Below are 44,050 nucleotides of genomic sequence, written 5' to 3'. Positions count from 1 at the left end.
TCTTCATGCAGAACTTTCAAAAATCTGAGTTTGGAAAATTCTACTTTTAAACGCGATCATTTGGTGGGGGGATTACCATTGGAAGCGGCAGGCCGACTTTTATCGACGATTAACTTTTCGAAAATAATATTTGTGCCAGCGCCGTTTTGGAGATTGCCTGAGATACACTATTGGTATCCTCGTTAGCTACCCCTCAGTCACAGGTACTTGACCTTGCCTATGGAATCGACCGAACGTTGGGACTATCTGATAGCTTTGGATGAAGAGCTGCTCAAAGGTGGGGTTATCTTGCCGGAGTGGTGCTCATTTATTGTCCAGCAGACCGATATTGCTTTCGTAAATGGTGCTCATCTGGCCTCGATCCTCACTGCTGCCTCGGCAATAGAGACGTATTTGCGTGCCGAGCACTCGGCAAGCGGGAAGGAGCGTCTTGTGGAGTTGATAGATCGCCTTCCGGTGGCATCAAGGCTTAGAAACGATTTACATTCATTGAGGAAGTATAGAAATTCTTGGGTACATGTAGACGATCCTTTGAATGATCACAGAATTATGGAAAATCCAGCAATTTATGAAAATGAATTGGAGAGGATGGCCATGCATTCGGCAAAATTGTTGCGAGAAGTTATCTATAATGCGGCTTGGATATAATCGCCGACTATTAAGAAGCAGAGTAACCCTTGAGAGATAAATTTTGAATCAACGCTTGCGTTTCTTGCTTGATACTAATATTTTGATACCACTTCAGGATTCGATGGTGGTGCTTGAGCCTAGTCTCGCCAACTTTGCCCGTTTAGCAAATGCAGGTGGGCATCAGCTTCTTTATCATCCTGCCTCCGAAATCGATATTAAGCGCGACAAAGATAAAGAAAGACGAGATCGAACGCTTGCACGGTTAGCTCAATACGTCCGGCTTGATGGCGTTCCTTCAAGCCCTTGCAACACGAACGAGACTTCGGCCAACGACGCATGTGATAATGACATTCTTCACTCGCTTGAATGCTCCGCTGTTCACGCGCTAGTTACTGAGGATCGTGAAATTCACAATAAAGCACGGCAAGCAGGGCTGGGTAGCCGTGTCTACAATATTCAAACTGCCGAGGACTGGCTTCGACGGCTTCACGAGCCCTCGGAGGTTCATCTTCCCAATATTGATGATGTTCATCTGTATGAACTCACTAATCAGCTAGACTCCGCGCTCTTTAATAGTCTTAGGGAGAGTTACGATACGCCTTCCCGGAGTTTTAATGCATGGTTTCGAGAAAAAGCGCAGATGGGAAGGAAGGCGTGGGTCGCCCGAACTGATGATGGACAACTTGAGGCAATCTGTATTTACGCAATTCAAACGGATGAGGTCATTAATGACTCTCATGCGAAACTCAATGGTTCGTCGCTTAAGCTCTGTACATTTAAGGTCGGCGAGAAAATTCGAGGAAGAAAAATTGGTGAATTGTTTCTTAAGGCTGCTTTTCGTTTTGCGACGGAAAATCGATGTGAAAATATATTTGTCCACACTAATCCTGGACAGGTCTATTTATTAGCGTTGCTCGAGGATTTCGGATTTCAGAAGAATGGGATGTATGGCGCAGATATAATGTTGGTTAAGGAGCATCCAATTGAACCGCCGGTGTCTATATTGCCGACGCTTGATTACGCACGTCTGTTTTTTCCTCACTTTCGTCGTGATGAATCTGTGCGGAAGTTTTTAATCCCTATCCAGCCGCAGTTCCATCAGATCCTTTTCCCTGATCTAACGAGGCAGGCCCAACTTTTTTCATCCGGTTCGACAGCTGGAAATGCTATCAAGCAGGCGTACTTATGCAAAGCTCCCACCAACCAAGTGAAGCCCGGTGATGTGGTAATTTTTTACCGGACTGTCGACGAGATGGCGGCGACATCAATTGGCGTTGTCGAATGCTATGAGGTTCATAACGATGCTGCAAAGATTATGCAGGTCGTGCGACGTAGAACGGTCTACAGTCAAAAAGACATTGAACTAATGGCGCGTACCGCCACTAAAGTTATGCTTTTCAGGTTGATCGGGCACTTCCCCGAGCCAGTGGCGTTTAGCTCGTTAATAAGTGAGGGCATTGTCTCTGGCCCTCCACAGTCTATTACAAAAATCTCCGATGATTCCTTCTCAAAATTGCTTTCAATTTCTAACTGGTAGTTCAATACTCATTTCGATTAAGCCTCGATATGCCGATCTTATTCTTGCAGGAAGCAAGCGTGTGGAGTTGCGCCGTGCAGTACCGACTCAGGCTATTAAGGCGATGGCGATCTATTCGTCTTCGCCTATTCAGGCCATCGTTGCATTGGTGGAAATCGTCGAGGTGATCGAAGCAAGTGCATCTCGTTTGTGGGAAATAGCTAGAGATAACGGCGGCGGTCTAACTCGCAGTGAATTAAGAAGCTATTACAGCGGCAAGAAAACAGGCTTCGCAATTATGCTAGGCAAAGTTAGACAATTTGACAGCCCCATCGAGCCCCACTTTATTTTCTCTAAGTTCACTCCGCCACAATCATTCCGATACCTGACGCCTGATGAATTGAAGAGGTTAGAGAAATTGCTAATCAAAAGGAAAAAATCATGACGGTGATCTTTCTTGCAGGAGTTCACGGAGTTGGGAAAGGGCACCTAGGTGCGCTGGTGTCTACTGGGCTCGGTGTGCGGCATCTGACCGCTAGTCAACTCATTCGTGAGGAGAAGGGGCGCGAGTCATGGGGAAAGGACAAATCCGTCACAGATGTTGACGATAATCAGCGCGCACTAATTGAAGCTGTCGAACGGTTGCGTAATTCTGGGCAGGCTTTATTGCTGGATGGGCACTTTGTCCTTCGCGCGCCTAACGGTGACTTCATACGCTTGGAGGCGGAAGTCTTCTCCGCCTTGAAATTATCTGGGGTTGTTTTGCTAAGTGAGACGGCTGACACAATCGCGGCACGCCTTCTGCAGCGCGACGGCGTCCATACTATTCAAGATTCTATTCGGGCGCTTGCTGCGGAAGAAGACGCGCATGCCCGCGAGGTTTGTAGGGCATTGAGCATACCTCTTGCAGTATTGGCATCGCCTACGGAAATTAGCCTGACTGACGCAATTCGACGGCTCGTCAGCAAGTGACAAATCGATGTTTGCGAGAAGCGAGGGCTCGACCAGAGAGCGACCAGAAACAAAAAAGCCCACGAACCGAAATTCGTGGGCTTCCTTGATAATTCTCGTTAGTCTTTGCCAGTTTCGTATTAGATGAGAATCCGTTTCCTATCAAGAGCAAAGAAATCGGCTATTACTCCAAATAATGCTTGAGAGCTGGCGCTGAGTGATCCGACTGTCCGAACGTCTATCGCGAAGGCAGCTGCCTCTAGCTCGCGAGCGATATCAAATAGGACTGTATGGGTTACGGAACGAGAAAAGAACTCAGCTAATACCTCAGCTCGTACCTCTTTTGCTTGGTCATGCAGCTCAATCTCAATGCTTCTAGCGAGACCCGGTTGCTTTGTGAATTGCCCTGCTAGCGCGCCGGCCATACGGCCGACTTTTTCCGCATATGCCCGGCCTGCCGCGCCATATCGGAAACCGTCTTCGAGAAGCGCTTTTCGCTGCTCATGCTCCGCTGAAATATGCTCGCGGAGTATGAAGTCAATAGCAACCACGAGGAATGCGGCAGTAATGTTAATCATCCTCCACACTGGGGGAGGCGGTGCAGGTTGCGTCATTACTTCACCTAGGAAGTAGCCTAGGTCTTCGAGCCAGGCATTGCACCCATCGAACGAGAGCGAATCGAGTACTCTAGATTTGCTGGTTTCATATTTTCCTCGCCAGTCGCCACCCAGCTTGCCTAATGAGGCTTGATCTAGTTCTGCAAAAAACTGCTCTTCTGTGAGCCGCTCTTGCTGGCTACGCTCACTCTTTGTTAGCCTGTTCAGGAATCGTCCATCAAACACTTTTACGTCGTGTTGCAGGCCAAATTCGCGAACGTCGGGCCTGACATCACTGGTCGCTACAATGCAGTCATCCAGCCCAAGTATCGATTGAAGACCTTTTGCCCAAAATATTCTTTCGAGCGCTTGAGGCGTCTTTTTGTTCTTAATATCGACATTGACCCGTTCCCGACTTAACGGAGAGCTTTTGCCGTATAGCCAGAGATCGACGTCGGTAACGTCAAATCGATTGAATTGGAAGCGAGGGCCACGGATTACGAAATACCCAATACTCAGGAAGTAATTGCGCAGAGCCTCCTCGGCAGCGGCACCTTTCAGAAGTGGCTCGTTCATTTCGAAAGCCCGCCGGTACGAATTTCATTTAGCAGATTTTTGGCCCCAAGCTTCACGCCGTCATCTGAGTTTTTGCGGACGAACGTGCGGCTGGCTTCAGGGTTGATATATTCAGTAACTTTTGCGCCGGGTAAGTTTGGAATGGTCTCGGCGGTAATATCGCCGCTTTGGATTACGGATAATGCAAGCCGTCCGATCTCCGGTTTTAGTAAGGTCATAGTAAACATGCCGCCCGCCGCCGGGGTAACCTTAACCACGCCTTTGTACTCCAGAGCTTGATAGTCATTACCGATCGCTGTTGCCGGGCCTACAGATCCCCCTGCGATCAGCTTGTTCATAAGGGCTGAGATCATGGTTATCCGCCCCCGATAGTAGTTGCTAATGGTCATTCCATAAGTAAGAGAAGCCACGAGTGCCTTGGCTAAGTCCAGTGCGTCGTCTGCAATGGAGTTTGTAAACTTGGAGAAGGCCGCAGGACGTGTAACGAAGTAGTTTTTCCCACCTTCGTTACCAACGATGCTGACGTCAAACATGCCGATGGAGTGTAGCGTCTTAAACAACTCTTCTCCGAGCATCTTATTGGCTGCGTCAAGTGGGATACAGCCGCTCTTTTGCAGTTTTTCGTTTAGTTCGGCAATGAGGGTACTCTGCGCTGGTTTCAGTGAGTGTAGTACAGCGCTAATTTTCTTGGCGTCCTCTTTGCGGAATAGATTCCCGTTAAAAATCAGCTTGTCGGTTTTGTTGATGTCTTCCGAATCAAAGAAGCCGATGTTTTGACCAAGATGAAGGGCGTTCAGCGAATCCGTGCTGCTTAATTTGAAAGTGTCCGAAATATATTCCGAAATGGCCTTCTCAGTTTGCGGCGATTCTGACGCGATTTCGGATGCCTCAAGCACGGCGTCCTCATGCGCTTCGTGAGTGCTTTCTGTGAAGATAGTGGACGTGTGCTCCAGAATAGCTTGACCGGTTAGGCCGAGGATTTCGTAGCCGCCAGTGCCCGGCAAGATCAGCCTCTGTCGTTGAAGCTCCGACATGATCGCTGGCATCTCGGTTTTAGGACTAATGTGGTTCGCCTTAGCGAGAGCTTCCAGTTTCTTTTGTGGAATCTTCTCTTGATAGGAGGCAGAAATTGCCGATAAGAGCGTCCCGCACTTTCCTGCGAAAGCGATGGAATCGAAGTCCTGATTGGTGGTTGCTTGAATTTTTTGTGCGTGATGTACCAGCCACGCACCTTTAACTTTGTTTTCCATCTAAGAACCTAACGCTGGTGAATTTACCTGGAGTGCCCTGGGGAAACTTAGTGTACGGTTAATATTAATGGCTGTCTACTATTGCGATGCGACGGATGGGCGAGGCGCGTCGAGTACTCGAAAGGAGGGTGAGTGGTTGTGCTTGCGACCAGAGAGCGACCAGAAATAAAAAAGCCCACGAACGTAAATTCGTGGGCTTCCTTGATAATTCTTGGTAGGCCGTGCGGGATTCGAACCTGCGACCAACGGATTAAAAGTCCGCTGCTCTACCAGCTGAGCTAACGACCCAAGGGTGCTTCGGTGGTAGGCCGTGCGGGATTCGAACCTGCGACCAACGGATTAAAAGTCCGCTGCTCTACCAGCTGAGCTAACGACCCCCGAAGAAGCGAGATTATAGGGGGTATCGGCCCAACCTGTCAAATGCCCTCAGGACATTATTTGCCACCGAGGCGCTGTTTCGCCGTGACGGCGGCCGAGGACTCCGGATATTGCTTGATCAAGTCTTGCAGCGTCTTCTTGGCGGCCTTGTCCTTCAGTTCGGTCTGGCAACTGGCGATGTTGAGCATGGCGTCCGGCGCTTTCGGGCTGTCCGGATAGTTCTTCAGCACCTGCAATTGGGCGTTGATGGCGCTCTTGCAGTCGCGCTGGGCGTAGAAGGCGTTGCCGAGCCAGTACTGCGCGTTGGGCGTGTACACGGAGGCGGGGTACTGGCGCACGAAGTCGGACAGGGCCGTGCCCGCCGCCTTGTAGTCGCCGGCCTTGAACAGCTCCATGGCCGCGCCGTAGTTCTTCTCCTCGTTCGGATCGACCTGGGCGGCCTTGCCGTCGACCGTCACTTCGCGCGGCTCAAGCTTGCGCAGGCGCGTGTCGAGATCGACGTAGAAATCCTTCTGGCGTTTTTGCGCATTCGACAGCTCGTTTTGCAGCACTTCGATCTGGCCGCGCAGCTTGTTGAGCTCCTGCATCGTGTTTTCGTTTTGCGTGACCAGGTCCAGCGCGCTGGACTTGTCGGACTTGGTGTCCAGGCGCGCGTTCATTTCGATGCGCATCGCTTCGACCTTGGCGCGCAGGTCGAGCAGGGCTTTACGGGCTTCCTCGTCGTCGAACAGGCCGGCGTGGGCTTGCATCGGCAGCCACGTCAGCGCGGCCAGCAGGGCGGCGGCGAGGCCGGATTTGGTGAGTTTCTTCATGTCGGGCGCTTTCAGCAAATCAAAATGGAAACGGGGCAGGGCGCGGATGAATACCGCGCGCCGCCCCGTATTATGCCTGTGACCCGGCAAAAGGGTAGTGCTTTCGATTACTTGTAGACGATGTCAGCACGACGGTTCTGTGCCCATGCCTCTTCGTTCGAACCGGTCGCTTTTGGCTTCTCTTTGCCCAGCGAGACGGCTTCGATCTGCGATTCCGGCACGCCCAGGGTGGTCATGGCCTTGCGCACTGCTTCGGCGCGCTTCTGGCCCAGCGCCAGGTTGTACTCGGAGCTGCCGCGTTCGTCGGTGTTGCCTTGGATCAGAATCGAGCGCGATTTGTTCTTGGCCAGGTAGGCCGAGTGGTTTTCCACCACCGGCTTGCCGTCGGCGCGCACGACATAGCTGTCCAGGTCGAAGTAGATGCTACGGTTGGCCAGCACGCCTTTTGGATCGTCCAGCGGGTCCAGCGATTTGGTTTCAACCGGGGCCACGGTGCGGGTGTCCGACTGCGACGGCGCGGCCTTGTCGGCTGGGCGCTCGACGACTGGTGCCGGCTCCGACACTTTGACCGGGGTCGAGCAGGCGGACAGGATGGCGGCGGTGGTGATGATGAAAGCTAAGCTGCTGAGTTTGCGCATTTGATTCTCCTAGTAATAGTTAAGACCGATTTATTTACTGCATGAACGGACCCCAGGTGGGCTCCTTGATGTTGCCCGCCTGCGTGGTCAGGCGTTGCTTTACACGTCCGTCGACGGACACCACGGCCAGCGATTTGCGGCCGCCTGCGGTCGTGGCGTACATGATGTATTTGCCGTTGGGGGCGAAGCTCGGCGATTCGTCGCTGGTGGTGTCCGACAGGCGCTGCTCCTGGCCGCTGGCCAGGTCCAGCACGTACAGCTGGAAGTTGCCGTCGCGGCGAGAGATGTAGGCCAGGGTCTTGCCGTCGGACGAGATGCGCGGGCTGGTGTTGTAGGTGCCGCTGAAGGTCACGCGCTTGGCTTCGCCGCCGTCGGCGCTCATGCGGTAGATCTGCGGGCCGCCGCTGCGGTCGCTGGTGAAGTAGATGCTCTGGCCGTCGGCCGAGAATTGCGGTTCGGTGTCGATGCCGTTGCTGTTGGAGACGCGGCGCAGGCCGCTGCCGTCGGTGTTGACCGTGTAGACCTGGGTGTGGCCGTCCTTCGACAGCGCCACGGCCAGTTTATTGCCGGCCGGCGACCACGATGGGGCCGAGTTGCTGCCTTTTTCGTTGGCGACCACGGTGCGGGCGCGGGTCACCAGGTTTTGCACGTAGACCACCGGTTTTTTCTGTTCGAACGAGACGTAGGCGACCTTGGTGCCGTCCGGCGACCACGACGGCGAGATGATCGGCTCGTTCGAGCGCAGCGCCAGTTGCTCGCCTTCGCCGTCGGCGTCGGCCACCAGCAGCTGGTAGTTGCGGCCTTCCTGCTTGACGTAGGAGATGCGGGTGGAGAAGGCGCCGCGGATGCCGGTCAGCTTGAAGTAGACGTCGTCGGCGATCAGGTGGGCCGACAGGCGGGTGAACTGCGCGGTGACGGCTTTGTCCAAATTGGAGATCTTGGCTTGCTTGACGGTGTCGAGCAGCTTGTAGCGCACGTCGTAGCGGCCGTCGGCCAGCGCGTCGACGGTGCCGACGACGAGCGCGTCGGCGCCCTTGGCTTTCCAGGCGCTGTAGTCGATGTTGTTGACGTCGGTGATGACGCCGGCGTCGATCACCTTGAAGGCGCCGCTGCGTTCGAGGTCGGCCTTGATGATCTCGGAGATTTTTTGTGGCGACACGCCTTCGTTGGCGAAGCCGGCCACGGCGACCGGGATCTGGTTGCTGCCGACACCGGAAATTTCGATGCGCATCTGCGCCTGGGCGCTGCCCATGGTGGCGGCAATGGTCAGGCCGGCGTAAAGGAGGGTCAGTTTTTTCATATCAATGCATATCCTTTAATTTAAAGACGGCTGTAAATTCGCGCTCCACCGTACCATCTTTCTTCTTGGGCAGTGGTGACGATTTTTCAATCGCGTTCTCGATCGCTTCGTCGTAGGCGGTCGAACCGCTGCCTTTGATCTTGCGCTTGTTGATGACTTCACCGGATGGCAGTTGCGTGATCAGATAGGTCGCGGTCAGGGTGTCGTCGGCACCGCCGAACGCCAGATTGCTCTTGATCTTGGCGCGGACGGCGGCCTCATAACCGCCGTCGGAGCGGCCGCCGGTCGATTGCGCGGCCGTGCCGGTCGAGCCCTTGGCAGCCGAACCCGTGATGCGGCTCATTTCCGCCGCGAATGCCTTATCCTTGGCGGCCTTGTCGGCTTTTTCCTTGGCCAGTTTCTCGGCGGCTGCCTTTTTCTTGTCCTTTTCCTTCTCGGCCAGTTCCTTCTTGTCCTTCTCGGCCTGTTCTTTCTCTTCTTTCAGCTTTTGCTCGGCAAGTTTCTTGTCAGCCAGTTTCTTGGCTTCGAGCTTGGCCTGCTTTTCCTCGGCTTCCTGCTTCAGCTTGGCTTCCTTGGCTTCGGCCAGCTTCTTCTCTTCGAGTTTTTTCTTGGCCTTCAGGCGTTCGAGGGCGATGTCCGGTTCCTTGGGCGCGGGCGGCGCCTCCACCGGCGGTGGCGGCGGGGTTTTGATCACGGGCGTCGGTTCCGGCTCCGGCTCCGGCGTGGGCTCGGGGGTAGGGGCGGGCGGCGCGGCGTCCTGCACCTTCATGTCCCAGATCTCGGCCTGCACTTCGGTCGGTTCATTGTTCTGCCAGCTCACGCCGACCCACAGGAACAGCAGCAGCACCGCGTGCATCGCCACGGCCAGCACCACGGAGCGCCAGCCTTCGTTATGTCGCGGAACCTTGTACGGACCGCCTGCGGTTGCGGGTTTCATCGTTTGCACTAGTTATTTGGTGGACAAGCCGACCCGGTTGATGCCCATCTTTTTCGCTTCCGAGATCAGCTGGATCACGTCGTCGTACTTGCTTTCCTTGTCGCCGGCGATCAGCACCGGATAGTCCGGGTGCGTCTCGTGCAGCGTGCGCAATTTCTTGACCAGCGCGTCGCGGTTCGGGGCCGTTTCCGGCGCGTCCTCGCCTTTGCCCTTGACGCCGATCGACAGCGCGCCGTTCGGCTTGATGACGATTTGCACGTAGTCGCTTGGGGGCTTGGTCGATTTTTCAGCGTTCGGCAAGTCGACGATGCTCGGATCGGTGGCCGACGGCATGACCATGAAGATGATCAGCAGAACCAGCATGACGTCGATGTACGGCACGACGTTGATTTCGGATTTGAGCTTGCGGCCGCGGCCGCCGCGCATGCTGCTGGAGAAAGAGGAAGCCATGGTCTCTCTGCCTTATTAACGCGATTGACGTTGCAGGATGTTGGAGAACTCTTCGACGAAACTTTCGAAGCGGATCGCCAGACGATCGATGTCGTGCGTAAAGCGGTTGTAGGCGACGACGGCCGGAATCGCGGCGAACAGGCCGATGGCGGTGGCGATCAGCGCTTCGGCGATGCCGGGCGCGACGGCGGCCAGGGTGGCTTGCTGCACGTTGGCCAGGCCGCGGAAGGCGTTCATGATGCCCCAGACGGTGCCCAGCAGGCCGATGTAGGGCGATACCGAGCCGACCGAAGCCAGGAAGGCCAGGTGCGATTCGAGCACGTCCATTTCGCGCTGGAAGGCGGCGCGCATGGCGCGGCGCGCGCCGTCCAGGATGGCGACGTGGTCGACGGTGTCGCGGCTGGCGGCGTAGGCGGCCTTGCTCTTGATGAATTCGCCCATGCCGGCCTCGAAGATGCGCGCCAGCGGGCCGCTGGTGGCGCGGTCCTTGCCGGCGTTCTGGTGCAGCGCGTGCAGGTTGCCGCCGGCCCAGAAGGTTTTTTCGAAGTCGATCGTCAGGCGGCGCGCCGAGCGCACCGCGAACAGTTTACTGAAGATGTACGTCCAGCTGGTCAGCGAGATGATGAACAACAACGCCATGATCAGTTGCACGATCAGGTGGGCGTTGGAGATGAGGGACAGGAAAGAGAGGTCTTGGGTGACGTTCATTGTTTATCAGTCTGATCAGTCTGTTTTCGTGATGTTGGTGGTGCTGCGCATTTTGTCCGCGACCGCCGGCGGCACCGCGCGGGGGCGCAGCGTCGAATCGACGCAGCCGACCTTGACCCGCGCCGTGTTCAGCAGTTGCTCGCCGCACCATGCCTCCTGGATAAAGGAGATCGAGGCGCGTCCTAATTTTTCGATACTAAGTGTCAATTTTATTACGTCGTCAAGCTTAGCAGGCGCATGATACTCCGCGCTGACGCTTTTGACGACGAACATAGCGTCGTGTTCCTGCAATAAAGCGTGCTGGCCCACATTGATCTGGCGCAGCCATTCGGTGCGCGCGCGCTCGAAGAACTTCAGGTAGTTCGCGTAATAGACGATACCGCCGGCGTCGGTGTCTTCGTAGTAGACCCGGACGTTCCAGATGAACTCTGCTGGCATGTTGTTAGGATTGCAAGTTGTGTTGAGCAACATTCTACGCGATTTTGTTCTTTTGGTTGAAGCTTGGACGGGGAAATGCACGTCCGTCCCGCCAATTGTGCGGGATTTCAACTCGGGGCGCAAAGATTGCACTGGTGACAGTTAAGCGGTTTACAGGCAACTTGCCAAGGATTGTAACAACCGCTTACGAATTGTGGGGCACGGAAAATGGAATGACCATGGAGGCACGTAGGGCGGATTAGGCGGAACGCCGTAATCCGCCAATGCATGCGCCACCGTAACGCATGCATGGCGGATTACGCCTTCGGCTAATCCGCCCTACGTGTTTTAACGTGGTGCATAGGTTGGTGGCCCCAGCGATGAGTGGCCCCAGCGGGGTTTTAAACGTTGCGCTTGATTGCCAGGGGGCCATAACCCTGGCACGTCGGCATCATCTCGATGCGGTTGATGTTGATGTGCGGCGGCAGCGTGGCGATCCAGAACGCCGTGTTGGCGATGTCCTCGGCCGTCAGCGGCACGGTGCCTTCGTACACTTTGGCGGCGGCTTCGTCGTTGCCCTTCATGCGCACGTTCGAGAATTCGGTGCCGCCGCACAGGCCGGGCGCCAGATTGGTGGCGCGCACGCCGGTGCCGATCAGGTCGGCCCGCAGATTCAGGGTGAACTGTTCGACAAAGGCCTTGGTCGCGCCGTAGACGTTGCCGCCCGGGTAGGGCGTGGCGCCGGCGACGGAACCCAGGTTGATGACGGTGCCGCTGCCGCGCTTGACCATGTCCGGCAGGATCGCGCGCGTCATGGCCACCAGGCCGCCGCAGTTGGTGGCGATCATCGTGTCCCAGTCGTCGAGCGACGATTCGTGCGCCGGCGTGACGCCGAGCGCCAGGCCGGCATTGTTAATCAGCACGTCGATCTGCTTCCATTCGGCCGGCAGGCCGTCCAGCGCGGTTTTGATCGAGGCCTTGTCGGTGACGTCCAGCACCACCGGCAGCACGGCGTCGCCCAGTTCGGCCGACAAGGTTTGCAGGCGGTCCTCGCGGCGTCCGCTGATCAGCACTTTGTGGCCGTTCTGAACGAAAGTGCGGGCCATGGCGGCGCCGAAGCCGGCGGTGGCGCCAGTGATGAAGACGATCATGTTTTATCCTTGTCGGTGAGGGAGGAGGGCGTAAAGACTGGACAAAATTGTAGCCGAAATGGCGGTATCGATCGCGGCGCGGTCAAAAACGCACAATCTTGCCAGTTATGCAAGTCGTTTCCTTGCTCAAATCTGGCGCATAAATTACAATCCGGGTTCCATTACGTCTCACGTAACTGGCGAAAAGCTGCGGTCGGCCCCAAAATGGTGCGTCGATCCGTCGGCGAAAGGTGGGCATCCACCGGGAAACGTGAGATTTCATTAGCCGTTCGCCTGGGCAGCCCATCGATGGAAAGCACGAAAGAGGCTGCCTGTCCGCTATCGGCGTCCCTCATTCGATCCAGCCTGCCAAGTCATACAGTTACTCATTCGATTGGAGTTTTTCATGTTCGCAAAAGATCACACCCTCGCCAGCGTTGACCCGGAATTGTTCGGCGCCATCCAAAAAGAAAACACCCGCCAGCACGACCACATCGAGCTGATCGCGTCGGAGAACTACACCTCGCCGGCCGTGATGGAAGCGCAAGGCTCGCAGCTGACCAATAAATACGCCGAAGGCTATCCAGGCAAGCGCTACTACGGCGGCTGCGAATACGTCGACGTCGTCGAGCAACTGGCGATCGACCGCGTCAAGCAACTGTTCGGCGCGGAAGCGGCCAACGTGCAGCCCAACTCCGGTTCGCAGGCCAACCAAGGCGTGTTCTTCGCCGTGCTGAAGCCGGGCGACACCATCATGGGCATGTCGCTGGCCGAAGGCGGCCACCTGACCCACGGCATGCCGCTGAACATGTCCGGCAAATGGTTCAACGTCGTTTCGTACGGCCTGACCCCGGAAGAGGACATCGACTACGCCGCCATGGAGGCGCTGGCCAAGGAACACAAGCCTAAGCTGATCATCGCCGGCGCGTCGGCCTTCTCCAAGAAAATCGACTTCGAGCGCTTCGCCGCCGTGGCCAAGGCCGTTGGCGCCTACTTCATGGTCGACATGGCGCACTACGCCGGCCTGATCGCCGCCGGCCTGTACCCGAACCCGGTGCCGCACGCCGACTTCGTCACCTCGACCACGCATAAATCGCTGCGCGGCCCGCGCGGCGGCATCATCCTGATGAAGGCCGAGCACGAGAAGATCATCAATTCGGCCATCTTCCCAGGCATCCAGGGCGGTCCGCTGATGCACGTGATCGCCGGCAAGGCCGTCGCCTTCAAGGAAGCGCTGACGCCTGAGTTCAAGGCCTACCAGCAACAAGTGGTCAAGAACGCCGACGTGCTGGCCAAGACCCTGATCAAGCGCGGCCTGCGCATCGTGTCCGGCGGCACCGAGTCGCACGTGATGCTGGTGGACCTGCGTCCGAAGAACCTGACCGGCAAGGAAGCGGAAGCGATCCTGGGCACGGCGCACATCACCACCAACAAGAACGGCATCCCGAACGATCCGCAGAAGCCATTCGTGACTTCCGGCATCCGTCTGGGCAGCCCGGCGATGACCACGCGCGGTTTCAAGGAAGCGGAAGCGGAAGAAGTCGGCAACCTGATCGCCGACGTGCTGGACAATCCGCACGACGCCGCCACCATCGAGCGCGTCAAAGCGGCGGTGAAGGTGCTGGCCGATAAATATCCGGTCTACGCCAAGTAATTTGCTTTATAAGTAGTAATGCGGGACGCCGGTTTGGCTGGCGTCCCGTTAAGTAGTTCAATGCAGTTTTGCCCATGGCTCATATGAAATGTCCGTTCTGTCAGCACGACGATACCCAGGTTCTCGATACGCGTGTATCCGAGGAAGGGGATTCCATACGCCGGCGCCGACGTTGCGGCAAATGCGATAAACGATTTACCACGTATGAGCGCATCGAGCTGGTCATGCCATACGTGGTCAAGAAGAACGGCAGCCGCACCGAGTATTCGGCCGCCAAGTTGCGCGGCAGCCTGACCCTGGCCCTGCGCAAGCGCCCCGTGGCGGCGCCCGCCGTTGACGCGGCCGTTTTGTCGATCGAGGAAAAATTGCTTACCAGCGGCAAGCGCGAAGTCGACACCGGCTACATCGGCGAGCTGGTGATGCAGGAGTTGCAGCGCCTCGACAAGATCGCGTATATCCGCTTCGCATCGGTCTACAAAAACTTCGAAGACCTGGCCGAGTTCCAGGACGCCATCGCCGAAGTCGGACAGGACCGCAAGCCGCGCAAAAGCTAGCATCCTGCTAGCGCACACTTGATCCATCTCATACCTCGGCCATTGGCCGCTGCTACCGTCTAGCTGTTGGACTGTAAGGTCCCTGTTGACTTGCGGAGGTGTGCATGCCCACGGCCCGTGCTGTTGCCGGCTTTACCCTGGTCGAAGTGATGATCGCCGTGCTCGTGCTCGCGTTGGGCATCGTCGGCGGTGTGTCGATGCAACTGGCGGCGCTGCGCGCCCGGCATCAATCGACCTTGCTGGCGCAGGCGTCGTGGTTGGCCGTCGGCATGGCCGAACGCATGCGCGCCAATCCCGAACAGATGCGGCTGCCCGATGGCGCCAACCTCTATCTCACCCTCGATTACGACGTGCTGGCCGAGCCCAACCCGCCGGCGCCGTCGGCGCTGTGCTATGGCGGCGATTGCGATGGCGCCCAGCTGGCCGCGTTCGATCTGTATGAAATGAAGGCGCTGATGCGCGAGAATCTGCCGGCGGGCCGCGCCGTGGTCTGTCGTGACGCCGGCTTGTGGTCTGGCGGCAAGCTGCGCTGGGCGTGCAGTGGCGGCGCCGGCGCGCCTTTGGTGATCAAGGTCGGCTGGCGCGGCAAGAATCCTAACGGCACGCCACGTAAGGACGAGTCCGGCGAGTACGTGCCAGGGGTTGCGCTTCCCTTGGCTTTGACCGTGGGGGCGCCATGACGCGGGCGCGCCAGCAGGGCTGGACCATCATCGAACTGGTCATCGCCACCGGCCTGGGCCTGGTACTGACCTTGCTGGCCAGTGGATTGTTGCTGGCGACCAGCGGCAGCTACCGCAACCACAGCGAGAACATTTGGATCGACGATGGCGGCCGCTACGCGCTGGAGATTATTTCGCAAGCAATACGGCAGGGCGCTTATGTCAACTGGGACAGCAAGGAAGCGCCGGCCGAACTGGCAGCGCACGAACCGGCGGCCATCGCCGGGCTCGACGCCAGCAGCATCAGCAAGGCCAGCGACGGTATCTCCGGCGTGGCGCCGGACGTGGCCAACGGCAGCGACGTGCTGGCGTTGCGCTTCTCCGGTTATGGCGAGGGCGCGAATGGCGACGGCTCCAGCCTCAACTGCGCCGGCTTCGGCGTGGGCGCGCCATCGGCCGTGATCGAACGTGGCTGGAGCATTTTTTATGTCGCCGCCGACGCCGACGGCACGCCGGAATTGCGCTGCAAGTACCGCAGCGCGGCGGGCTGGGGCGCGGACGCGATCGTGCGCGGCGTCGATTCCTTTCAGGTGCTGTACGGACTCGACAGCGACGAGCCGGCCGACGGCATTCCCAATACTTTCGTCAACGCGACCGCAATCAATGGCATGGACGCGGGGCTGGCGCTGGTGGGCGCCACGCCGGAGGAACTTCAGCGCGATTTGCATCGCAAGACCAACTGGAAGCGGGTCTGCACCGTGAAGCTCGCGTTGCTTTTGCATGGCGAGAACAACACGCGGGCCGATACGGTGGTGCGCCGGTTCGATCTGTTCGGGCCGGCGTATTCCGAAGGCCATGGCGGCGACCTGGGTGTGCGGATCGGGGAGGGAGTATTCCCCGAGTCGCAGCGATGGCGGGCGCGGCGGGTGTTCGGGATGACGGTCGCGCTGCGCAACAGGAGCGGTTGATATGCCGGCGCGCGTAAGGGGTCGCAACGTGCAGCGGCAAGAGCGCGGCGTGGCGTTGCTGGTGTGCTTGCTCATGCTGATCTTGGTGATGTTGCTGGGCGTGTCGGCGGCGCAGCTGAGTTTGCAGGGCGAGAAGGCCGCGCGTGGCGAGCGCGATCGGGAAGTGGCGTTTCAGGCGGCGGAGGATGCGTTGGCGGATGCGGAACGGGACATCCAGGCGGGCGGCGGCGACGTCGTCGATCCGGCCTGCGGCGAGGCGCCGGTGTGGCAGCGGGTCGACCTGTCCGGCACCGTGGACAGCGGCTGCACGGTCGCGTACGGCGCGGCGACGGGGGCGGCGATGCAGACTGGGCAAGGCTTTGCGCCGTTTAAGAAGCCGCGTTACCTGATCGAGCGCGCCGAGTGCCACCATCCGGGAGAGGATGCGTCGGCCGCCGCCACGCCCAGCTATTGCTATCGGGTGACGGCGATCGGCTTCGGCGCGAAACCGGCGACAGAGGTGGTGTTGCAAAGCGTGTTCAGCAAGCCTGAGTAACAGAAAGCGGGCACGACACCCAGGAAAACAGACACGAGACCGAAACTGCGTCTAAACCACGTAGGGCGGATTAGCGAAGCGTAATCCGCCAAGCGCCGTCGACGGCCACAGCTGAGAGGGAGGACGTATGCAACTCAAATACTTGACGATTCCGGCTGCGATAATAGTCTCCACCGTCGTCACCGCCGCGCCCCCAACGCTCGACGTGGCCAGCGAACCGTTGACGGCCGCGTGCCGAGCCGGCGCCGTTAAGATCGACGGCTCCTCGTTGCTGCGCGTGGCACCGCCCCCGGCAAGTGCCAGCGCCGGCGACCTCTTTCAAGCGAGTATCGACATAGCCGACTGGGGCGGACATTTTTCCCGCTACGTCCTGCCTTCCGGCGGCGCGGGATTTTCGTCAACGCCGACGGCGATGTGGGACGCCGGTGCGCTGCTCACAGGCGACGGTGTGCGTCCGCCATCGCCGGCTCCGGCCGCACGCAAAATCTTCACGGCCATCGTGCAGCCGGACGGTGCGCTGGCGATGATTCCGTTTGAATGGAGCGCCCTGTCGGCCGGGCAGCGGCAGCAACTGGACCAGGCGCAGCCCCCTGCCACAGGCGCCGACGGCTTGGGCGAGCAACGCCTGGCCTTCCTGCGCGGCGATCGCACGCAAGAGGGCACGCTCTTCCGCACGCGCAGCAGCATGCTGGGCGATTCCATCAACAGCACGCCGGTGTATGTCGGGCCGGCTCCCGGCACGACATCCGGCACGCGGCCGAATGTCATCTACGTTGGCGCCAATGACGGCATGCTGCATGCCTTTAACGTCGCCGATGGCAGCGAACTTTTCGCCTATGTGCCGAACGCGTTGATGGCCTCTTTGCATCGCTTGACCAGCGCCGACTATGTTCACCAGGCATATGTCGATGGGCCGGCCAGCGCCGGCGAGGTGGTGATATCAGGTGTCGGCAAGACGGTCCTGGTCTCCGGCATGGGCGGCGGCGCGCAAGGCGTCTTCGCGCTGGACGTCACCGACCCGCTGCGGTTCGCCGAAGGCGGCGTGCTGTGGGAGTTCACCGACCGCGACGACGCCATGATGGGCAATGTCACCACGCGGCCTCAGATTGCCAAGCTGCGCACGCGTATGGTCGCGGGCGTGCCGCTCTACAAACATTTTGCGGTCGTCGCGAGCGGCTTGAACAACTACGCGGCGGACGGCAACGCCAGCCCGACGGGCAAGGGCGCCTTATTCCTGTTGGCGCTCGACAAGCCACGCGGCGCGGCATGGCGGCTTAACCTTAACTACTATCGGCTCATGACACCGATCTCCGATGCCGCTTTGGCTAACGCCCTCAACGCGCCGGTGCTGGTGGCCGACCGCACAGGCGCGCTGCGCTATGGCTACGCCGGAGATTTGCAGGGCAACCTTTGGCGCTTCGATTTCGGCGGTGGCGCGCCTTGGGCCGGTGCTGTAGGTCCAGGTGCGGGCGACACACCGTTGTTTGTCGCCCGCGACGACAGCGGCAGGCGTCAGTCGATCACCCAGCAGCCCTCGCTGGCGTACGCCGACGGCGGCGGCTATCTAGTCTTGTTCGGGACCGGAAAGTTGATCGAAAAGGCCGACCGGGCTCCGGCCAATTTCGCACAGCAATCCTATTACGCGATCCGCGACAGTCTGCGTGATCCCGCCGAGGTCATCACCAGCCGCAGCCAGCTGACCCAGCGCGTACTGAGCGGCGACGCGAGTGCGCCGCCGCTCAGCGTACACGGAGCCAAAATGGAATTCGATAGCATGGGCTGGTATGTCGATTTCTTGCAAGCGGAGACAACGGGCGAGCGCAGCATCGATAGCGGCGTGCTGGCCGGCGGCGAGGTGTTTTTCAATACACTGCTACCGGGCACCGATCCCTGCGATAAATCCCGCAGCCGCACTTACGCGTTTAACGTGCTCACCGGTCTGGCCAGGGATGGTGCCGTTGCAAGGCTGCCGCCGCCATCCACCGGGCAGCCGATCGTCGGGCAGATATCGGAGGATTACAGGTCGACGCCGTCCCTATTGCCCGTCACGTCCAGCAGGACGCCGCGCGATCCGACCGGCCGCACGCGTCTGCTCAAGGAGCTGGCCGTTGCCAACGTCACTCCGCAGGGCAGCGTGGTCGTTGGCCGCGTCAAACTGCAACTGCGCGCCGGTCGCCTAAGTTGGCGCGAGGTGGGCAACTGGCGTCAACTGCACGAGGCCGTCAAATGAGCCGCCGCGCGCATATGGGCTTCAGCATGATTGAAATGCTGATCGTGATGGTGATCCTGGCCGTGCTGGCCTCTGCCGCCATGCCTGCCTGGCAGCAGCATGTGATCAGCACCCGCCGCAACGAGGCGCAGGCGATGCTGCTGAAGTTGATGCTGCAGCAGGAGCGCTATTTCACGCAGCACGGCACCTATCTCGCGTTCTCCTCCGGCTCGACAGGTTACGAGGAACGCCAGTTTCAATGGTGGAGCGGCAGCCGCGCGCCGGACAGCGGCTACGAGATCGAAGGCAAGGCCTGCGACGACGAACCGATCGAGCAGTGCGTGCAACTGGTCGCCACGGCCGGCACCGGCATGGTGGATTCGGACTATCGCGACGACGAATGCCGCGAAATGACGCTCACCAGCATCGGCGAACGGCTGTCGAAAGGCACGCTCACCGAGTGCTGGCGATGAGCGGGGCGGCCATGGAACGGAACAGCGCCGGAGTGTCGCTGGTGGAATTGCTGGTGGTGCTGGTGCTGGCCGGCATACTGCTCGGCGCCGCCGCGTCCGCCTATCAAGACGTGATGCGGCGGCAGCAATTGCGAGTCGCCGTCAACGATCTGGTCGCGGCCATCGACCTGACCCGCTCGCATGCGATCGCGCGCGGCGGCCCGGTCATGCTGGGCCCGCTGGAAGCGAGTGGCACGGATTGGGCCACGGGCTGGGTGGTGTTCGTCGACGGCAACGGCAACCGCCGGCCGGATGCAGGCGAGCAGCGCCTCTTCCAGCATGGCCCGCTACCGGACGGGATGACGGTCGCCTCCGCCTTCTCATCCGGTGGAACGCCGCGCTACCTCGCCTACAACGGCGCGGGACGCAGTTGCAATGCCAGTAATAGCCTATCAGCGCGCTGGGGTACGTTGTCGCTTTCGCGCGGCGACGATGTGCGCAACATCAAAATCAATATGCTGGGCCGACTACGCGTGTGTAATCCCGCTATTGATAGCGCCACCTGCAGCGGTATCAACAATTGAGGATGCGTCCGCGAAAAAGTTATCCGCACTGCCGTGATGTTTAACGCATCCCGGCGCGTCTCGCATCGAGATCTTCGCGCATTTTCTTGATGAGCGCGGCGGTCTCCTCGGAATGTTTTTTGACCTCGGCTTAAGCGGCGGCCGTATTCTTGCCGGATTCAAAAGACGCCACCATATTAGACAGCACCGCGGGCGGAGGTGATTGCTTCCGCGATCACGCGCTCGATGGACGCAACCCTGGCATCCATCCTTGTTTCGATGGTTTCCAGTTTTGCATTAAATTCTTCTCTGGTGGGACCGTTCATCGCGATTTGGCTGAAGTGCATTGATGGACAATACAGCCATTATGGAATAGGGGTTGACCCGCGTCGAAGGGCAGGGGGGCGGTATGTGGTTGCGCCAGCACCGCGATTTCCGTTTGCTTATAATGGCGAAGTCCGCAATTGTCGCGGGCGGAGTCAACGACTAAGGACAATGTGAACATCAGCAACGATCTCGAAGGCATGACCCTGGCCCTGGAATGGGCCGCGAAGGGGCTGTACACGACCTCGCCCAATCCGCACATCGGCTGCGTGATCGTGCGCGACGGGCAGGTCATCGGCGCGGGCGTGACGCAGCAAGCCGGCGGCGACCATGCGGAAATCCAGGCGCTCAAGGATGCGCAGGCGCGCGGCCACGACGTGCGTGGCGCCACCGCCTACGTCACCCTGGAGCCGTGCAACCACTTCGGCCGCACGCCGCCGTGCTCGGACGCGCTGGTGCGCGCCGGCCTCGGCCGCGTGGTCGCGGCGATGGAAGACCCGAATCCGCTGGTCGCCGGCCAGGGCTTGGCGAAGTTGCGCGCCGCCGGCATCGAGACCAGCACCGGCCTGCTGGCCGAGCAAGCTTATGAATTAAATATCGGTTTTTTCTCGCGGATGACGCGCGGCCTGCCGTGGGTGCGCATGAAGAGCGCCGCCAGCCTGGACGGCATGACGGCGCTGCACAACGGCGTGAGCCAGTGGATCACGGGGCCGGAGGCGCGCGCCGACGGCCATGCTTGGCGCGCGCGCGCCTGCGCCATTCTGACCGGCATCGGCACCGTCAAGGCCGACGATCCGCAACTGACGGTGCGGGCGGTCGAGACGCCGCGCCAGCCGCGCCGCATCGTGGTCGACAGCAAGCTCGATATCAGCCTGTCCGCCAGGATACTGGAGGGCGGCGGCACCTGGATCGTGGCGGCGGTCGCCAATCCGGAGAAGGAGGCGGCGTTGCGCGCCGCCGGCGCCGACGTCATCATGCTGCCCAACGCCGCCGGCAAGGTGGACTTGGCGGAACTGATGCGCGAGCTGGGCCGCCGGCAGATCAATGAATTGCACGTCGAGGCGGGCGGCAAGCTCAATGGCTCGCTGATCCGCGAGGGCTGCGTCGACGAGCTCCTGCTGTACCTGGCGCCGAGCCTGATCGGCGACGCGCAGGGCATGTTCGCGTTGCCGGCGCTGACCGACCTGTCGCTCCAGCAGCGCCTGAAATTTCACGAGGTTAAGCAGATCGGCGAAGATTTGCGTATCCTTGCACGATTCACCCATCCTTAAGATTGCACTCACATGTTTACTGGAATCGTCGCCGCTGTCGGCAAAATTGAATCGGTCAAACCTTTGGAAGGCGGCTCGTTCGCGGGCGTGCGCCTGAACGTCAACGCGGGCGGCTTGCCGCTGGCCGATGTCGCGCTGGGCGATTCGATCGCCCTCAACGGCGCCTGCATGACCGTGATCGAAAAGGATGACACCAGCTTCAGCGTCGACGTCTCGCGCGAAAGCCTCAATTGCACCGTCGGCCTCGACACCCTGACCGAAGTGAACCTGGAAAAGGCCGTGACGCTGAACGAGCGCCTCGGCGGCCATCTGGTGACCGGGCACGTCGACGGCCTCGGCGTGGTGCGCAAGTTCGAGGCGGTGGGCGAGTCGTGGGAGCTGGTCGTTGAAGCCCCGCACCACTTGGCCAAGTTCCTCGCCTTCAAGGGCTCGATCGTCGTCAACGGCGTGTCGCTGACCGTCAACCGCGTCACCGACATCGGCACCGGCGCCGATCTGGTGTGCCAGTTCTCGATCAACCTGATCCCGCACACCATCGCCGTGACGACCCTGAAGCACCTGAGCGTTGGCAAGCAGGTCAACCTGGAAATCGACCTGATCGCCCGTTATGTCGAGCGCATGGTGTCGATCGGCGCGGCGACCATGCCCTAAGTCGTTAATGCCGCTACCAGAGCTTTGCCAGCGGCAGCACGATCCCACTGAACAGCGACCAATCCGGAGAGGCTGAAGTCAGCCCCTTGGCGATACCCCAGTCGATGGTGAGGCGCTTGGTCGGGCTGTAGGTGGCGGCCGCCAGCAACTGGGCCGTATTGGCCTGGCCGCTGCGGCGCGTGCCCGACAGTTCCGTGGTCACGCCCCATTTTTCCGATATGGGAGCGGAGAACGAGGCCGACCATCCCTTCTGAATCCGTCCACTATCTGCCTCATAGGCCCCCAGCCGTGTCGCGTTTAGATTGGCGTCCATGTGAACGACGCCCATGTCCTGGCTGTAGATGCCGTTGAGGACGTAATCGCTGCGGCCGCTGCCTATGCTGTCTTTGGCGGTCGGCAATTTCACACCCAGCTCGAGGCCAAGTGCGGTGCTTTCGTCGATGGGGAAGGCGCGCTTGAGTTCCAATGTCGTATCGCCGATGCCGCGCTGGCGCGGATCGCCGTCCGTGCGCGAGGATACATAGGCTTCGCCGCCGACCACTACGCCCCATTGCTCGTTGAACCCCAGTTTGAAGGTGTACGGCAAGCTCGCGCGCCGGTCGTTGTCCGTTTTGGTGCTCAGGCCGCCGAGCTCGAATTCCAGCTGGCCGGGCGCTGGCAACTGCGCGGGACTCGAGACCGACGGCCGGTAGGGTGTGATCGGCGGCCCGTCCTGGGCGTGCAGCGGGACGGTCATGGCGCCCATTGCGAGCGAAATGAGCAGTTTCGCCGCCGGAAGCAGGTTTTGTCGCGATATTTGCCCCATCCGAAAGTCTCCAGGTTGATTTTGATTTCGTTCTGATTGTAAATCGTCCGGACAGGCAGCCCCCTTACCAGTGGGTAATGTTTTCAATATGTAAAGCTCGACTGGCGGAAAGTCATCTTTTGCCGGATAAAAGCGGCTGTTTACGGTAGGGAAGGCGTAAATCCTTTAAAATAGCGGCCTGTTCTCGCATAGTTCCCAAGGATTAAAAATGTCAATTTCCAGCACCGAAGAAATCGTCGCCGAATTGCGCGCTGGCCGCATGGTGATCCTGGTCGATGAAGAAGACCGGGAAAACGAAGGTGACCTGGTGCTCGCGGCGGATTTCGTCACGCCGGAAGCCATCAATTTCATGGTCAAGCACGCGCGCGGCCTGGTCTGCCTGACCCTGACCGAAGAGCGCTGCGACCAGTTGAACCTGTCGATGATGTCGACCCGCAACGGCACCGCCTTCGGCACCAACTTCACCGTCTCGATCGAGGCGGCCGAAGGCGTGACCACCGGCATCTCGGCCGCCGACCGCGCCAAGACCATTCAGGTGGCCGTGGCCAAGGATACGCTGCCGACGGACATCGTCCAGCCGGGCCACATCTTCCCGCTGAAGGCGCAAAAGGGCGGCGTGCTGATGCGCGCCGGCCATACCGAAGCCGGTTGCGACCTGACCGCGATGGCGGGCCTCACCCCGGCCTCGGTGATCTGCGAGATCATGAAGGACGACGGCACGATGGCGCGCCTGCCGGACCTGCTGGAATTTGCCAAGGAACATAATCTGAAGATCGGCACCATCGCCGACCTGATTCACTACCGCAGCCGCAACGAGTCGCTGGTCGAGCAGATCGGCGAGCGCCAACTGAAGACGGCGCAGGGCGAGTTCCGCATGATCGCCTACCGCGACAAGCCGAGCGGCTCGGCCCACCTGGCGCTGATCCACGGCCAGATCGAAAAGAACAAGGAAACTCTGGTGCGCGTGCACCAGCCGGTCTCTATCCTCGACATCCTCGAGTCGGAGGCGACCACCCACTCGTGGAACCTGTCGTCGTCGCTGGCGGCGGTCAAGGCCGCCGATAGCGGCGTGATCGTGCTGCTCAACTGCGAGGAGACGGCCGACCAGTTCTTCTCCCAGTTCCAGGCGCTCGACAAGCCGGAGACCAAACCGAAAGGCCGCGCGGCCAGCATGGACCTGCGCAGCTACGGTATCGGCGCGCAAATTTTGAAGGAAGTCGGCGTCTGCAAGATGCAGCTGCTGGCCAGCCCGCGCAAGATGCCGTCGATGACAGGCTTCGATCTTGAAGTGACCGGCTACCTGGCCAAACCGAACTAACAACACACATATTAAAGAGGTCCATCATGACGGTAGGAAGCTACGAAACCAATTTGTCCGGCGACGGTTTGCGCGTCGGCATCGTTCAGGCGCGTTTTAACGAGGACGTCTGCCACGGCTTGCTGTCCGCCTGCCTGGCCGAACTGAAGCGCCTGGGCGTGGCCGACGAGGACGTGCTGCATGTGGCCGTTCCCGGCGCGCTGGAAGTGCCGCTGGTGCTGCAGAAGATGGCGGAGTCGCAGCAGTTCGACGCGTTGATCGCGCTGGGCGCGGTCATCCGCGGCGAGACCTACCACTTCGAACTGGTCTCGAACGAGTCGGGCGCCGGCATCACCCGTATCGGCCTCGATTATGGTATCCCTATCGCCAACGCGATTTTGACCACCGAGAACGACGAGCAGGCGGAAGCGCGCATGGCCGTCAAAGGCGCCGATGCCGCCCGCGTGGCCGTCGAGATGGCCAACCTGACCATCGCGCTCGAAGAGTTGAGCCAGGACCAGGGCGACGACGAGTAAATTCAGCGCCACGATGCGCGTAAACTACGGAAGCACGTAGGGCGGATTAGCGTAGCGTAATCCGCCAAGCTCCGCCTGCGGCCCAAGCATGGCCAGCGGGCGGCGCAACAGGAAAGTATTTTTGAAATAGCACCAAGTAATTAAAGTAAGTAATTAGAAACGGGTACAACCATGACAGATAAAATTTTGCACGCCAACCCTAGCAAGAGTCGCACGCCGCGTCACCGCGCACGCGAGTTCGCGTTGCAGGGTTTATATCAGTGGCTGCTGAACAATGAAGACGCCGCCACCGTGGTGAACAACATCCGTGGCGCGCACGGCTTCGACAAGGCCGACGGCGACCACTTCACCGTGCTGCTGTACGGCGCGATCAAGGATTCGGTGGCGTTGCGCGAGACGTTCGCGCCGCTGGTCGACCGCGGCATCTCCGAACTGTCCCCGATCGAGCACGCGGTGCTGCTGATCGGCGCGTTCGAACTGAAGAACAACTTGGAAATCCCTTACCGCGTCGTCATCAACGAAGCGGTGGAATTGACCAAGTCGTTCGGCGGTATCGACGGCCACAAATACGTCAACGGCGTGCTCGACAAGCTGGCCGCGCGCCTGCGTCCGGACGAAGTGGCGGCCGACAAGAAGCGTTAAGCCGCTTCCGGTATCGTCAAAAGCCACCCGAGGTATCTTGCGGTGGCTTTTTTTATATCGGCGTTGACCTTGCTCAGCGTGCACCCCAGAATTAATTGATATTCGACTAATTTTGAGGCCGCATTATCGAACTTTATCCTGCCCAAGGCCCGCAGGCCTGGCGACGACGCGGCTGGCTGGCGCTGATCGGCGGCGCGCACTTGCTGGCGTTCGTCGCGTGGCAGGCGCCTGAGCGGCCTCTGGCGGCTTCCATGACGCCGCACGCCGCCATCACTTATATACTCGCGCCGATCAAACGGCTGCAGCCGGATGCGCCAACGCCGCCCAAGGTCGCCGCGCGAAAGCCATCCCAGCCTGTCACAGCGCGGTTGGAGGTCACGGCGCCCGTGGAACCCGCACCGGTCGCTGCGACACAGCCGCAGGCGATCACCCAAACCATGCCGCCGCCGGATCCGTTCGCCGAGCCGGCCGCCAAGCCGGCCGAGGACTTGCGGCAACGCGCGCTGAAAAGCGCCGCTCTGGTTGACAAGCAATTGCGCAAGGAAGCCTGGAATCCGCGCGACAAGAAGATCGCCAACGACACGACTGTGTTGGCCGCCAGGATAGGCGGCGCCTACGTGGGCAACGACAGCGGCACGACGATGGAGGACGTGAAGATGGCGGACGGCCGCGTGATGACCAAGGTGCGCACGCCAGGCGGCGGCACTTACTGCGCTTATAAGGAAACCAATGCCGTCACCGGTGGCCGCGATCCCTTCAGCGACGGCATCCGAACCAAGGTGACCAGCTGCCCATGAGCCGCCGACGGAGCCTGGCCGATTACGCTGCGCTAATCCGCCCTACGAAAACCACAAACAAAAAGGCCGTTCAGTCTGCACTGAACGGCCTTTTTCGCGGCGCCCTCTATATATATTAGAGGCCGGCGATTTGCGTGTCGTGGTTCGCGCTTGGCGCGGCCGCGATCGGCGCGGTTTGCTGTTGCGGCTGTTGTTGCGGTTGTGGCTTGGCGGCCGCCAGCATCGGCGTGATCGTTGGCACTTTCTTGCCTGCCGAAACCTGCTTCAGACGATTGTATTCCGCCATCACTTTCGAACCGTAGCCGTCGTCGTGTTCGAACGCTGCGGCGCCGACGTAGATTTTCAGGCCCGCTTCGACCGAACCGCCGCGCTTGACGTAATCCTTGAGGATCAGCGAGCCGACGCGGATATTGGCGACCGGATTGAGCGCCGCTTGCAGACCGCCCATTTCCTGGAACTTGTCGTGGTGGATCTTCGACATGACCTGCATCAGGCCCTGCGCGCCGACCGGGCTTTCCGCGAACGGATTGAGGCCGGATTCGATCGCCATCACAGCCAGGATCAGCAGCGGATCAAGTTTGATCTCGCGGGCCGTCAGGTAGGCGGTGGAAACGAGCATGTTGGCGGCGTCGCCCGCCACGCGGTAGCGCTTGGACAGCCACGAGGTGACCCATTGTTGCTGCTTCTGCGTACCCATCAGGGCTTTTTCGTCGGCGCTCAGCGGTGCGTCCGTGGCGTTGGCCACGGTGCCGGCTGGAGCGGGGGCGGGAGTTTGCATCAGGGCCGACAGCGGCGGCGCCACGACGGCGGCGACGGCTGGGACTTCTGGAGCCGGGTTCAGGCTGTCGCTCAAGGCTTTGGCCAGGTCCGGACGAACAAAAAATACTGCCATGACAACTAAAGCGGTCACACCAAGAATGGTCAAAGTGTGCTGGGCGGTGGTCAACACACCCTTTGCCGATACGCGGGTCGTCAAAAACGACGCCGCTGGCCGGCCGGCCAGGTAAGTGCGGGCCGCAGCCGACGCACTAGTGAAGCGATTAATCATAGAGTTCCCCTGAAATGCCGTAAAAGCGGGTCCCTGCCAGCGTTGAACGCAGCTAACCGGGTGCTAATGCCATGCATCAGAAATATCATCGTCCGTCGCCGCTATGGGTGCGCGCGTTGGACGCCGTCATTGCTTGCCTGAGCTGATCTTTCCCTGTGGTATTCGATCAGTCGCAATACAACTTCTTTCGGGGGTAAGGCAGACGCCTTTTGAAAACACTCCTTAAAATGTCATGTGGAGCCCCGACTCCGTGAATGAATGAGCAACAACAACATGTGCTTCCATGTGGTCCTGAGACCGTGTTCTCTTCAAGTAGGGCAAATTGTAGAAGCCGTTTTATATCAAGTCAATACTAACGCAAATGAAAGCTATAACTTTTAAGTCTTACTTTTTTGCTTGTGTTCGCTGGAAAACCAATAAAATCAACTACTTGACCTGTATTTTTAAACAGTAGGCTTCACCGTAAGAAAAAATTAAAAAACGATGAAATATTCAGATTTGCGAGATTTTATTTCTCAGTTGCAACGAATGGACGAACTTAGGCCCATTTTATTGCCCGTTTCGCCGCATTTAGAGATGACCGAGGTATCCGACCGCACATTGCGGGCCGGAGGACCGGCATTGCTGTTCAAAAATCCGACCGGCCACAACATGCCGGTCTTGACCAATTTGTTCGGCACGCCGCGGCGCGTCGCGCTCGGTATGGGCGCCGAGGATGTCGGCGAACTGCGCAAAATCGGCCACGTGCTGGCCCGCTTGAAAGAGCCGGAGCCGCCGAAGGATTTCAAGGACTTGCTGGGCCTGGGCTCGTTGGTGAAGGCCGTCTGGGATATGGCGCCCAAGGAATTGCGCGGCGCGCCGTGCCACGACATCGTGTGGGAGGGCGCCGATGTCGATTTGGCCAAACTGCCGATTCAACATTGCTGGCCGGGCGATATCGCGCCGTTGATCACCTGGGGTTTGGTGATCACCAAGGGACCTAATAAGAAGCGCCAGAATCTGGGCATCTACCGTCAGCAGGTGCTCGGGCCCAATAAGGTCATCATGCGCTGGCTGGCGCATCGCGGCGGCGCGCTCGATTTCCGCGAGCACGCCATACAGAACAAGGGCAAGCCTTATCCGATCTGCGTCGCGCTGGGCGCCGATCCCGCTACTATATTAGGCGCGGTGACGCCGGTGCCCGACAGCTTGTCGGAATACCAGTTCGCCGGCCTGCTGCGCGGCAGCCGCACCGAGCTGGTCAAGGCCATCGGCAGCGAGCTGCGGGTGCCGGCATCGGCCGAGATCGTGCTCGAGGGTCATATCTATCCGGACGAGAACCACCCGTCCGGCTACGAGCACGCGCTGGAGGGGCCTTACGGCGACCACACCGGCTACTATAACGAGCAGGATTCCTTTCCGGTGTTTACGATCGACCGCATCACGATGCGCCGCGATCCGATCTACCACTCTACTTATACAGGCAAGCCGCCGGACGAGCCGGCCGTGCTGGGCCTGGCGCTGAACGAGGTGTTCATCCCGTTGCTGCAAAAACAGTTCACCGAGATCACCGATTTCTATCTGCCGCCGGAGGGTTGCAGCTACCGCATGGCGGTGGTGCAGATCAAGAAACAGTACGCCGGCCATGCCAAGCGTGTGATGTTCGGCGTGTGGAGCTTCCTGCGCCAGTTTATGTATACCAAGTTCATCGTGGTGGTGGACGAGGACGTGAACGTGCGCGACTGGAAGGAAGTGATCTGGGCGATCACCACCCGCGTCGATCCGACCCGCGACACCACCCTGGTCGACAACACGCCGATCGATTACCTGGACTTCGCCTCGCCGGTGAGTGGCCTGGGCAGCAAGATGGGCATCGACGCGACCAACAAGTGGCCCGGTGAAACGACCCGCGAGTGGGGCACGACGATCACCATGACACCCGCGGTGAAAACGCGTGTCGATCAGATTTGGCAGGAGTTGGGCCTGTAGGGTATAATTGATCCCGGCGGGCCCCTGCGCATTGTGGCACGGCTAACCTGGTCAGGTCGGGAACGAAGCAGCCACGGCTGTTAACCATAAGTGCCGCAGATCAGGCTCGCCTCCTTCGGGAATCCTTCGGGAATATTAAAAAGCTGCCATCAGGCAGCTTTTTTTATGTCCACCGAACTTGCGGCCGGCTTAGTCGCCCCGCAGTTCCGCCTCGAACGGCCGCTCCGACGCGACGATCATCGGGTTGGCCTTCATCAAGTCCGATTCCGGCTTCACTGCGATCTCGTGTTTCGCGTTGGTGTTGTAGACCTTGGCGCCCACCTTCAGCTGCGCCGGCTTGTCGAACTTGAACAGCACCACATCCACGCTCGGGGCGAACATGCTCATCGCGCCGGCCATCTTCTTGATGGCGTTGTTCATTTGCCCGACGCTGCCCATCACGGAGGCGTACGACCATTGCAGGCCTTCCGGCAGCGGCGTCACGGCTTCGTAGTTGACGGCCGTCTTGTCTTCCTTCGGCAGGTTGGTCATGATCTTGACGTCGTCCTTCATCCATTTCGGATTGGGCGCGCCGATCGCCAGCCGGAAGTCCGGCGTGAGCGCGGGCAGGGGCGTGCGCTCGCTGCCGTTGACCACGGTGAGCACGACGTCGGACGGTTTGTAGGTTTTGTTGACCGGCTGTACCTTTATAAACAGGTTGACCCGGTCGCGTTCGGCGGGCGGCAGCGCGTAGAATCGGTCCAGACGCAGGCCTTCGACCAGTTTTTTGTAGGGCGTCCATTCACGCTCGGCGGCGTGCAGGTTCAGGGACAACATCAACAGGGAGAGCAGGGCGATTTTTTTCATTTTTCACAGGTTGAAGCAAAAACAAATTGTAGGGCAGAATTGTTGCCGTACCTATTATCGCGCCGAGTTGTTACAATTGCCGCTTTGGCGCGCCCAACGCGGCCCCTTTGCTCCTGCTATCTACGGTAAAATCCAGCATGTCCTATCAAGTCCTCGCCCGTAAATACCGCCCCAAGAACTTCGAAACGCTCGTCGGCCAGGAGCACGTCGTGCGCGCGCTCACGCACGCCCTGCACAGCGGACGGCTGCACCACGCCTACCTGTTCACCGGCACGCGGGGTGTCGGCAAGACCACCTTGTCGCGCATCCTGGCCAAGTCGCTCAATTGCGTCGGCCCGGACGGCAACGGCGGCATCACGCCGACCCCGTGCGGCGTGTGCGAGGCATGCACCGCGATCGACGCGGGCCGCTTTGTCGATTACATCGAGATGGATGCGGCGTCGAACCGGGGCGTGGACGAGATGGCGCAGCTGCTGGAGCAGGCGGTGTACGCGCCGAGCAATGCGCGCTTCAAGGTCTATATGATCGATGAGGTGCACATGCTGACCAACCACGCCTTCAACTCGATGCTGAAGACGCTGGAAGAACCGCCCGAGCACGTCAAGTTCATCCTGGCGACGACCGATCCGCAAAAGATTCCCGTGACGGTGCTGTCGCGCTGTCTGCAATTTAACTTGAAGCAGATGCCGCCGGGCCACATCATCGGCCATTTGGAAAACATTCTGGGGCAGGAGGGCATCGCCTTCGAGCAGCCGGCCTTGCGCCTGCTGGCCGCCGGCGCCCACGGTTCGATGCGCGATGCGCTGTCGCTGACCGACCAGGCCATCGCCTATGCGGCCGGCGAAGTGACGCTCGACGCGGTGCAGGGCATGCTCGGCGCGCTGGACCAGTCTTATCTGATCCGCCTGCTGGACGCGCTGGCCGCGCAGGATGGCGCCGACCTGCTGGCCGTGGCCGACGAGATGGCCACGCGCAGCCTGTCGTACAATGGCGCGCTGCAGGATCTGGGCACGTTGCTGCACCGGATCGCGCTGGCGCAGACGGTGCCGGCCGCGCTGCCGGAGGATTTGCCGGAGTACGCCGATGTCGTGCGCCTCGCCGCCGCGTTCGATGCGGAAGAGGTGCAACTGTATTACCAGATCGCCGTGCATGGCCGCAATGAACTGGGCCTGGCGCCGGATGAATACGCCGGTTTCTCGATGACCTTGTTGCGCATGCTGGCCTTTCGGCCCGGCGTAGGCGGGGCCGAGGGACAACCGGCGGGCGCGCCGGCGATGTCGCGTCCTGCCGCCGTGGCAGCCGCGCGCGCCGCCGCCGCGCCGCCGGCGCGCGCGGCCTCGCATGTGCAGGCCAACCACGCCAGCATGACACCGCCCGCGGTGGTCGCCGGCGCCGCCGCCGCGATGGCGCGCGGCGAGATGCAGCCGCCTGCAACCGCGCCTGCAATGGCTCCCGCGCCTGTCGCGCCGGCAAGTCCGCCGGCCAGCATGGCGCCGTCACCGACCATGGCGCCAGCGGCGCCTGTGCCGGCCCCGGCGCCAGTGGCCGCGCCTGCCGCGCTAGCCCCCGCACCAACGCCACAGGCCGCCGCGCCTGCCGCGCCGTCGGGACCGATCAGTCCCGCCCGCGCGGCCCTGAATGCCGCGCTGGAAGCAGCGCGCGCCGGCTCCAAGCCGGGCGCGCGCGCCTATGGCGGCGGACCAGCCCCATCGGCGCCAGCGCCAGCCGCTGCCGAGCCGGCCCCAACGCCGGCGATGGCCGCGCCATCGCAGCCCCAGGCGCCGAGCGCCGCCTACACGCCGCCGGGGGCCTCCGCAAATTTTAATGCCGCGCAGGCCGCCGCACCGTCGCGTCCTGCGCCATGGGAAGATATGCCGCCTAACGCGGCCTCGGGTGGCGACGCCGCTGTGCTGGAAGCGCCGGTGCGTCAGGCCGTGCAGCCGGTTCAGCCGGCGGCACCTGCGGCCGCGCCGCAATACGCCGCGCCCGCCGCACAGCCTGCCCAACAGCAGGCCGGCGACGAGGACGACCTGCCGCCGTGGGTCACCGAATTTTCCGACGACAGCGCGGTAGCGCAATCGTCGCCGGCGCCGCAAGGCTACGCGCCGGCCGCGCAAAGCCAGTCGTACGCGCCGTCGCACAGCCCGTCGCCGGCACCTGCGGCCAACGCCGTTGGCGATGGCGTGCAAGCGTTCGTCGCGCCGGCCCGCGCCGCGCCGGCGCCCGCCAAGGCGCCTTACGCCTACGTCATCACCCCGGTGCCGGAGCTGGGCTGGGATGGCAACTGGCCGGCCGTCGCCGCCGCGCTGCCGTTGCGCGGCGTCGCCCAGCAATTGGCGATGCAGGCCGAGCTGATCGAATGCGTTTTCGACGGCAACGCCGTCGTCTTCAAGGTCCGCGTGCCGATCGAAACCTGGCGCACGCAGGGCAACGTTGAAAAACTGACCGTGGCATTGACCGAGCGTTTCGGCCGCGCCGTGCGCGTCGACACCGAGCTGGGCGCCGTCTGGTACACCGCCAGCGCCGAGGCGCAGGCGCACCGCGCGGCTTGCCAGCGGGCCGCCGAAGAGACCATCGCCAACGATCCCTTTGTGAACAGCATGATCCGCGAGTTCGACGCCTGGGTGGTGCCGGGCTCCATCGTGCCGCCGGCCGCCGCGCTGGCCCCAGCGCCGAACTGATCACATCCTTACCATTTCAAACACGGAGAACTCCATCATGATGAAGAACCAACTGGCAGGCTTGATGAAGCAAGCGCAAGCAATGCAGGACAACATGAAGAAGGCGCAGGAAGCGCTGGCCCTGATCGAGGTCGAAGGCCAGTCCGGCGCCGGCCTGGTCAAGGTCGTCATGAGCTGCAAGAACGACGTCAAGCGCGTGTCGATCGACCCGTCGCTGCTGGCCGACGACAAGGACATGCTGGAAGACCTGGTCGCCGCCGCCTTCAACGACGCCGTGCGCAAGGCCGAGGCGACCTCCGCCGAGAAGCTGGGCGGCCTGACCTCCGGCATGAATCTGCCGGCCGGCTTCAAGATGCCGTTCTAAGGAAGGCTTCGGTCCGGGCACATGTCCAAGTCGCTGGAATTTCTGACGGAAGCGTTGCGCCGTCTGCCCGGCGTCGGCCCCAAGTCGGCGCAACGGATGGCGTTCCACTTGCTGCAGCATGACCGCGAAGGCGCGGACATGCTGTCGCGCGCGTTGCACCAGGCCGTCAGCGCCGTGCACCACTGCGCGCTGTGCAATACCTTCACCGAGGAAGAGGTCTGCGACATGTGCACCGACGAGCAGCGCGATCGCCGTCTGCTGTGCGTGGTCGAGACGCCGGCCGACCAGTTGATGATCGAGCAGACGCTGACCTACAAGGGCTTGTACTTTGTCCTGATGGGGCGGCTCTCGCCACTCGACGGCATCGGCCCGAAGGATATTCATCTGGAAAAGCTGGTGGCGCGCGCCGCCGACGGGCTGGTCACCGAAGTGGTGCTGGCCACCAATTTCACCAACGAGGGCGAGGCCACCGCGCACTACATCAGCGAGCTGCTGAAGGCGCGCGGGCTGAACGTCAGCCGTCTGGCGCGTGGCGTGCCGGTCGGCGGCGAGCTCGAATACGTCGACGCCGGCACCATCGCTCGCGCGATGCTGGACCGCAGGGCGACATGACAGATCCCAAATCTTCCGGCCCGCTGGCGGGCATCAAAGTGCTGGAGCTGGGCACGCTCATCGCCGGGCCGTTCTGCGCGCGCATGCTGGCCGAGTTCGGCGCCGAGGTGATCAAGATCGAATCTCCCGATGGCGGCGACCCGATCCGCAGATGGCGGGTGCTGAAGGACGGCACGTCGCTGTGGTGGTCGGTGCAGTCGCGCAACAAGAAATCGTTGACGCTCAATATGAAGAGCGAGCGTGGCCGCGCCATCGCCCGCCAACTGGCGCTGGAAGCGGACATCATCGTCGAAAACTACCGTCCCGGCGTGCTGGAAAAATGGGACATCGGCTACGAGCAATTGAAGGCGCTCAATCCTGCCACCATCATGGTGCGGCTGTCCGGCTTCGGCCAGACCGGGCCGATGAAGGACTTGCCGGGCTTCGGCGCGATCGGCGAATCGATGGGCGGCTTGCGCTATGTGTCCGGTCACGCGGACCGGCCGCCGGTGCGCGTCGGCGTGTCGATCGGCGACTCGGTCGCGGCGCTGCACGGCGTCATCGGCGCGATGATGGCGCTGCGGCACCGCGACGCCACCGGCGGCAGGCTTGAAGGCGAAGGGCAGATGGTCGATGTGGCGCTGTATGAGTCCGTCTTTAATCTGATGGAGTCGCTGGTGCCCGAGTTCGATCACGCGGGCGTGGTGCGCGAGCGTACCGGTGGGGCGTTGCCGGGGATCGTGCCGTCGAATACCTACACGACAAAAGATGGCGAGAACATCGTCATCGCTGGCAATGGCGACGCGATCTTCAAGCGGCTGATGCTGGCCATGGGACGCTTCGACCTGGCCGGGGATGCGCAGCTGGAGCGCAACGACGGACGCGTGCAACGCACGCAGGAAATCGACGACGCGATACAGGCGTGGTGCGATACGCAGGATATCGACAGCGCGCTGACGGTGTTGAAGGCGGCGGATGTGCCGGCCGGTAAAATTTATTCGGTGCGGGACATGATGGTCGATCCGCAGTTTTTGGCGCGGGAGATGTTCGAACAGCACCAGTTTGCGGACGGCACGCCGGTCAAGTTGCCGGCGATTTCGCCGAAGCTGTCGGCCACGCCGGGCCGCACGCAGTGGATCGGTCCGGCGTTGGGGCAGCATAACCACGAGGTGTTGCGGTCGCTGGGATATAGCGATGACGAGATCGGCGCGATGAAGCGCGACGGGGTGCTATAAGCGGTTGAGGCGATATATGCGCATCCACGGAGACACGTAGGGCGGATTAGGCGAAGCCGTAATCCGCCATCGATGAGCCGCCGACGGAGCATGCATGGCGGATTACGCTACGCTAATCCGCCCTACGTGTTTCCTCGTTGTTTTCAGGTCCGTGGCGGCCGACAGTTTATAACGGCGCCGCCAGCGCACACTGGTTGCTCAGCATGATCGTGATCGATTCCGGCGGCGACGGGTGGCCCAGGTAATAGCCCTGCACCATGTCGCAGCCATATTCCTCCAGCAACACCAGCTGCGCGTCGGTTTCCACGCCCTCGGCCACCACCTCCATCTTGAGCCCGTGAGCCATCGCGATGATGGCGCGCGTGATCGCCGCGTTCTCCGAATCCTGCGGCAACCCACAGATGAAACTCTTGTCGATCTTGAGCGCCCGCACATCGAAGCGCTTGAGATAATTCATCGACGAATAGCCCGTGCCGAAGTCGTCTATCGACAGGTACACGCCGATCGCGCGCAACTGTTCCAACGTGACCATCGTGGCGCGGGCGTCGTCCATCAGCGTGCCCTCGGTCAGCTCCAGTTCCAGCAGCTCCGCCGGCAGGCCCGTGTCGTCCAGCGCCGACATCACGATCTGCGTCAAATTCTCGTCCTTGAACTGCTTGGCCGACAGGTTGACCGCCACCCGTAGCGGCTGTTTGCCCACCGACTGCCACGCCATGGCCTGCTGGCAGGCCGTGCGCAGCACCCATTCGCCGATCGGGACGATCAGGCCGGTCTCCTCGGCCAGTGGAATGAACTCGGTGGGCGAGATCACGCCGCGCTCCGGATGGCGCCAGCGCACCAGCGCCTCGACGCCGACGATCTGCGCGCTGGCGACGTCGATCTGCGGCTGGTACAGCAGATACAACTCGTCGTTCCGCAAAGCCTTGCGCAGGCCGACCTCGAGCTTGACGTGGCTCATGATCTGCATCGTCAGCGAGGAGCTGTACAGCTTGGCGTTGTTCTTGCCGCAGTTCTTGGCGTGGTACATCGCCGTGTCCGCGTACTTGAGCAGGGAGTTGCAATCCTCGCCGTCCTCCGGATACAACGAGATGCCGATGCTGGCCGTGACGAAGATTTCGTGGGCGTCGATCAGGAACGGGCGCCGCATCGCTTCCTTGACCCGGTGCGCGACGTTGAGCGCGTTTTCCACCCGCTCCAGGTCGGGAATCAGGATGGTGAACTCGTCGCCGCCCAGCCTCGCCAGGTTGTTGCCGCCCACTTCCGTGCGCGAGACCAGGTCGCTCGGCCGCGTGGTTTCGCGCAGGCGTTCGGACACGGCCATCAGCAAATGGTCGCCGACGTCGTGGCCCAGGGTGTCGTTGATGCGCTTGAAGGCATCCAGGTCCATGAACAGCACGGCGAATTTCTTGTTGCCCTTGCGCGAGCGAATCAGCTCGGCTTCCAGGGTTTCCAGGAATGCTTGGCGGTTCGGGATGCCGGTCAGGCTGTCGCAGTAGGCCAGGCGGCGGATCTGTTCCTCGGTGCGCTTGCGCTCGCTGATGTCGCGCACCAGGCCCAGCACCTCGTCGGGCCCCGTCGCCACCAGGCGCGCCTCGAAATGCCGCACCGGCAATGGCACCGCGTGCTCGCCTTGGCGCACGCGCGGGGCCGGGCCGGGGATCGGCAGTTCGTAGTCGAGCGAGCGGATGTGCTGGGTGTCGAGCACCGTGCGCACCTCTTCCAGCATGTGCCGGGCGATTTCCTCCGGCAGCACCTGGTCCAGGTGGCGGCCGACGCAGTTGTCGCTGGAGAACACGCTGCTCGCCTCGTGGCCTTGCTCGTAGTCCAGATAGAAGCCGTCCTTGTTCATGCGGAAGAAGGTGTCCGGGATCGCCGCCAGCACGGCGCGGTGGTGGGCGTCGGCGATGCGCAGGCGGGTGATGGCGTCGCTGGCGCGCAGCACGTAGAGCACGCGGTGGCCGAGGATGGGCCAGTTGATCGGCTTGGAGACGAAATCGGTGGCGCCGGCCTCGTAGGCCTTGGTGACCGATTCGAGCTCGTCGCCGCCGGTGACCATGATGATGGGCACGACCGCATGCGTTTCCAGCCGGCGGATTTCACGGCACACGGAAAAGCCGTCCATGCCGGGCATTTCGACGTCGAGCAACACCAGGTCCGGCGCCATGTTCTGGTAGCAGGCCAGCGCCTGCACGCCGTCCTCGGCCTCGATGGCGTCGAGGCCGACCTGGGCCAGCATTTCCAGCATCAGCAGGCGCATCACGGGATCGTCGTCGGCGACCAGCACCAGACCGCGCTTGGGGGAGAAGGGCGTTGCCATGTTAAATTTCCTTTTCCAGGATAGCTCCCAATGCCTGCCGCACGGCCTGGAAAGATCGTTCCATATCATCGAGCAGGGCGGCGGCGCCCGCGGTGGTATCGTTGCGGCCCAGCTGTTCCATTTCCCTGCAGCGCTGCGCCAGCGCGTCGGCGCCCACGTTGGCGCTGCTCGATTTGAGACTGTGCGCCGCCTTGCGTATTTGCACGGTGCTGCCGCTGTCGATGGCGGACTTGATGGTGCGCAGATGGGTCGGGGTGTCTTCCAGATACGCCTGCAGCACCCGCTCGAGCAGCGCGTCGCCATTGCTGGCGCTGAGCGCGCGGATGTTTTCCAGCGCTTGCCGGTTGATCAGCGGTTCCTGCTGCGGCGGGACCGTGGCCGCGACCGGCGGCGCCGCCACGGCGGCCGCGGCGGCGCCGGACGTTTCCGGCTCGTCGGGCGGGCTTGGCGCAAGGGCCGGAGCCAGCGCTTCGGCCGGGCCCTGCTGCGGCCCCGGCGCCACCCGTGGCAGCGTGATCCAGCGGCCGATGGTCTGCCCCAGCGCCTGCTGCGTGAACGGCTTGCTCAAATAGTCGTCCATGCCGGCGGCCAGGCAGGATTCGCGGTCGCCCTGCAAGGCGTTGGCCGTGATGGCGATGATCGGCAGGCTGCGCGAGCGGCCGCGTTGTTGCTCGTGGCGGCGGATTTCGGTGGTGGCGGCGAAGCCGTCCATCACCGGCATCTGGCAGTCCATCAGGATCAGGTCGAAGTCGCCGGACTGCACCGAGCGCAACGCCTCCTGGCCGTTGCAGGCGCGGCTGACGTCGAGGCCCAGGCCCTCGAGCATGGCGCTGGCCACTTCGACATTGACCGGATTGTCTTCCGCCAGCAGCACCTTGCGGCCCTTGCGCGCGCGCTGCGCCGGCAACGCCGTGCTGGAGCTGAACGTCGCCAGCGGCGGCGCCGCCGGCGAGGCCGCGCCCGTATGCGGCAGGCGGATCGGCCGCTCGTCGCCATGTGTCAACGATTGCACCGATGGCGGCGGCACGTGGCGCGCCGGTTCGGCGCTGCCCATCCGCGTCTGGGTGACGACGCAGTCGTAAAGGTCGCACTCGCGCGGCGGCTTGATCAGTTGGAAGGCGACCCCGGCCTCGCGCTGCTGGACCCGGTCGGCGGCGTTGCGTTCCGTGCTCAGCAACAACAGCCGCGTGGCGGCCAGGCCGGCGTCGGCGTGGATCGCGGCGGCCAGCGCCAGGCCGCTGGTGCGCGGCAGCTCCATGTCGAGCAGCACGACGTCGAAGGGCTGCGCGGCCGACGCGGCGTGGCGCAGCTGCTGCAACGCCTGGGTGGCCGAGGCGCTGGTGCCGAGCACGCGCCAGGCCGTCAGACGCCGTTCCAGCTCGGCGCGGCTGGTGGGGTTTTCGTCAACAATCAAAGCGCGTATTCCCAAATTGGTGTTGGAAGGATCGTCAAAATCGACGCGTGGTTTATCGAAATTTACGGCAAACCAAAAGATCGACCCTTGAGTTAACGCATGATCGACGCCTATCGTGCCTCCCATGAGCTCCACCAGTTGTTTTGAGATCGCCAGTCCGAGGCCGGTGCCGCCGTGTTTGCGCGTGGTCGAGCCGTCCGCTTGCGAGAAGGAGTCGAAAATGCGCGAGCGCGCCTCGCTCGAGACGCCGATGCCGGTGTCGTGCACCTCGAAGCGCAGGCCGACGGTTTGCGTATCCTCCTGCACCACCGCGACCTTGACGGTGATCTTGCCGCTCTCGGTGAATTTGACGGCGTTGCCCAGCAGATTGAAGATCACCTGGCGCAAGCGGTTCGGATCGCCGTGGATGGCCACCGGGATGTCGTTGGCGATCGCCAATTCCAGCCGTATGCCCTTGGCCTGCGCCTGCGGCGAAAAGACGTTGTCTATATCGTCGAGCAAATCGCGGAAGTTGAAATGGATGTATTCCACCGTCAGCTTGCCGGCCTCGATCTTGGAGAAGTCCAGGATGTCGTTGATGATCACCAGCAAATGCTCGCCGGAACGTTTGACCATGCTGGTGTAGTGGCGTTGCTGCTCGCTCAGCCGCGTGGCCAGCAGCAACTCGGTCATGCCCAGCACGCCATTCATCGGCGTGCGGATCTCGTGGCTCATCGTGGCCAGGAAGGCGCTCTTGGCCTGGCTGGCCGCCTCGGCCGCGTTCTTGGCCTTTTCCAGTTGCTCGGTGCGCACGCCGACCTGGCGCTCGAGCTGGTCGCGGTACTGCGCCAGCGCGCCGTCGCGCGCCTCGACCTGGGCCAGCATGTCGTTGAAGCTGTCGATCAGCGCGCCGAGCTCGTCGCTGCGCTGGTGGCTGATGCGCTCGGTCGGCTGGCCGCGGCTGACCTGCTGGGCCGCCGCGATCAGCTTGCCGACGGGCTCGGCCACGCTGCCCTTGAAGCGCGCCGCCATCAGCAGCGCCGTCATGAACGACAGCACCGCCGCGACGCCGGCCGCGCCCAGGTTTTTCAGGATGTCGATCCACATGCGCGTTTGCGAGCGCTCGATCAGCACGGTGCCGGCCAGCGCGTCGGGCCCGCGCACGTCGCGCTGCAGGCGCATGGCCGGCGCCCACGGCGGGCCGCTGCGCTCGCTGCGCACCTCCGGCCCCGTCAAGGGGATGTCGAGCAGGGGCGGCGCTTGCTGTTCTGCCGGCAAATTGTCGGACGCGTAGCGCGCCAGCAACTTGCCGTCGCCGTCATACAGCGCCGCCTGCAGGATGTCGTCCTCGGCCACCAGGGTCGCCAGCGTCTGCTCAGCTTGCTTGCGGTCGCCGCGCGATAGCGCGATCATGCTGTTGTTGCCGATCACGCCGGCCAGCGACGCCAGCTGCTTGCGCTCGTCGTCTGTGTGGCTGAGCACGGAGGTGACGGCGAAGGCGATGAATACCAGCATCAAGGCACTGCCCGTCGACAGCACGGAAATGATGGTCAGTTTCTGGCTCAGGCCGGAACGTTCGAAATTGAACATCGCGTGGCGGTTCCCAACGATACAGTGGGCGCCGAAGGCGTCGACGCGGGCGGTGCGCGGCACGCGGTTCTGGAGTGCCACTAGGAAAAATATATGTATGTGGCAAAGGCGATGTTGATCTAGGTCTAAGGCCGCACGTTTGCGCAGCCTCAAACGGCGTCGGATACCACACTTCAAGCTGGCGATATGGAACCTAAAAAGATCTTGTTTATGGCGGAGGCCGTGACGTTGGCGCACGTGGGGCGCCCGCTGGCGCTGGCGGCGACGCTCGATCGCGCACGCTACGACGTCCACCTCGCCTGCGCGCCCGGTTATGAAATGTTCTTCAAGGGAAGCAACGTGCGCAGCTGGGGCATCACCAGCATTTCCAGCGCGCGCTTCCTGGCCGCGTTGGCCGCCGGCAAGCCGGTGTACGACGCGGCGACCCTGCGCCGTTATGTCGAAGACGACCTGCGCGTGCTGAAGCAGCTGCGGCCGGATGTGGTGGTCGGCGATTTCCGGCTGTCGCTGTCGATCAGCGCGCGGCTGGCCGGGGTGCCTTATTTGGGCGTGATCAACGCCTACTGGAGCCCCCACGTGCGACAACATTACAGCGTGCCGGCGATCGGCCTGTCGCGCGTGTTGCCGATCGCTATCGCCGATCGCCTGTTCAAGCTGGCGCGTCCGCTGGCGTTCGCCTTGCACAGCGTGCCGCTCAACCAGGTGCGGCGTGCGCATGGTTTGCCGCCGCTGGGCCACGATCTGCGCCGCGTCTACACCGATGCCGACCATGTGTTGTACGCCGACGTCCCCGAGATGTTTCCGGCGACGAATTTGCCTTCCACACATTGTTATCTGGGACCGGTGACGTGGTCGCCACCCACCGAGTTGCCGCACTGGTGGCACGCCTTGCCGGCGGGTCGGCCTATCGTCTATGTGACACTGGGCAGCTCGGGACAGGGCGCCTTGCTGCCGCGGGTGTTGCAGGCGTTGGCGCCGTTGCCGGTGAGCGTGATCGCCGCGACCGCCGGCAACGTGGCCCTGGGCGCGATGGGGGGGATGGGGCCGGTCCCGCCCAACGCCTACGTGGCCGCCTACCTGCCGGGCATCGAGGCGGCGCGGCGCTCCAGCCTGGTCATCTGCAACGGCGGCAGTCCGACCAGCCAGCAAGCCTTGAGCGCCTGCGTGCCGGTGCTGGGCATCGCCGGCAATCTGGACCAGTACCTGAACATGCACGGCGTGGTGGCCAGCGGCGCCGGCGCCTTGCTGCGCTCGGACCGCTTGAGCGAGCACGCCTTGCGCCGCGCCGCCGTCGACTTGCTCGAACAACCCGGCGCCAAGGCGTCCGCGCGCAAGGTGGCCGAGCAGTTCGTCCGTTACGACGCCGGCGCCCGGCTGTCGGGACTGCTGCTCAAGCTGTTGCCGTTGTGACCCAATAAAATCCGGGCGAAAAAAAACGGACCGAGGTACGCCGCCAGGGTCCGCCAAAGTTACACAGCCGCAGTGTCAGGATTTGCTCTCGGTTTTGATCTTCCGGCGGCTGCCCATTGCCAGGCCGGCGAAGCCCAGGCCCATGATGGCCAGGGTGCCTGGTTCCGGCACCGCCAGCGCGCCGAAGGTTTGCGACGAGTCCACTTTCAGGAACGGTACCGTGGTGGGGGTGGTGCCGTCCCACATCATCGTCGGCGTGAAGAACGAGGGCACGTTGGTGGTGCCGGTGACCTTGTCCTGGAAGATGGAGCCGGTGACGATGTCCAGGTAGGCCGGATCGACGTAGTCGATCATGAAGCGCGAATCGAACGAGCCGGTGCCGATCGCGCCGCTGGCGGTGAAGCTGGCGTCGTTGAACACCAGGTGGCCCGACAGGATGATGATGCCGTCGCCGTCGGTGTCGCCGGGCGAGGTGCCGCAGCCGGTCGAGGTCGAACCGGTGCCGTAGCAGCGCACGGTGCCGGCGCCGTTGCCGGGCACGGCGCGGCTGCTGCCGGGGCCGGCGGTGATCTGGTCGAAGTAGATGGCGATGTTTTGCACGCCGGCGCGCAGCGGATCGACGTCCATCGCGGCCGCCTGCGATGGCGGCAGCGTGAAGTGGGCGGTGGTCGGCGTCTGCGAATCGACCACTTGCTGGAAGCGCACCACCTTGCTGATCTCGAAGGTGGTGTTCAGGCCGCCCGGCGTGACGATGGCCGGGATGTTGCTGTTCGACATAGTGCCGATGACCATCTGCGAACGCAGCTCGGTCAGGTAGGGCGCGCCGGCGCCGGGGCCGACGGTGATGCCGGGGATGAAGCCGGTGGCCAGGCCGGTGTCGGTGACGTTGGTCCACAGGTCGGCGTAGGTGCTGTAGGCGCCGCTGCCGGTGACATCGAGGCCCACAGTGGGGCCGGCGCTGGCGGTGAGCGGCGCGGCCAGCGCGGTAGCGATCGTGGCGGCGGCCAGTGCGGGTTTGAGGATGTTCATGTGTGTGCTCCCTGGAGTTGACGGAACCCGGAAATCGGGATCGTATGACCTATAGAGCAAAACCCTTGCCAAGCAAGGCGAACCGTAAGGAATCAAGCACTTGCGCGCCGCCGCCACTACGTTTTTGCAACTATTGTAAAAAAAGCCGTCAATAAAAAAACGGACCGCGGGCATGGCGCCGGGTCCGTTGAAAAATAGCGGAAGCGCCCGCTGTCGTTGCAACAGCAAACCATGGATCAGCAAGGAGCGTTGATTTTACGGCGCTTGCTCAGTGCCAGCCCGGCCAGGCCCAGCCCGATGATGGCCACGGTGCCCGGCTCCGGCACGGCGGCGAAGGACTGCGAGGAGTCCACTTTCAGGAAGGGGACGGTGGTGGGCGTGGCGCCGTCCCACATCGAGGTCGGTGTAAAGAACGACGGCACGTTGGTGGTGCCGGTGAACTTGTCCAGGAACACCGAGCCGGTGACGATGTCCAGGTAGGCGGGGTCGACATAGTCGATGATGAAGCGGGTGTCGAACGAGCCGGTGCCGACGGCGCCGCTGGCGGTGAAGCTGGCGGTGTTGAAGACCAGGTGGCCCGACAGGATCATGACGCCGTCGCCGTCCGGGTCGGCGCCGCCGCCGCCGCAACCGTTGGCGGCGCCGCCGGTGACGCCGGTGCCATAGCAGCGCACCGTGTCGACGCCGTTGCCGGGCACGGCCTGGCTGGCGCCGCCGGGCGTGATCTGGTCGAAGAACACGGCGAAGTTTTGCACGCCGGCGCGGGTGGGATCGACGTCCATCGCCGCCGACTGGCTGGGCGCCAGCCCGAAGGTGGCGGTGGTGGCGTTTTGCGAGGTGACCAGTTCCTCGAAGCGCACGACCTTGGTCATCTCGAAGCTGGTGTTGAGGCCGGGCGGCGTGACGATGGCGCCGGTGTTGCTGTTGCTCATGGTGCCGATGACGGTCTGCGTGTGCAGTTCGGTGACATATGGCGCGATGCCGCCGGGACCGACGATGGCGCCCGGCACGAAGCCGGTGACCACGGCGGTGTCGGTGATGTTGGTCCACAGGTCGGCGTAGGTGGTGTAGGTGCCGGTGCCGGTGGGATCGAGGCCGACCACCGGGGCGGCGAGCGCGGCGAACGGTGTCGCCAGCGCGGCCGCGAGGATGGCGGCGGCGGGTTTGTAATAGTTCATAGCTGTTCCCCAAGAAATAGAAGACCCTGGAAATCAAGGTCGCTCCACCTCTTCAGCAAAACTCCTGCCAGCCTGGACGAAGCCTGTGGATTCAAGGGCTTGCGCCGCGCTGTGTGTTGCGGATCGAACAGTGCGTAAAAAATTCCGGCACTTGCTTGATCTGGTTCATTACTCTAGCTCAGTTCGCTTGCCTT

At 61.7% G+C, this 44,050-nt stretch carries 43 protein-coding genes, 2 tRNA genes, 1 other RNA gene and 1 riboswitch (1 of these 47 only partly in view); of the genes, 25 read left to right on the top strand and 21 right to left on the bottom strand.

Going from position 1 to position 44,050, the window contains the following annotated elements; genetic code table 11:
• The first annotated feature begins 219 nt into the window (after positions 1-219).
• The 4 genes from AC07P1_RS18855 to AC07P1_RS18840 are packed head-to-tail and all read left to right on the top strand — an operon-like array spanning position 220 to position 3,118.
• On the top strand, positions 220-648 hold the full coding sequence (locus AC07P1_RS18855) for a hypothetical protein (RefSeq protein ID WP_494697246.1): 429 nt from the start codon (positions 220-222) through the stop codon (positions 646-648).
• Positions 649-691: 43 nt separating this feature from the next.
• Positions 692-2,167: a GNAT family N-acetyltransferase gene (locus tag AC07P1_RS18850; protein ID WP_494697245.1), complete on the top strand. Its 1,476-nt coding sequence runs from the start codon at positions 692-694 to the stop codon at positions 2,165-2,167.
• Entirely contained in the window at positions 2,127-2,591 is a 465-nt protein-coding gene (locus AC07P1_RS18845) for an ASCH domain-containing protein (RefSeq protein ID WP_494697244.1), read from the top strand. Before AC07P1_RS18850 ends, AC07P1_RS18845 begins: the two co-directional genes overlap by 41 nt.
• On the top strand, positions 2,588-3,118 hold the full coding sequence (locus AC07P1_RS18840) for an ATP-binding protein (protein ID WP_494697243.1): 531 nt from the start codon (positions 2,588-2,590) through the stop codon (positions 3,116-3,118). The genes AC07P1_RS18845 and AC07P1_RS18840 overlap by 4 nt, the downstream gene beginning before the upstream one ends.
• A 119-nt stretch (positions 3,119-3,237) precedes the next feature.
• Here the strand turns inward: AC07P1_RS18840 and AC07P1_RS18835 are convergent, their stop codons facing one another.
• From AC07P1_RS18835 to AC07P1_RS18780, 12 genes are all read right to left on the bottom strand, one after another.
• Positions 3,238-4,269: a hypothetical protein gene (locus AC07P1_RS18835; protein WP_494697242.1), complete on the bottom strand. Its 1,032-nt coding sequence runs from the start codon at positions 4,267-4,269 to the stop codon at positions 3,238-3,240.
• Positions 4,266-5,519, bottom strand: a complete 1,254-nt coding sequence (locus AC07P1_RS18830) for a hypothetical protein (protein ID WP_494697241.1) — start codon at positions 5,517-5,519, stop codon at positions 4,266-4,268. Before AC07P1_RS18830 ends, AC07P1_RS18835 begins: the two co-directional genes overlap by 4 nt.
• Before the next feature lie 212 nt (positions 5,520-5,731).
• Positions 5,732-5,807: transfer RNA gene (locus AC07P1_RS18825), tRNA-Lys, on the bottom strand.
• Positions 5,808-5,820: 13 nt separating this feature from the next.
• A tRNA-Lys gene (locus tag AC07P1_RS18820) sits at positions 5,821-5,896 on the bottom strand.
• Positions 5,897-5,953: 57 nt separating this feature from the next.
• Positions 5,954-6,709 (bottom strand): tol-pal system protein YbgF, encoded by a 756-nt coding sequence (gene ybgF, locus AC07P1_RS18815; protein WP_494697240.1) that lies wholly within the window; start codon positions 6,707-6,709, stop codon positions 5,954-5,956.
• Positions 6,710-6,816: 107 nt separating this feature from the next.
• On the bottom strand, positions 6,817-7,347 hold the full coding sequence (gene pal / locus AC07P1_RS18810; RefSeq protein ID WP_315221039.1) for a peptidoglycan-associated lipoprotein Pal: 531 nt from the start codon (positions 7,345-7,347) through the stop codon (positions 6,817-6,819).
• 34 nt (positions 7,348-7,381) lie between these two features.
• Positions 7,382-8,647 carry a Tol-Pal system beta propeller repeat protein TolB gene (gene tolB / locus AC07P1_RS18805; protein WP_494697239.1) on the bottom strand — a complete coding sequence of 422 codons (1,266 nt, stop codon included), beginning with the start codon at positions 8,645-8,647 and terminating at the stop codon, positions 7,382-7,384.
• A gap of 1 nt (position 8,648) precedes the next feature.
• The gene (gene tolA, locus AC07P1_RS18800; RefSeq protein ID WP_494697238.1) at positions 8,649-9,584 is read right to left on the bottom strand and encodes a cell envelope integrity protein TolA; all 936 of its coding nucleotides are present in this window, start codon (positions 9,582-9,584) and stop codon (positions 8,649-8,651) included.
• 12 nt (positions 9,585-9,596) lie between these two features.
• The gene (locus AC07P1_RS18795) at positions 9,597-10,034 is read right to left on the bottom strand and encodes an ExbD/TolR family protein (RefSeq protein WP_494697237.1); all 438 of its coding nucleotides are present in this window, start codon (positions 10,032-10,034) and stop codon (positions 9,597-9,599) included.
• A gap of 15 nt (positions 10,035-10,049) precedes the next feature.
• Positions 10,050-10,742, bottom strand: a complete 693-nt coding sequence (gene tolQ / locus AC07P1_RS18790; RefSeq protein WP_494697236.1) for a protein TolQ — start codon at positions 10,740-10,742, stop codon at positions 10,050-10,052.
• A 15-nt stretch (positions 10,743-10,757) separates the two neighbouring features.
• On the bottom strand, positions 10,758-11,180 hold the full coding sequence (ybgC, locus tag AC07P1_RS18785; protein WP_494697254.1) for a tol-pal system-associated acyl-CoA thioesterase: 423 nt from the start codon (positions 11,178-11,180) through the stop codon (positions 10,758-10,760).
• A gap of 380 nt (positions 11,181-11,560) precedes the next feature.
• On the bottom strand, positions 11,561-12,310 hold the full coding sequence (locus tag AC07P1_RS18780) for an SDR family oxidoreductase (protein WP_494697235.1): 750 nt from the start codon (positions 12,308-12,310) through the stop codon (positions 11,561-11,563).
• Between the two features lie 162 nt (positions 12,311-12,472).
• Positions 12,473-12,596: riboswitch (ZMP/ZTP riboswitch) on the top strand.
• A gap of 99 nt (positions 12,597-12,695) precedes the next feature.
• Here AC07P1_RS18780 and glyA point away from each other — a divergent pair.
• The 8 genes from glyA (at position 12,696) to AC07P1_RS18740 (ending at position 19,904) form a co-directional block, all read left to right on the top strand.
• Entirely contained in the window at positions 12,696-13,943 is a 1,248-nt protein-coding gene (glyA, locus tag AC07P1_RS18775; protein WP_363505314.1) for a serine hydroxymethyltransferase, read from the top strand.
• 83 nt (positions 13,944-14,026) lie between these two features.
• Positions 14,027-14,497: a transcriptional regulator NrdR gene (gene nrdR, locus AC07P1_RS18770; protein WP_209720521.1), complete on the top strand. Its 471-nt coding sequence runs from the start codon at positions 14,027-14,029 to the stop codon at positions 14,495-14,497.
• A gap of 104 nt (positions 14,498-14,601) precedes the next feature.
• Positions 14,602-15,177, top strand: coding sequence for a type IV pilus modification protein PilV (gene pilV / locus AC07P1_RS18765; RefSeq protein WP_494697234.1), 576 nt, complete (start codon positions 14,602-14,604; stop codon positions 15,175-15,177).
• Positions 15,174-16,124: a PilW family protein gene (locus AC07P1_RS18760; protein WP_494697233.1), complete on the top strand. Its 951-nt coding sequence runs from the start codon at positions 15,174-15,176 to the stop codon at positions 16,122-16,124. Before pilV ends, AC07P1_RS18760 begins: the two co-directional genes overlap by 4 nt.
• A 28-nt stretch (positions 16,125-16,152) precedes the next feature.
• Positions 16,153-16,659, top strand: a complete 507-nt coding sequence (locus AC07P1_RS18755; RefSeq protein ID WP_494697232.1) for a pilus assembly PilX family protein — start codon at positions 16,153-16,155, stop codon at positions 16,657-16,659.
• A 127-nt stretch (positions 16,660-16,786) separates the two neighbouring features.
• Positions 16,787-18,889, top strand: a complete 2,103-nt coding sequence (locus AC07P1_RS18750) for a pilus assembly protein (RefSeq protein ID WP_494697231.1) — start codon at positions 16,787-16,789, stop codon at positions 18,887-18,889.
• Entirely contained in the window at positions 18,886-19,341 is a 456-nt protein-coding gene (locus tag AC07P1_RS18745; RefSeq protein WP_494697230.1) for a type IV pilin protein, read from the top strand. The genes AC07P1_RS18750 and AC07P1_RS18745 overlap by 4 nt, the downstream gene beginning before the upstream one ends.
• An 11-nt stretch (positions 19,342-19,352) precedes the next feature.
• The gene (locus tag AC07P1_RS18740) at positions 19,353-19,904 is read left to right on the top strand and encodes a GspH/FimT family protein (RefSeq protein ID WP_494697229.1); all 552 of its coding nucleotides are present in this window, start codon (positions 19,353-19,355) and stop codon (positions 19,902-19,904) included.
• Between the two features lie 176 nt (positions 19,905-20,080).
• Here AC07P1_RS18740 and AC07P1_RS18735 read toward each other — a convergent pair whose 3' ends face one another.
• The gene (locus tag AC07P1_RS18735) at positions 20,081-20,209 is read right to left on the bottom strand and encodes a hypothetical protein (protein ID WP_494697228.1); all 129 of its coding nucleotides are present in this window, start codon (positions 20,207-20,209) and stop codon (positions 20,081-20,083) included.
• A gap of 171 nt (positions 20,210-20,380) precedes the next feature.
• On the opposite strand from AC07P1_RS18735, the gene ribD reads away from it, so the two are divergent.
• Both ribD and AC07P1_RS18725 read left to right on the top strand, forming a co-directional pair.
• Positions 20,381-21,478 carry a bifunctional diaminohydroxyphosphoribosylaminopyrimidine deaminase/5-amino-6-(5-phosphoribosylamino)uracil reductase RibD gene (gene ribD, locus AC07P1_RS18730; RefSeq protein WP_494697227.1) on the top strand — a complete coding sequence of 366 codons (1,098 nt, stop codon included), beginning with the start codon at positions 20,381-20,383 and terminating at the stop codon, positions 21,476-21,478.
• A 12-nt stretch (positions 21,479-21,490) separates the two neighbouring features.
• Positions 21,491-22,129 carry a riboflavin synthase gene (locus AC07P1_RS18725; RefSeq protein ID WP_494697226.1) on the top strand — a complete coding sequence of 213 codons (639 nt, stop codon included), beginning with the start codon at positions 21,491-21,493 and terminating at the stop codon, positions 22,127-22,129.
• Positions 22,130-22,142: 13 nt separating this feature from the next.
• On the opposite strand, the gene AC07P1_RS18720 is transcribed toward AC07P1_RS18725, so the two are convergent.
• A complete protein-coding gene (locus AC07P1_RS18720; protein WP_494697225.1) occupies positions 22,143-22,934 on the bottom strand; it encodes a transporter in 792 nt (263 codons plus the stop codon).
• A gap of 208 nt (positions 22,935-23,142) precedes the next feature.
• Between AC07P1_RS18720 and ribBA the strand changes: the two genes are divergently transcribed.
• The 4 genes from ribBA to AC07P1_RS18700 all read left to right on the top strand — a co-directional run bounded on the left by ribBA (position 23,143) and on the right by AC07P1_RS18700 (position 26,206).
• Positions 23,143-24,252, top strand: a complete 1,110-nt coding sequence (ribBA, locus tag AC07P1_RS18715) for a bifunctional 3,4-dihydroxy-2-butanone-4-phosphate synthase/GTP cyclohydrolase II (protein WP_494697224.1) — start codon at positions 23,143-23,145, stop codon at positions 24,250-24,252.
• Between the two features lie 26 nt (positions 24,253-24,278).
• The gene (gene ribH, locus AC07P1_RS18710) at positions 24,279-24,767 is read left to right on the top strand and encodes a 6,7-dimethyl-8-ribityllumazine synthase (RefSeq protein ID WP_315221061.1); all 489 of its coding nucleotides are present in this window, start codon (positions 24,279-24,281) and stop codon (positions 24,765-24,767) included.
• A gap of 171 nt (positions 24,768-24,938) precedes the next feature.
• On the top strand, positions 24,939-25,409 hold the full coding sequence (gene nusB / locus AC07P1_RS18705; protein WP_090327247.1) for a transcription antitermination factor NusB: 471 nt from the start codon (positions 24,939-24,941) through the stop codon (positions 25,407-25,409).
• Positions 25,410-25,609: 200 nt separating this feature from the next.
• Positions 25,610-26,206 (top strand): hypothetical protein, encoded by a 597-nt coding sequence (locus AC07P1_RS18700; RefSeq protein WP_494697223.1) that lies wholly within the window; start codon positions 25,610-25,612, stop codon positions 26,204-26,206.
• Positions 26,207-26,321: 115 nt separating this feature from the next.
• Here the strand turns inward: AC07P1_RS18700 and AC07P1_RS18695 are convergent, their stop codons facing one another.
• On the bottom strand, positions 26,322-27,254 hold the full coding sequence (locus AC07P1_RS18695) for a transglycosylase SLT domain-containing protein (protein ID WP_494697222.1): 933 nt from the start codon (positions 27,252-27,254) through the stop codon (positions 26,322-26,324).
• A 483-nt stretch (positions 27,255-27,737) separates the two neighbouring features.
• Between AC07P1_RS18695 and ubiD the strand changes: the two genes are divergently transcribed.
• Positions 27,738-29,222: a 4-hydroxy-3-polyprenylbenzoate decarboxylase gene (ubiD, locus tag AC07P1_RS18690; RefSeq protein ID WP_494697221.1), complete on the top strand. Its 1,485-nt coding sequence runs from the start codon at positions 27,738-27,740 to the stop codon at positions 29,220-29,222.
• Positions 29,223-29,237: 15 nt separating this feature from the next.
• Positions 29,238-29,336: signal recognition particle sRNA small type (ffs, locus tag AC07P1_RS18685), an RNA gene on the top strand.
• Between the two features lie 75 nt (positions 29,337-29,411).
• Here ffs and AC07P1_RS18680 read toward each other — a convergent pair.
• The gene (locus tag AC07P1_RS18680) at positions 29,412-30,068 is read right to left on the bottom strand and encodes a hypothetical protein (protein WP_494697220.1); all 657 of its coding nucleotides are present in this window, start codon (positions 30,066-30,068) and stop codon (positions 29,412-29,414) included.
• A 137-nt stretch (positions 30,069-30,205) separates the two neighbouring features.
• Between AC07P1_RS18680 and dnaX the strand changes: the two genes are divergently transcribed.
• From dnaX to AC07P1_RS18660, 4 genes are read left to right on the top strand one after another with little or no spacing between them, the layout of a single operon-like run.
• The gene (gene dnaX, locus AC07P1_RS18675; protein ID WP_494697219.1) at positions 30,206-32,749 is read left to right on the top strand and encodes a DNA polymerase III subunit gamma/tau; all 2,544 of its coding nucleotides are present in this window, start codon (positions 30,206-30,208) and stop codon (positions 32,747-32,749) included.
• A gap of 37 nt (positions 32,750-32,786) precedes the next feature.
• Positions 32,787-33,113 carry a YbaB/EbfC family nucleoid-associated protein gene (locus AC07P1_RS18670; RefSeq protein ID WP_363507643.1) on the top strand — a complete coding sequence of 109 codons (327 nt, stop codon included), beginning with the start codon at positions 32,787-32,789 and terminating at the stop codon, positions 33,111-33,113.
• Positions 33,114-33,134: 21 nt separating this feature from the next.
• Complete coding sequence (gene recR / locus AC07P1_RS18665) at positions 33,135-33,725, top strand: recombination mediator RecR (protein ID WP_494697218.1); 591 nt, start codon at positions 33,135-33,137, stop codon at positions 33,723-33,725.
• Positions 33,722-34,939, top strand: coding sequence for a CaiB/BaiF CoA transferase family protein (locus AC07P1_RS18660; RefSeq protein WP_494697217.1), 1,218 nt, complete (start codon positions 33,722-33,724; stop codon positions 34,937-34,939). The genes recR and AC07P1_RS18660 overlap by 4 nt, the downstream gene beginning before the upstream one ends.
• A gap of 166 nt (positions 34,940-35,105) precedes the next feature.
• Here the strand turns inward: AC07P1_RS18660 and AC07P1_RS18655 are convergent, their stop codons facing one another.
• Both AC07P1_RS18655 and AC07P1_RS18650 read right to left on the bottom strand, forming a co-directional pair.
• Positions 35,106-37,256: a putative bifunctional diguanylate cyclase/phosphodiesterase gene (locus tag AC07P1_RS18655; protein WP_494697216.1), complete on the bottom strand. Its 2,151-nt coding sequence runs from the start codon at positions 37,254-37,256 to the stop codon at positions 35,106-35,108.
• A 1-nt stretch (position 37,257) separates the two neighbouring features.
• Positions 37,258-40,239: a response regulator gene (locus AC07P1_RS18650; RefSeq protein ID WP_494697253.1), complete on the bottom strand. Its 2,982-nt coding sequence runs from the start codon at positions 40,237-40,239 to the stop codon at positions 37,258-37,260.
• Positions 40,240-40,449: 210 nt separating this feature from the next.
• Here AC07P1_RS18650 and AC07P1_RS18645 point away from each other — a divergent pair, with 210 nt between their 5' ends.
• Positions 40,450-41,649 (top strand): glycosyltransferase, encoded by a 1,200-nt coding sequence (locus tag AC07P1_RS18645; RefSeq protein ID WP_494697215.1) that lies wholly within the window; start codon positions 40,450-40,452, stop codon positions 41,647-41,649.
• Positions 41,650-41,724: 75 nt separating this feature from the next.
• Here AC07P1_RS18645 and AC07P1_RS18640 read toward each other — a convergent pair whose 3' ends face one another.
• From AC07P1_RS18640 to AC07P1_RS18630, 3 genes are all read right to left on the bottom strand, one after another.
• Complete coding sequence (locus AC07P1_RS18640; protein ID WP_494697214.1) at positions 41,725-42,678, bottom strand: PEP-CTERM sorting domain-containing protein; 954 nt, start codon at positions 42,676-42,678, stop codon at positions 41,725-41,727.
• A 236-nt stretch (positions 42,679-42,914) separates the two neighbouring features.
• Complete coding sequence (locus tag AC07P1_RS18635; protein ID WP_494697213.1) at positions 42,915-43,856, bottom strand: PEP-CTERM sorting domain-containing protein; 942 nt, start codon at positions 43,854-43,856, stop codon at positions 42,915-42,917.
• A gap of 173 nt (positions 43,857-44,029) precedes the next feature.
• A protein-coding gene (locus AC07P1_RS18630) for an acyltransferase (protein ID WP_494697212.1) crosses the window boundary here: on the bottom strand, positions 44,030-44,050 show its 3' portion. Its footprint extends 669 nt past the window's final position; 21 of the gene's 690 nt are visible here — the last part of the coding sequence; its start codon lies beyond the right edge, outside the window; it ends in the stop codon at positions 44,030-44,032.

The organism is Duganella sp. GW821-FHT07F09, assembly GCF_059418705.1.
The sequence above is the reverse complement of the archived record's forward strand: the minus strand, read 5'-3'. Positions and strand labels throughout refer to the sequence as shown.

Coding starts and splice junctions, on each gene's coding strand:
- AC07P1_RS18855 (WP_494697246.1), top strand. CDS start 220: ATGGAATCGACCGAACGTTGGGACTATCTGATAGCTTTGGATGAAGAG.
- AC07P1_RS18845 (WP_494697244.1), top strand. CDS start 2,127: ATGATTCCTTCTCAAAATTGCTTTCAATTTCTAACTGGTAGTTCAATA.
- AC07P1_RS18840 (WP_494697243.1), top strand. CDS start 2,588: ATGACGGTGATCTTTCTTGCAGGAGTTCACGGAGTTGGGAAAGGGCAC.
- AC07P1_RS18835 (WP_494697242.1), bottom strand. CDS start 4,269: ATGAACGAGCCACTTCTGAAAGGTGCCGCTGCCGAGGAGGCTCTGCGC.
- AC07P1_RS18830 (WP_494697241.1), bottom strand. CDS start 5,519: ATGGAAAACAAAGTTAAAGGTGCGTGGCTGGTACATCACGCACAAAAA.
- ybgF (WP_494697240.1), bottom strand. CDS start 6,709: ATGAAGAAACTCACCAAATCCGGCCTCGCCGCCGCCCTGCTGGCCGCG.
- pal (WP_315221039.1), bottom strand. CDS start 7,347: ATGCGCAAACTCAGCAGCTTAGCTTTCATCATCACCACCGCCGCCATC.
- tolB (WP_494697239.1), bottom strand. CDS start 8,647: ATGAAAAAACTGACCCTCCTTTACGCCGGCCTGACCATTGCCGCCACC.
- tolA (WP_494697238.1), bottom strand. CDS start 9,584: ATGAAACCCGCAACCGCAGGCGGTCCGTACAAGGTTCCGCGACATAAC.
- AC07P1_RS18795 (WP_494697237.1), bottom strand. CDS start 10,034: ATGGCTTCCTCTTTCTCCAGCAGCATGCGCGGCGGCCGCGGCCGCAAG.
- tolQ (WP_494697236.1), bottom strand. CDS start 10,742: ATGAACGTCACCCAAGACCTCTCTTTCCTGTCCCTCATCTCCAACGCC.
- ybgC (WP_494697254.1), bottom strand. CDS start 11,180: ATGCCAGCAGAGTTCATCTGGAACGTCCGGGTCTACTACGAAGACACC.
- AC07P1_RS18780 (WP_494697235.1), bottom strand. CDS start 12,310: ATGATCGTCTTCATCACTGGCGCCACCGCCGGCTTCGGCGCCGCCATG.
- glyA (WP_363505314.1), top strand. CDS start 12,696: ATGTTCGCAAAAGATCACACCCTCGCCAGCGTTGACCCGGAATTGTTC.
- nrdR (WP_209720521.1), top strand. CDS start 14,027: ATGAAATGTCCGTTCTGTCAGCACGACGATACCCAGGTTCTCGATACG.
- pilV (WP_494697234.1), top strand. CDS start 14,602: ATGCCCACGGCCCGTGCTGTTGCCGGCTTTACCCTGGTCGAAGTGATG.
- AC07P1_RS18760 (WP_494697233.1), top strand. CDS start 15,174: ATGACGCGGGCGCGCCAGCAGGGCTGGACCATCATCGAACTGGTCATC.
- AC07P1_RS18750 (WP_494697231.1), top strand. CDS start 16,787: ATGCAACTCAAATACTTGACGATTCCGGCTGCGATAATAGTCTCCACC.
- AC07P1_RS18745 (WP_494697230.1), top strand. CDS start 18,886: ATGAGCCGCCGCGCGCATATGGGCTTCAGCATGATTGAAATGCTGATC.
- AC07P1_RS18740 (WP_494697229.1), top strand. CDS start 19,353: ATGGAACGGAACAGCGCCGGAGTGTCGCTGGTGGAATTGCTGGTGGTG.
- AC07P1_RS18735 (WP_494697228.1), bottom strand. CDS start 20,209: ATGAACGGTCCCACCAGAGAAGAATTTAATGCAAAACTGGAAACCATC.
- AC07P1_RS18725 (WP_494697226.1), top strand. CDS start 21,491: ATGTTTACTGGAATCGTCGCCGCTGTCGGCAAAATTGAATCGGTCAAA.
- AC07P1_RS18720 (WP_494697225.1), bottom strand. CDS start 22,934: ATGGGGCAAATATCGCGACAAAACCTGCTTCCGGCGGCGAAACTGCTC.
- ribBA (WP_494697224.1), top strand. CDS start 23,143: ATGTCAATTTCCAGCACCGAAGAAATCGTCGCCGAATTGCGCGCTGGC.
- ribH (WP_315221061.1), top strand. CDS start 24,279: ATGACGGTAGGAAGCTACGAAACCAATTTGTCCGGCGACGGTTTGCGC.
- nusB (WP_090327247.1), top strand. CDS start 24,939: ATGACAGATAAAATTTTGCACGCCAACCCTAGCAAGAGTCGCACGCCG.
- AC07P1_RS18695 (WP_494697222.1), bottom strand. CDS start 27,254: ATGATTAATCGCTTCACTAGTGCGTCGGCTGCGGCCCGCACTTACCTG.
- ubiD (WP_494697221.1), top strand. CDS start 27,738: ATGAAATATTCAGATTTGCGAGATTTTATTTCTCAGTTGCAACGAATG.
- AC07P1_RS18680 (WP_494697220.1), bottom strand. CDS start 30,068: ATGAAAAAAATCGCCCTGCTCTCCCTGTTGATGTTGTCCCTGAACCTG.
- dnaX (WP_494697219.1), top strand. CDS start 30,206: ATGTCCTATCAAGTCCTCGCCCGTAAATACCGCCCCAAGAACTTCGAA.
- AC07P1_RS18670 (WP_363507643.1), top strand. CDS start 32,787: ATGATGAAGAACCAACTGGCAGGCTTGATGAAGCAAGCGCAAGCAATG.
- recR (WP_494697218.1), top strand. CDS start 33,135: ATGTCCAAGTCGCTGGAATTTCTGACGGAAGCGTTGCGCCGTCTGCCC.
- AC07P1_RS18660 (WP_494697217.1), top strand. CDS start 33,722: ATGACAGATCCCAAATCTTCCGGCCCGCTGGCGGGCATCAAAGTGCTG.
- AC07P1_RS18655 (WP_494697216.1), bottom strand. CDS start 37,256: ATGGCAACGCCCTTCTCCCCCAAGCGCGGTCTGGTGCTGGTCGCCGAC.
- AC07P1_RS18650 (WP_494697253.1), bottom strand. CDS start 40,239: ATGTTCAATTTCGAACGTTCCGGCCTGAGCCAGAAACTGACCATCATT.
- AC07P1_RS18645 (WP_494697215.1), top strand. CDS start 40,450: ATGGCGGAGGCCGTGACGTTGGCGCACGTGGGGCGCCCGCTGGCGCTG.
- AC07P1_RS18640 (WP_494697214.1), bottom strand. CDS start 42,678: ATGAACATCCTCAAACCCGCACTGGCCGCCGCCACGATCGCTACCGCG.
- AC07P1_RS18635 (WP_494697213.1), bottom strand. CDS start 43,856: ATGAACTATTACAAACCCGCCGCCGCCATCCTCGCGGCCGCGCTGGCG.